Genomic DNA, 57,671 nt, shown 5'->3' with positions numbered 1-57,671 from the left:
TCTCTTTTTTGTAAAACTCCATAAAAGGCATCACTTAACGCTTCTATACATTTAAGAACACATAAAGCCAAAAATATACTTGCTTTTCCTGGATTATAATGATTTATTAACACAAAGCCCAGAGATAATACTGTTCCTATCACACATGTCAAAATTCTCGTATTAATATAGGTAGCTTCTGAAACTTCCTTATTATCATCTGTCACCTGATAGGTTCGACCGCAGAACAGCGCAATTGCATTGACAATACACGCCGATGCATAAGAAAAGCTAAAGATACCTCCATCCTCAATCCCATTAATCCTGGTAACAATAATCATAAATAACAATGAATTAAAAGATAAAAAGGTAGTACCTAGTGTGTTCCATATATAGTTTTTCTTTAAATTATCTTGTTTTTGCATATGACTCTTTTTTCTTTCCAATAATGTCCCCGAAAATTTTTTCTAAATCCGATATACATTTTTCTTTTTCAAAATGCTTCTGATAGTATTTTAATCCATTTTCTCCCCACTGTTTTAGTAAATCAGCATTCTGATAATAGTGCTCTATCAGATGCGCCAACTCTTCTGCATTTCCGGAAATTGTACATTTGCCGCACTCTGCTTCTTCTACTACTTCTTTCACTTCTCCGCTGATTGCGCCAAAAATAGGTTTGCCTGCTAACATATATGACTGAATTTTCGCCGGGAGTGTACTATTCACTACTTCATTATCTACCATTGTTATGATAAATGCATCAGCAAGCGAATAATATTTTGGCATTTCCTCTAATTTATGCATTCCATGAAATGTGATATTCTTCAACCCTTTTTCATTAGCGCTCTTTTCACATGCTTCTCTGCTCAATCCATCGCCAACAATATGAAAATGTATATCTTGTTTTTCTTTCAATAACTCTGCACATTCCACAATCGTCTCACAACTCTGTGCTGGTCCCACATTCCCTGCAAATACAATATCAAACATTTTATTATCAACAAATTTCATATTTTGATACGTATTTTCTGCATAAGATGGATAATAGATTAGACCTTTTTCCTCAGAAGAAATTCTTAGCTCATTTTCAAAATATTTTTGAAAAGATTTTGAACTAATAGTAATTACATCTGCTTGACGATATGTCCAGATGCTGATTTTTGACAATATTTTATAAATTTTACTCTCTTTCGAGATAGGACCGGTTGTAACACTGATCGGCCATTGATCAAGACAATGAATCACTAATGGGATTTTTTTCATTTTCTTTAATACGATTGCCGGCCATGCCATTGTAATTGGAGACGTCTGGTATACATATACAAGATCATACTTTCCTTTTACAAAAAGTGCTTTTAATGACCCAAAAGTAAAAAACCAAGCATAATTTAACGCCATCCGCAGCGTGCTTTTCCCTCTTCCAATTAAAGAACATCGTATTATTTTCACGCCATTAATCGTCTGCTTTCGGTTCCGAAACCACTTATATTCTTTTAAAACTTTTCCTTCCGGATAGTTTGGAAGTCCGGTCAAAACAGTCACTTCATGTCCTCGTTTTACCAATTCAAAACAAAGATCATTGATTCTAAAATTTTCAGGATAAAAATGTTGTCCTGCTACTAATATCTTCACGGTTATACCTCATATTTTAATACTTTTTTTATTCAATATCCCTCGTAAAATTATCCCAGAACGATGAATTTCTCTGCAACTCTTTTTCTTCCATCTCAATTCCCACTTCTTCTGTTCTTGTCGGAATTGATGCAAAAAGATTTGTTCCAAGCGCCAGTCGATCCCCTTCTATCGTTACTCCAAGACTTGCAAGGGTTGTCGGAAACATATCCATTGTTGTAAATTCCCGATTCATTAAATTTACCGGTACTGCGGCAGAATTAATGAATGCATTATACACTCTTCTGGAATAATCTTCCGGAATCATTTTCATGAAATCTGTTTCCAGATTTTTCATTGTCAAGTGATCTCCTGAAATGACAATTGTTGTATTGGCATAGAATGGCTGCTGTTGAATCCAACTTACAAACTCTGCAACCTGTCTGCTGGAACAAGCCATTACATTCTGATATACTGTCGGATAATCGTTTCGGCAAAGTTCGCATGTATACCCATCTTCAAAATGTGTATCTACTGTCAGCATTGTCAAATTAAACGGCTCCGGACTCGCGGATAATTCTGCCAGTTTTTGTTTTGCAATCTCAAATAAACGCTGATCTTCATATCCCCAGAAGACTTTATAGCCCGGCGGAATAAGTCCCTTTGCCGCTGCTTCATTAAAATCCAGCATTTCATAATTTCCATGACTGGAAAAATAATTTCTTCTTCCGCCAAAGGATGCATCTGAACCAATCAACAGCGTCTGACGATACCCCTGCTCTTCCAGAATATCTCCAATACTGCTGACTGCCGGAAGAAAACTTGCCTGCGTGTCCATTGCATTTCCGTCAATCGGAATCGATAACGGAAGTCCTGAGGTCTGTGCAAACATTGCTCCCATCGTCCACGTTGCGCCGGTCGCTGCATATCCTCCTCCAAGTCCCTGCGTATTAGAAAAACTGATATTACTCTGTGCCAAAGCAGTTAACTCCGGGATGCAGTTCTGATCAAACGCTCCTCCAACCTCTTTCGATGCATAAGTTGTCTCCATCGATTCAAGGAAAATATATATGAGATTCCTCTTCTGTTCCGGAAATGTAATCTGTACACTTCTCGGATCTACATAGTTATCCTGTATAAAGGTTGACTGGGTTTTCTGACTTTTTAAATAATCATCCACACTCAGTTCTTCCCAAATATAGTCAACCGAATGCTTTACAAGAAAGACTGCAAATGACATTACTCCGATCCAAACAAGATATTTTGTTACTCTTCTTTTTCGTACGGCAATCCAGACAATCAGAAGTGTCAGTACTGCCACAATTGCTACCGGTACACAAAGATTGACTGCTTCCCAAACCATATCTTCATTTGTTCCTTCTAACGGCACCTTTAGATGAAACACAATTTCATCCATTGTCAGAAGTCCCCATGTATCAATTACCCATTGTGCCAGATAATAAGAAACTACGCCCAAAAACAGCCCAATCAACATAATCAGCGTAAAAAACGGTCCAAAAATTCTTCTGATCGCTTTCCATATTCTCTCTAACATCGTATTTATCCTTATTCTACAGCATTTCCGGATAAATACCGGATGCGATTAACTCTTTAATCGAATTCACTACCGCTTCTTTATCTTCTTTATATGTCACGCCAAACCATTTATCATGTGACTTTAATACTTTTACGCTGATTTTTTCTTCCTGAAGTAAGTCACCGATAATTGTCGGGAGTAAATATTCGCTCTTCAGTTGGTCAGAAGGCGTCTCCTCAAGAAATGCTCTAAATCCATTTTCGAGAACCTCAAAGAAGTCCGGATACAATCCCCACATATTCATAGATACAGAGGAATTTACATCAATCTTTCGCTGTATTCCGTTCTCCCCGATTACCATCGCTCCCTCTGGCGTTTTGATAATATTATGTGTTTCTACTATATTAGAAAGCATGTCATCCTGTCCAACCTGACACACGCCTCTTGTCACTCCACCGTTTTCACTCAGAGTATTTTTTAAAACAAAGCCAACCATAGATGCTGACAATTTTCCTTCTTCGCAGTTTTTCTTGCCTGTCAGATATTGAAACGCTTCCTGATATGCTTCTTTTCCATAATAATCATCGGCATTAATCACAAGAAACGGGGTGTCTACCACATCTTTACAGCAAAGGATTGCCTGTCCGGTTCCCCACGGTTTTGTTCTTCCGGCAAATTTTTCCTGATATTTCTCCGGAATGTCCATCAGTTCCTGAAATGCATATGCAACTTTTACCCGTTTTTCAATGCGATTTCCTATAATTTCTCTAAAATCTTTCTCCAGATCTTTCCGGATCACAAAAACAACTTTATCAAATCCTGCTTCCATTGCATCATAAATAGAGTAATCCATAATGATTTCTCCATTTGGTCCTACCGGCTCTAACTGTTTGATTCCGCCGCCAAATCTGCTTCCGATTCCAGCTGCCATAATTACCAGTGTCGCTTTGTTCATCTGATTTCTCCTTTTAAAATTGTATTTCTATTGATTTCTTTTGCTCTCAATCGGCTATCGCTTTCGCCAATTAGCCTCATATTACTATAACACCAAATAGTGTTTTTTTCAATGATAACATCTAAAGCCAACAAACCGAAATAAGCACCAGAATAGATCCGCAATCAAATAAGGAGATGCTTTTCGCATCTCCTCATATAATTCTCATTGATTTTTATTAGTTTTTATCATCTCGGTAAGTACTATTCACCCAAGCCATTTTTTACAGCCAGCACCATTGCATCCAACGCTTCTGCTTCATCCGGACCGCTGCACATGATTTCGATCTCATCTCCTGCCTTTACACAGGAACCAAGCACACTTAAAACACTTTTTGCATTGGCAGTGGTATTTCTAACACGGTATGTGATCGAACTTTGAAATCTTACCGCAGTATTACAAAATATTCCTGCCGGCCGCAAATGAAGACCTGTTGGATTTTTAATTACTACTTTTTGGCTTACCATGCTGCTTCTCCTCTCCCTATTCTGCCTTCTTTTGTTCTTCTTCCTGCTTCTGCATTTTCAATGTCACATATGCATCTTCAGCCATGAAAACTCCTGTCGGCAAATTCACTGTCACAGGAACTGTATAACTTTTTTCCTCGGTACAATCTTTCAGATCAATGGAAACTCTCTTCTCCACCTGTTCCAGTGTCAGCGCCTCTAACGCCGCATCATCCCCGGTAAAGTGAAGCATAATTTCCTGTATATTTCCAAAGTCAATTTTATATCCTGCTTTTACGTTGTTTTTTGTAATACTGTTGATCGGTACTTCAAAAGTCTTCACACCTGCTTTTTCTACACGAATTGTCACTACAACATTTTTTTCGTTTTCATTGGCAAGTCGGATATTTTCCGGAAGCGCGCTGGAAATATCAATGGTTTCTTCTGTCTTTTCACTAATATTATCTGCTAACAGCATATCAGAAGAAATCGTAATTTCGCTAATATCTGCAATATCTTCTTCCAGTCCTGCAATACTGATCCGCTGCGGTTCACAAGTAACATCCCCTATCTTATATCCGATTTCAGGACTGATTCCTGTAACGTCTGCTTTCACTTCTACATCTTTGTTGATAACAGTTCTACTTTTACACGAACTTTCTTATCTCCGCCGATATTTGTCTCAAGTGATGTCTGATCAATTACATTGCCTCCTCCATCATAGAGCACAAGCTCTGCTTCCAATGTGCTGTCTGATGAAATACCATTAATATCAACTCTTGCTACAACTTTTTCGATTCTTCCAATCAACGATTTCGGTCCGCTGATCTGAACAGTCTCCGGTTGTGCCACAAGATTTCCCAGCACATATCCATCCTGCAGTGTTCCGATTGTTTCTACATTGATTGGGAATTTGGTAGATTTGCTGCTCTCAATCTTAATTTCCACATTGTTTGGCAGTGCAGTCGCTGACCGGTATTCGCCTTCAAATCCTCCAATCGCCACCTCAATCGGCACGAAAGAGGACAGTTGGATATCTTTAATATCTGCTGTAGCCCGGATCGCCTCCGGGGTAATTTTCTCTAAAATACTTCTCTTAGCTGTTACCGTAACCGTCGCTGTATTTCCATTGACAATCCGATAAGTATTTCCTTTATTCAGAATCAACTCGTCGTGCAGCATCGTTACAACCACATTGGAATAAGTACGTCGTTCTACCGGATCTATCTCATTCACAACAATTAGCCACAAAAGAAATGCAAAAGCGAGGGCAGCCAGTTTCAATGCCAGATTATTTGTCAGCCTTTTTTTCATCTTTCCGCCTTCCTTTCCACAACGCAAATCCCTTCTTGTCTGTCGTTTTATTCTGAAGTGCGATCAACCGCTCTGTCAAATACTCTTTTGATACATTTCTATCAAGCTTTCCGCCCATTGCTATCGAAACGAAGCCGGTTTCTTCAGAGACTGCAATGATCATTGCATCACTGACTTCACTCATTCCAACTGCTGCGCGATGCCGTGTTCCAAGATCTTTGCTTAACCGAAGATTATCTGTCAGCGGCAAGTAACAAGTCGCCGATACTACTCGATCTCCCCGGATAATTACTGCTCCGTCATGAAGCGGTGTATTGTGTTCAAAAATATTTATCAAAAGCTGACTGGATACAACACCGTCGATCATAATTCCGGTATGTTCATATTCTGAAAGTTTAATTTCCTGTTCGACAACAATCAGCGCTCCTGTCTTTACCCGTCCCATAGCAAATGCTGCCGTCACAAGTGCATTAATTGTCTGATCACTGAAACGTTCATTCTCTTTTGTCTGATTAAACGGTACAACCGAGGAAATAAACTTCTTTTCTCCCAGCTTTTCCAATGCACGCCTCAATTCCGGCTGCAGTACTACAATAATCGCCGTTGCCATAATAGCGATGGATTTTTCTGCCAGCCATAAAATTGTATGAAGATTAAGGAGATACGCAATTAGTATAAATAACCCAAGCGCCATAAGTCCTTTCAAAAGCATCCATGTCTTTGTGCTTTTAATCCATACCATAATCTCATAAACGATTACCGCAATAATAATAATCTCAAGAATATCTGTAATTCTAATATTCGGAAATGAAATTCCGTTGGCCAGCCATTGCTGCATTGTTGTCACCTCCCCTATTATTTTATTTTGATTTGTTTTATTTTGTTTCTTTTAATGATTCATTTACAATATTTTGAATATCTAATTCTTCCTGAAGGCTCTTGGCAAGAAGCATTTCTTCTGCCTGACTTACTGTCAGAGTTTCCTGAGAAACTTCTTTCTTCTCAGTCCCGCCTTTCTTTTGAGATGCTGCCGCAGTTCCCTCCGGTTTCTTTCCTGAAGATTCTTTTCTCCGAACCCGGGATGTCTTTACCGCATCTTTGCCCTCTGCTTCTCCCAAAGATGCCGTTTCCTGTCGCTCATTAATTGTCTTTACCGTTTTCTCCGGTGGTGCAATCTGAATCTTTGGAACTGCCTTCACATAATAATAGAATTCATCATCTTCAAACTGAAGACGTTCTGTTCTCGTATAATCAACCGCAAATACAAAAAATTCTATCAGAAACCCAATCGCTCCCGCCACAAGGCAGCCAACAATCAGTTCTACATAGGACGTGTTGATATTTAAAATGATTTCGCCCCCGACAATCACGATCATATTAACAACAATTCCGGAAACAATTGCTATTTCCCATGCATGATCTACCGCCAGTCTTCTGATTCCGTACACAGCAAGCAGACAGATTCCAAATGCTGCGATCATAATCCACATTTCTTTATTTGAGAATGCTTTCTGCAGAAATACTGTTATCTGCTGCATCATTCCGCCTTCCAGACCTTTCAGAACCGTAGCTGATTCATTGACATAAGTAACCATGTAATATGTGATCACACCAAGCGCGATTGGAAGAACCGCTGTCGGTGTACCGATCAATCCCCATACAATCGGAATCACGTATGGGATTTTAAATGCAAATGCAATCGGAACAAGCAAAATAATCACGCCTGTCTTTGGTGCAAATCGAAAGTAAAAGATAAACATAAGAACAAATATTGCCAAAGCTGTAGCTGCAATCCCAAGTGAAAGTGAAAACAGATGGGCAATCGTTAAACCGGCTGCTGCAAGCACGGTAAATACCGTTGGCAAAAATGCGCATACAACCGCCAGTACCACCATAACAACCGGCTGTGCAAGCGGCTTCATATACCCAAGCTTCGTACTGACAAACCAAAATGTCAGAAACGCAAGTGCAAATTGAATGGCCTTATCAATGTAAAAGGAATATTTCGCGTACAGACGCTGAAGCTTCTCTTTCCAAACTAATAAATTACTCATCTACCTTTTCTCCTTTTTATACATCTTATTCAAAAGATTCAAATCCCGATTATAGCGCTTTACCCGCTCTCTCGCCTGGTCATGGCGCTTCTTATAGAGCTGACTGCTGATAATTCCATAGCAAACGATAAGAAGCAGATATCCTATAATGATACCGCCTGCTATCACAATCATTCCCTGCAGACTCAAATGTTCCATAATTTTCTCTGCAAACACTACTCCTAACAGAGCAAGCAGAATCATATAACCGATCGTTACCCAAATGAATGTCCAGATCACATTCCATCCTGCATAATCTTTTCTAAAATAGGCACTGATTTTGAAATCTTCCTGACCTTGTTTCTGCTCATAAGCGGCCATCCGCGTCATTAGCTTTACTCGTTCTTCATTCAGCATAGTTTCACCTCAATGTTCGTTCTTTCCTCATTGTAGTATATCATATAGTTAGAAACCTTGTCCAATACTTATAGTTAAAAAATATACTCTTTCTACGCCTTTTTTGTGCATTTTTCCGGAAATCGTGTCGATTGTCGCACCAGTTGTATAAATATCATCCAGAAGCAATACTCTTTTATATTTTTTGATCTGCTCATCAATCACAAATGCCCTCCGAAGATTTTCTGTACGCTCTGCCGGATCAAGCTCTTTTGACGGTTTCGTATCTTCCACTCGAATGACGACATTCTCATCCAGCGGAATTTGTGAGATACGCGACAGTTGTTTTGCGATCACTGCTGCTTGATTGTATCCCCGCTTTCGATATCTTTTCCGGTGAACCGGGACCGGTATGATTACGTCCGGTTTCCATCTTTGCATCTCCTCTGCATACCTTTCCCATAGACTTTTTGCAAAATACGAGCCATAGTATCTCTGGTTTTTATATTTAAAGCGATAAAGTGCATCGCTGACCGGAGGTTTATGTACCCAGAGACTCCGTCCTTCCTCAAAACTCTTTTTGCGCTTTTTACAGTCAAAACAGTATTCCTGCTGTTCGTCCGGTATCGGTTTTCCACATTTACAACAACGTGGCTCCTGAACCCACTCCAGCTTTTCACTGCAGCGATCGCAAAGCTCATTTGGTTCTGTCTCATCACAAAACGGGCAACGATGGGGATACAACAATTCTGCTAAATGGTATTGTAATTTCACTTATACTTCTAAGACGCCGTTCATTTCCTGAATACAGCGATCAAGAGACGTATATCTCTGCTGCTCGCTTGTATTCTGAATCATGTTCTGAAGTGCCTCTTCACTTCCCACAAGTGTGACGCACTTTCTTGCGCGGGTAACTGCCGTGTACAGCAGATTTCGATGATATAGCTGGCGCGGCCCCGGTAAAAGAGGAATCACAACCGCCGGATATTCGCTTCCCTGCGCTTTATGTATCGTAATTGCATAAGCCAGTTCCAGTTCTTCCAGATTTTTAAAAGAATACTCTACCTTCCGCTTTTCATCATATTCTACCGTGAGTGTCTCTGTATAATGATTAATTGCAGTAATCACTCCCATATCTCCGTTAAACACACCCATTCCTTTATCGATGACAAGACCAAACTTTGTTGCCACTTCCCACTCTAACTGGTAATTGTTCTTAATCTGCATGACTTTATCACCAACACGAAACAATTTATCCCCAAATTCTTTTTCTTCCTTCGATTTATCCGGCGGATTCAAATACTGCTGTAAGATTTTATTCAGCCGCTCAACTCCGAGAAGTCCTTTCTTCATCGGTGTCATAACCTGAATATCATACGGATCTGCCTGGACATATTTCGGAAGTTTTTTCTGGATCAATGCGATCGTTACCGCGATAATCGTATTCGCATCTTGCCTTCTCAGGAAAAAGAAATCTCTGCTCTTATTATCCAGTGTCAATGGAATTCCAAAATTGATTTTATGAGCATTCATAACAATATCACTCTCACTGGCCTGTCGAAAGATTTTTTTTAATTCCACAACAGGAAATTGTTCTGAATGGATCAAATCTTTCAGCACACTTCCCGGACCTACAGACGGAAGCTGATTCCTGTCTCCCACCAAAATCAGTCTTGTTCCTACAACAATTGCTTTTAGCAGCGCATGCATGAGCGGCAGATCTACCATAGACATTTCATCAATGATAATCACATCTGCCTCCAGCGGATTTTCTTCATTTCTGGAAAATCCACTATGTCCTCCATCTTCTTCCGGATTCCCGCTGATTTCCAACAATCTGTGAATCGTCTGCGCCTCGTAACCTGTTGTTTCTGTCATCCGTTTTGCTGCTCTCCCGGTTGGTGCGGCCAGTGAAATCTCCAGACCTTCGCTGTCAAAATAGCGTATCATCGCATTAATCGTTGTCGTCTTTCCCGTACCCGGTCCTCCTGTCAGAATAAAAACACCGTGTTTTACAGCTTCTATCACTGCCTCCCGCTGAGTTTCTTCCAATTTTAGATCGGCATTTTCTTCTACCTTGCGAAGACGATTTTCGATAACAAGATCCATAATATCCGCATTCACATTCAAGTCATGCAGCATTTTTGCTGTATTCAGCTCCATATAATAATAATTAGCTCCATACACCCGAACTTCTTCGATCGGATTTCCGTAAGAATCTTCTCCATTTTGTACACGCTTCAAAACAATCTTTCGTTCCATAGAAAGATCCATCAAGTATTTCTCAATATCCTGAATTCCAACTTCTAACAAATCGCTGGCTCTTCTAAGAAGCACTTCTTCCGGCAAATATACATGCCCTTCCGAAACACTCTGCAAAAGTGTATAAAAAATTCCGCTGCGAATACGGTAATCTGAATCCGTGTGAATCCCAATTCTCGACGCAATCTCATCTGCTGTGCGAAAACCGACTCCCTGGATGTCATCTGCCAGACGATATGGATTTTCCTCCAGAACCCTATATACATTGAGTCCATACTGCTGATAAATCTTCGCTGCCAGCGCAGTGGAAATGCCATATTTCTGTAAGTAGATCATTGCTTTTCGCATATCTTTTTTACTCTCTACCTGCTCTGCAATTTCTCTCGCCTTTCGCTCACTGATTCCTTTCACTTCTGCTAACCGTTCCGGTTCCTCTTCGATAATGCGAAATGTATCTTCTTTAAACTTCCGCACAATTCTGGACGCTAATGCTGCTCCCAGTCCTTTAATCGCCCCTGAACCAAGATATCGCTCAATCGAAAGCAGATCCTCTGGTTCCTTTATCTTATGGGACAGTACTTTCAGCTGTGTTCCATACACTGCATGCGTTGTATATTCACCAGATACATCCAGCATTTCTCCTTCATTTATATAAGGAAATGTTCCGACACAGGTAAGCTCCCCGTCATCGCTTACAAGCTGAAATACGGTATATCCATTATCTTCATTCCGAAACACAATATGCTCTACATAACCACTTAGATTTTCCATGTTCCATATCCTTTCGTACAGCATAAAAGAGGGTATCCACCCTCTTTCACTTAAATGCCTTTTCGTCCTCCCATGAATTCCACAAACTGACCTGTTCCAACTGCAACCGCCTGCATTGGTTCTTCTGCAGTCATTGTATGGATTCCTGTCTTTTCTTCAATCAGTCCTTCTAGCCCGCGAAGCATCGCTCCGCCCCCGGTCAGCACAATTCCCCGATCAAGAATATCTGCCGACAATTCCGGCGGTGTTTGTTCCAGCACTCCGGTTACTGCCTCCACAATCTGAAGCGCGGCTTCACGAAGCGCTTCTTCTGTCTCGGAAGCAGTAACTTCTACCGTCTTCGGAAGCCCCGTGATCAGATTTCTTCCGCGGACTTCCATCACACTTTCTTCCGCAAATGGACAGACTGTACCAATCTTAATCTTCATTTCCTCTGCTGTTCGTTCACCGATCAGTAAATTATGCTGTTTCTTCATATAGCGTACGATGGCATCATCAAAATCATCTCCTGCAATCTTGAGCGAACGATTCACAACAGTTCCTCCGAGCGAAATGACGGCAATATCCGATGTTCCACCCCCAACATCTACAATCATATTACCGCAAGGTTTCGAAATATCAATTCCGGCGCCAATAGCGGCTGCCACCGGCTCCTCGATCAAATAGACTTCTCTCGCTCCTGCTGCATAGGTTGCCTCCTCTACAGCTTTCTTCTCCACTTCTGTTACTCCACTTGGTACACATACACTGATGCGGGGTTTCTTCAACGTTCGTTTGCCAAGCGACTTCTGCACAAAGTACTTAATCATCTTCTCTGTTACTGTATAATCTGAGATCACTCCCTTACGGAGCGGTCTTACCGCAATAATATTACCCGGTGTTCGTCCAAGCATCATCCGCGCTTCCTCACCAATGGCCTTGATCTCATTTGTATCTCTGTCAAATGCAACTACTGAAGGTTCCTTCAGCACTACACCTTTTCCTCTCACGTATACAAGAATACTCGCAGTCCCCAAATCGATTCCGATATCTACTGACATATCATTTCCCCTTTCGCAAATATCTTTCTTCCCGCGAATTCCAAGTAATTACGCATATTTCATTATAATCGACTTTGTTATAAATGCAAAGTCTTTTTCCTGCATTTGCCGGTATTTATGATTTTTTTAGAATTGCTTTGATATATCTTCCCGTATGTGACGCCGGATTTTCTGCCACTTCCTCCGGTGTTCCCTTTGCAATCACAGTGCCGCCTTTATCTCCGCCTTCCGGCCCCATATCAATGATATAATCTGCTGTCTTAATTACATCCAGATTATGTTCAATTACAATTACCGTATTGCCGTCTCCCGACAGTCTTCGAAGAATTTCTGTCAGCTTGTGTACATCTGCAAAATGTAATCCTGTCGTAGGTTCATCTAAAATATAAACGGTCTTTCCGGTACTGCGCCGGCTAAGCTCTGTTGCAAGCTTAATTCGTTGTGCTTCTCCTCCGGATAATGTGGTAGATGGCTGTCCAAGACGTATATAACCAAGTCCCACGTCATACAGTGTCTCGATCTTTCTTCGAATACTAGGCACAGGTTCAAAGAATGTCATAGCTTCCTCTACTGTCATATCCAGTACATCATAAATGCTTTTTCCTTTATACTTTACTTCCAGCGTCTCACGATTATAGCGTTTTCCACCACATACTTCACATGGTACATAAACATCCGGAAGGAAATGCATCTCAATTTTAAGAATTCCGTCACCACTGCATGCCTCGCAGCGGCCGCCTTTCACATTGAAACTAAATCTTCCTTTTTTATAACCTCTTGCCTTCGCATCCGGTGTCGCTGCAAATAAATCCCGGATCAGATCAAACACCCCTGTATACGTTGCCGGATTTGATCTCGGTGTACGACCGATCGGAGACTGATCAATCGCAATCACCTTATCTACCTGATCCAGTCCCTTCATATCTTTATGTTTTCCCGGAATCGTTCTCGCATGATTCAATTCTCTCGCAAGACGTTTATACAGAATTTCATTTACAAGTGAACTCTTTCCGGAACCGGAAACTCCAGTCACACAAGTCATTACCCCAAGCGGAAAGTCCACACTGATTCCTTTCAGGTTGTTTTCTGCTGCGCCTGTTACTTTCAAAAATCCAGTCGGTGCTTTGCGTTCTGCCGGAACCGGAATCTTAATTCTTCCGCTAAGATATGCTCCTGTAATTGAGTCTGAATTCGCCATCACTTCTTCTGCTGTTCCGGCAGCAACTACCTTTCCACCATGCTCACCTGCTCCCGGTCCGATATCCACAAGATAATCCGCCTCCCGCATCGTATCTTCATCATGTTCTACTACAATAAGAGTATTGCCAAGATCCCGTAAATGTTTCAATGTCTTTAATAATTTATCATTATCTCTCTGATGAAGCCCAATACTTGGCTCATCAAGAATGTATGCAACTCCTACAAGCCCCGATCCAATCTGTGTTGCCAACCGGATTCTCTGTGCTTCGCCTCCTGAGAGACTCCCCGTTGCCCTCGTTAGCGTAAGATAGTCTAGCCCCACATCCATTAAGAAACTAATTCTTGCCTTGATTTCTTTTAAAATTTGTCCTCCGATCAGTTTCTGTGTTTCAGTTAATTCCAGTGTTTCCAGAAATTCCTGTAATTTTTCAATCGAAAGTGATGTTACCTCATAAATATTTTTCCCGCCAACGGTAACAGCCAGTGCCGCCGGCTTCAATCTCTGTCCTTTGCAGGCATGACACGGAGTGATCCGCATGAATGTCTCATATTCTGCTTTCATTGTTTCGGAACCTGTTTCCCGATAACGGCGTTCTACATTTTTGATTAGGCCCTCAAACGCCACATCATAAACACCTTCTCCCCGCTGACCACGATAATAGACTTTGACTTCTTTTCCATTCGTTCCATAAATTAACACATCTTGAACTTCCTTCGGATACTGTTCAAACGGCGTTCCAAGATCAAATTCATATTCTTTTGCCAATGCATCCAAAATTGCCCTTGTAAAGCTTCCTTTATCCGCACAGGACTGCCAGCCCATTACCTGAATCGCTCCATCCAGAATAGACAAGGACTTATCCGGAATCATCAGATCTATGTCAAATTCCATCTTATATCCGAGTCCGAAACATTCCGGACAAGCGCCAAATGGATTATTGAAAGAAAAACTGCGTGGTTCAATCTCATCTACACTGATTCCACAGTCCGGGCATGAAAAACTTTGGCTGAAATTCATTTTTTCTCCATCCAGAACATCAATGACCAACAGTCCCTCTGCCAGTTCCAGTGCATTTTCCACAGAATCCGTCAGACGTTTTTCAATCCCTTCTTTTATGACAAGTCGATCTACTACAATTTCAATATTATGTTTAATATTCTTATCCAGACTGATCTCTTCTGACAGCTCATACAGATTCCCATCAACCATTACTCGGACATATCCGCTCTTTTTCGCCCGCTCAAACAGTTTCGCATGGGTTCCCTTTCTGCCGCGTACAACGGGTGCAAGCACCTGTATCTTCGTCCGTTCCGGAAGTTCCATGATCTGATCTACCATTTGATCTACCGTCTGTTTTTTAATCTCTTTTCCGCATTTTGGACAGTGAGGAATTCCAATGCGTGCATATAATAGTCGAAAATAATCATAAATCTCTGTGACAGTTCCCACTGTTGAACGAGGATTTCTGTTTGTTGATTTCTGGTCGATCGAAATCGCCGGCGACAATCCCTCAATGCTTTCCACATCCGGTTTCTCCATCTGTCCGAGAAACTGCCGCGCATAGGAAGACAGTGACTCCATATATCTTCGCTGTCCTTCTGCATAAATGGTGTCAAATGCCAACGAAGATTTTCCTGAACCTGATAGACCAGTCAATACCACAAGTTCATTTCTCGGAATGTCCAGATCAATATTTTTCAAATTATGTTCATTAGCACCTCTGATCTTAATATACTGTCTATTCTCTTTCGGCATATTTCTTATCCTTTCAACATCTGTTTTAACTCAATTAATTTATCTCTCAATTCAGCCGCCGCCTCAAAATTCAATTCAGCTGCCGCCTTCTTCATCTGCTTTTCAAGATCCTTAATCAGCTTCTCCAGCTCTTTCTCACTCATAGATTCCGGATCTTTTTCCATTTTCAGTTCTTCTGCTGCAACCTTCTTGGAAATGCTAATCAGATCACGCACAGATTTCTTAATCGTCTGTGGGGTAATTCCATGTTCTTCATTATACGCAATCTGAATTGCTCTTCTTCTCTCCGTCTCACTGATTGCCTTCTTCATCGAATCTGTCATATGATCTGCGTACATCACAACATGACCTTCCGCATTTCTCGCCGCACGGCCAATCGTCTGTACAAGTGAAGTTTCTGAACGCAGGAAGCCCTCTTTATCTGCATCCAGAATTGCAACAAGCGTAATTTCCGGAATGTCAAGACCTTCTCTCAAAAGATTAATTCCCACAAGCACGTCAAACACATCAAGACGCATATCTCTAATAATCTCACTTCGTTCCAACGTGTCAATATCGGAATGCAGATAGCGAACGCGGATTCCAAGTTCTCTCATATAATCTGTCAAATCTTCCGCCATTCGTTTCGTTAATGTCGTAATCAATACTTTATTCTTCTTAGCAATCTCCTGATTCACTTCACCGATCAAATCATCAATCTGTCCTTCCACCGGACGCACGTCAACCTTTGGATCCAGAAGTCCTGTTGGCCGGATTACCTGCTCTGCCCGCAGAAGTTCATGTTCTTCCTCATATTGTCCCGGTGTTGCTGATACAAATAAAATCTGATCAATCTTTTCCTCAAACTCCTCAAAATTCAAAGGACGGTTATCCTTTGCAGACGGAAGTCGGAAACCATAATCTACAAGCGTTGTCTTTCGCGACTGATCACCGTGGTACATACCTCCAATCTGAGGAATCGTTTTATGAGATTCGTCAATGATCATAAGAAAATCATCCGGAAAATAATCAATCAGCGTGTGTGGCGGCTGCCCCGGTGCAAGCCCGGTCAAATGTCTGGAATAGTTCTCAATTCCGGAACAAAATCCTGTTTCACGCATCATTTCAATATCGAAATTCGTTCTCTCAGAAATTCTTTGTGCCTCCAGAAGCTTATCCTCTCCCTTGAAATAGCGAATCCGCTCCTCCAGTTCTTCTTCAATTTCACTGATCGCACGATTCATACTTTCTTGAGACACAACATAATGAGATGCCGGAAAAATTGCCACATGATTCAGTGATGCTTTGATTTCTCCTGTCAGCACATCCACTTCTGTAATTCGATCCACTTCATCCCCGAAAAACTCAATTCGATACGCAACTCCCTCCGTCACTGCCGGAATGACTTCCAACACATCTCCATGAACCCGAAACGTTCCGCGCTTAAAATCAATGTCATTTCGGTCGTATTGAATCTCGATCAACTTCTTCACAACTTCATCCCGATCTTTGATCATGCCCGGTCGGAGAGAAATTACCATCTCCTGATAATCAATTGGAGAACCAAGTCCGTAAATGCATGAGACACTGGCCACAATAATTACATCCCGCCGCTCTGAAAGCGCTGCTGTTGCGGAATGCCGCAGTTTATCAATCTCATCATTAATGGAAGAATCCTTCGCAATATAAGTATCCGAAGATGGGACATAAGCCTCCGGTTGGTAGTAGTCATAGTAGGACACAAAGTATTCGACTGCATTATTCGGGAAGAATTCTTTGAATTCCCCATATAACTGGGCAGCTAACGTTTTGTTGTGTGCGATGATCAATGTTGGTTTATTCAATTGTTGAATGACATTCGCCATTGTAAATGTCTTGCCAGATCCTGTAACCCCTAGTAACGTCTGGCATTGGTTGCCTTCTTGAAAGCCCTGAACCAGCTGCTCGATGGCTTGCGGCTGGTCTCCGGTCGGGGCATATTCTGATATTAATTCAAAATGATCCATGAAATTCTCCTATACAATTTAAATTAGGGAAATACTATTTCCCCAATTTAACTTTATATTTTGATAACAACTTTATATATTATCTTTATTCTTTTTCTATTATAGCAAACTATAAAATAAAAGTATAGAACAAAATCGAATGTTTGTTCTTTTTTGTCTATTGTAATGCTTGCTCAAATAATTTTTCAATGCTATCCATTACCATTTCCCAACTGATATCTTCCGCATAGCTGAATTTCTTTTGATAACTTTTCCATAGTCCCTGCATAACTTCACTATCTGCTATTTCTTTTAAAATCCTATTTCCCTCGGTTATCAATTGTATAGAATTACGTTTTTTACTTGTTGCTAAAAATGCCGCCTTAAATTGCTCCATGTTCATCGCATGGGTATATTCATTCTGTAAAATATGCAGATCATAGTAATCCCTCAATCTTGTATTCGCTACACCTCTTGCTATTACTGTTTCCATTTTCTCTGCAAGCACAGTTTCCAAATTATAGGCTAAAATAGATATTGTACGTTCTTCAAACATCAACCTAAAATTATACAATACTTCTCTCGGTGTGATAATATCTCCGGTAGAAATATCTACTTTTAATGGTGTCCGCATTGTTTCTAATGTAGCCTCCAAATTTGCTCGTACTCCACTATATTCCGCCTCATCCATAATTTCACCAACACTTTTTATAGAAAATGTCATACCGTCATCAATAGGAATTGCAATAATTTCTTCTATCATTTCCTTTGCATTTTCTACGGATAACGGCATATTTTTTATGGTTGTGTCAATATCCATTGTAGAACGAGTATCCAATCCTACCATAGCAGATACTAACATTCCGCCTTTCAATATAAAATTGTTTCTATATTTTGAAAGAGAAATACGTTCTAAGAAACGCTCCATCACATAATTACGCATAATAATCTGTGCCTGTAAGCTATCTCCCTCTGTTAGATTTCTTACTAACGCTTTCAACTGCCTTGAAGTTTTAATCATTATAACAACACCTCTAAATATGGTCTTAAAATTTTTTCTACACGAAACTCTTTTGCATATCGCATAAGTTGTGGCAGATTTTTTTCTTTACTTCGCAGATATTCCCTTATTGCTGTCTGTAAATCCTGAATCTCTACATTACTGCGGCTTCGTAATAAATCACACACGGTACGTTCCGCATTGTATGCTTTCACGAGATTCCCCTCTGGTGATTCTAAACTTACTACCCCTAGCTCTAAAAGTTCTTTTTTTACACGATATACTTTTATCTTCTGCTCTTTCATACTTTTTGCATGATATCCTGCTTTTACAGTAACCGTAAATTGTAACGGTTCTCTCTCTGCCATTCCTAACAAATAAAGCGAAGTTTCATGCGAAAAAATAATCTGTGGATATCTCGATTGTAATAAATAAAAAGGATCTTCCCATGCATCCGGCGACAAGTAAATTCCTTTTGCCACACGTTCTAATTCCATTTTCTTTGCATATTCCATAAAATAAGTCTTTGAAATTCCTGCTTCAATCACATCAGTAGTTTTAAGAACTCCGTTCTTTTCACATAACATATTGTCTAACTTTTCTTTTTTATTCATTTTCATCACCTTACTTTTACACATTTATTATAATTTATTATTGTGTAAAAGTAAACTTTTTTTATTTATTAGAAGTAAACTGTCCTATTCCGATAACTTTCTCAGTTTAGTTGCCTGTGCATAGCTCGGCGTACAATCTTCCGATTTTATCGTTTCGTATAAATCTGACTGCTCCTCTTCTGACAGATACGATAACTCCAACAACTCCGGGATAAGATTTGTTAAACGAATAAAACGACGTATTGTCTCTCTGCTCTCTCCAACTTACCGCCCTAATTCTTCATTTATTCGTAACCCAAACTTATTTGACGCCACTGGTGTCAGATTCTTTTGTTTCGGTCTACTTGCTTGTTTATCCATGGCATAATCCCACTCCAAGATTTACCCTTGTCGTTGTTTTCCCTGTGCCTCCTTTCTGATTCGCAATCGCAATCACTTTACATCTTGACATAATGACTTCCTCCTTTCTTCTCAAATTTAATAGCCACTCCTTTGTTGGGAATGGCTATGTACGAAAATTTAGGTATAAAAATACCCAGTTGATTCTTGTAAAACCAACTGGTATGTACATTTTATTACAATTTGTTCATGTCAACTTCTAAACCTATACTTTTCATCTCTCTAGCAAGTTCTGTTTTCTATGCTCCGGCATCGTCCATAGCTATATATACCACTTCCGAAAATACCACAGCATATTGTACATCAAAATTTGCTTCTAAACCAAACTTTTCTATAAAACGTGCTACTTCAATTTTTGCCACCTTCAATGGATGGTCACTTAGCACCCTTTCATTTACAATATTTATTTCCGCCATCCATTGATCGTATTGGGGTCATGATACATATGAAAAAGGAAATCCACCATGAGCTGGATGATATTCCTCTGTTTTTATCTTTTCCCACTGCGCAATAAACTCTTTAATTTTTAATAATTGAGAATTTTCGTTTCCTATAATTTCGTTTTGATTTATTAGCAAAATCATTTTTAATTTTTCTGAAATGGCTTTTAATTCTGGTCTATAATCAAATTCTTAACCTAGCACCGTTGCTTTTCTTTGGTATATAATCTCTGCTGCGGTATGCTTATGTGCGGCCCAGTGCATTTTATTTTGAACCTGTTTAAAAAATATAATTGAACTTTCTGCTTTCGGATCATAATCGATACTTGTTGCATATATCTCCAACACTTTTCTCCAGAAAACTTTTTCTGAAGAACGAATATCCCGAATGCGAGATAACAATTCATCAAAATAATTTCCACCGCCAAGGTTTTTCAATCGCTCATCATCTAATGCAAATCCCTTTTTCATATATTCTTTTAAAATTCCTGTTGTCCAAATACGAAATTGAGTTCCGCGATGAGACTTTACTCTATATCCAACCAAAATTATTACATCCAAATTATAATAATCAACTTGATAAACTTTATCATCAGAAGCAGTATAGGCAAATTTTGCCCAAACTGATTCTTTCACCAGCTCACCTTCTTTGAATATGTTTCTTACATGTTTACCAATGACACTTTTATCTCTTTGGAAAAGTTCCGCCATTTGATCAATAGATAACCATACCGTATCATTTTCAAAGGTTGTTTCAATTTTAGTCAATCCATCTTCCGTTGTATACATAATAATATTAGAATCCGGCATTGTTATCCTCCCTTTTTCAAAACAAATTAGGGAATTCTCATTTCCCAATTTATTTTCCACATTTTTGAAAATAGCCTGAGTCTAGTTGCCAGTTGGGGCATATTCTGATACTAATTCAAAGACAGCTTCGATGTCCTTATTACACCAACCAAATCCCCTTAATCCCTTCTAATTTCTGGAACATTTTTCTGCATCCATTGCCAGCACAAACATTAATGCCTCTAATGCATTTTCAGAATCTCTTACGTCAATGACGTAGGTATCTGTCATGCGCAGCAATTCTTTGCTGATACTTGCGATCTGATAACCACTTTGATCAAGAATATTATATTCCCATTCCATAATTGTTCCATCAATATGCCATCCGTTGTAATCGATATTATAGCGTGGTGTCAAAAGTGAAAATTCTTTGCTTAAACAGCCGATATAACTGCCCTCTTTATAAATCTCAAACTTAGGAAGAAATGTAAGAACTTTTTCAACAACCGTTCCTACTTCATTTCCATGAACATCATAAATAATAAGTTTGTGTCCCCAGGATAACTGACCTTTTACTACATAAACAGTATTACCGGACTCATCATAAATATCATAGCTGTCAAACCACGAAAACAATCTTTGTTTGAATAACAGTTTCATAACTTCACCACTTTCTTTCCCTATCGAATCTTCCTTCGGTTATTTTCGAAGTATTTTATCCATTGTCTTCCCTTTAGCAAGTTCATCCACCAGCTTATCCAAATACCGAATCTCCTGCATCAAGGTATCCTGAATCTCCTCAACTTTTACGCCGCAGATGGAACCTTTAATCAATTTTCTGCTTGGATTCATCATGGGAGCATTTTCAAAAAAAGAACGGTAGGTAATGTCGCTTGTAAGCAATGTATCCAACTGTTCACATGAATAGCCGGTAAGCCACTGCGTTATCATATCTACCTCTTCTTTTTTACGCCCTTTTCTTTCAGCCTTAGCAATCAGCAAGGGATATACCTTAGAAAATTTCATATGAAATACTTTTTCATTTTCCATATTCCTGTCCTCACAAATATCAATTTTTTAAATTGTTATTCATTATCTGGTGTGCACGTATGTGTCCATGCAGTTGAATAGGTACATTTTGCCACCCTTCTTCTCTTCCGCTATTATATCAGAATCTAAAATAAAAGTACATAGCAAACTCGAATGTTTGTTCTGTGCCTTTGTTACAATTTTCTTATACTCTCTTCCTTCATTTTCTTTACTTAATTAATACCTAAAACCGCATTTGACTTCTTTCTTTTTCTCTTCTATAATGTATTTACTACATTTGTAAGATTTGGAGGGTTTCTATGAAAAACATACCACAAATTTCCGAGGCAGAGTTTGAAGTTATGAAAATCATCTGGAAATATGCACCGATCAATACAAACGAAGTTACGGAAAAATTAACTCACACAACTGACTGGAGTCCCAAGACCATTCAAACAATGCTGAAACGTCTTGTAGCCAAAAATGCTCTCACTTATTCAAAAGAAAGCCGGGTATTTGTTTACACACCTTTGATTAGCGAAGCAGAATATCTCCGCCAGAAACGCACTTCCTTTTTGGACCGATATTTTCACGGAAATATGACGTCTATGCTGTCTTCCTATTTAGAAGAGGAAACACTCTCCCAAAAAGAACTGGAGGAGCTTCGCAAACTTCTTTCTGACAAAGATCATTAGCAGGAGGGGATAATTTTGAATGATTCTTTTTGGTACTTTTTAGACCGTTTTGGCACACATTTTTTTCTCTGCAATCTTTTCATAGGACTTTTTGTCGGTCTTCTGGCTGGCTTTAAACGCTTGTTCCAAACGTATTTATCGTCTGGCGCCCGGTATCGTCTATGGTTCTTTTTCCTTGCACTGCTGCCGCTTCCTTTTCTGCCCCGGGAGTTGTTTGCTCTTTTGAAGAAGATTCCTTACGGCTCTTTTTCTCAGGCAGCACAGACTGGGCTTGCTTTTCGTGAAACGTCACAGAATTCCGGAACATTCGTTTCTGCATTCAATGAATTAAATGATTTCGCAGTATCTGTCAGAAGCTCTGTTCCTTCTCTGCTTCCGATTCTTTTTTCAATCCTCTGGGGAATCGGTGTGCTTGTAATGCTTCTAATTACAGTCCGCTCCGTTCTGCATTTACGCGCATTGAAACACTCTGCATTACCGATAGCAGATCCGGAATTAGTACATTTATACCTTCGCTGCTGTCAGGAAATACATTTTACGAAAAAAGTACCTCTGTATCGAACAGATTCGCTTACTTCTCCTGCCGCAGCAGGTGTCTGGAATCCTTGCATCTATCTTCCGGATACCGTGATTGCTGACTCTGCGATTGAAGAACTGCGTTTCATACTATTGCATGAATTGCAGCATATCAAACAGAAGGATGGAATTATCATTTGTCTGACCTCTTTGGCGAGTATCTTTTACTGGTGCAATCCGGCAGTTCATTATGCTCTGAGAGAGATTCGTTTCTGCCGGGAACTTGCCTGTGATACAGCTGTCCTTCACTGCCTTAAGTCATCGGAATACCGGACATATGGAATCACGCTGCTGAATTTTGCAGAGAAATCTTCTCTGCGGCATACCGCTATGACTGCCGGAATCTACAGTGGAAAACACCAAATGAAACAGCGAATTTTAAATATTGCTGCTTTTCACCGTCAGACAAAATGTCAAAAATTTCAGTCCCTTCTTTGCTGTCTGACTGCCGCCTTTCTTTTCTTTGGTTTTCTTCCTGTATTTGCCTTTGCCGGCATGGAACAGGACACTTACAAACTTCCTGAAGAAATACAGAATATTTCCTTTTTGAATCTTTCAGATATATTCGATGACTATGACGGCAGCTTTGTCCTGTATGATACAAAAGATGATTCCTGGAAGATTTACCAACCGCAGTTGGCCAAAACACGCGTTGCGCCAAATTCTACTTACAAAATCTACGATGCTCTCCTCGGACTGGAAACGGGCATAATTACCTCTGAAAATTCTCTCCGCTCCTGGGATAAAACACCTTGTCCGTTCCCGGAATGGGAAACAGATCAGACACTCGCAACAGCTATGAAAAATTCTGTGAACTGGTATTTCCACTCCCTGGATTCTCAGATTGGTCGTGAACGCATCCAGTCCTTTCTTCAAAAAATCCATTATGGAAATCAGAAAATGAGTTCTGATCTCTCCCTCTATTGGACAGATGCTTCTTTGAAAATCTCACCGATCGAGCAAGTTTTGCTGCTAAAGTCTTTCCATAATAATGATTTCTCTTTTGCTCCTAAGCACATTGCTGCTGTACAGGATGCGATTCGCATTTCTTCCTCTCCTGACGCTGTGCTATACGGCAAAACAGGAACAGGGCGCATTGACGGGCAGGATGTAAACGGGTGGTTTATCGGATATGTGGAAATGCCGGACCGCACTTGTTATTTTGCTACAAATATCCAGGGAAATTCCAACACCACCGGTCAAAAAGCTTCTGAAATTACTGCCTCACTTCTTTCAAAATTTCACATTTACCCACAAGACGGACAGCAATAACCATGCTGTCCGCCCTGTACTTTTCATCTTTACTCAAAACGATTTCTTATAAATCTCTTTCCACTGCTCCTCTGTCAGCCGCGGCTGATACCAGACTGCTCCATCTTTCTCAATCTCAAGCACACGGTTTGATACATATTGAAATTCTCCATCTGTTCCAATTTTCATGATGAATTCACTTCTGCATGCCTGATCCGTTTTTCCCCTGATCCAGACCGCTTCTACTGTTAATTTATATGTTCCATTCCCCATTTCTTCACAGGCAGTTACCTCCGGATAAGGACCATAAGGCATCTGGCAGTCATATAATCCTCTCGGCCGGTAATGATAACATTCCGTCAAAGAATCATACTGTGTCTGTTGTTGAATCTGTTCCGGTTCTAATGAAAAATATTGCCTTAACACTTCTTCAAATTCTTTTTTCGGAACCATATATTCGGCGCCTTCTTCCGGCACATAGGGGAGATGTTCTCCCCTGATATGCGAATAGCATGTTTCATAAAGATCATAAAAATCTACTTGGGAATAATCTTGCGCATCCCAATCTGTAATCAGCAAATTATTCCTCTCATACCCAATTGGCATAACATATTTCTCATTCCATGCACGAAGTTCCTCATCTAAAGGACGAATCCGAAATGCAGTCTGTCCAGGCGCTCCATCATATCCGGAAGGATGATATTCTTCAATAAAAAGATATCCCTTCTCTGTGTAATCCCAGTATGACACAACAAATTCATGGAGCTCACTGACAACCGGTTCTCCTTCTTTCCAGGAAATTCCACACACTGCTGCATTCATTTTCTCTCCGTCTGTCCGAAGTTCATATCGAACAATCCTTCCCTGTTCCATAACAAGAAATAAAACGATCTCTGCTTCCTTTCCTTCCTCCGCCCTCTGACAATATGCTTCTGCCTGCTCAAAATTCACCATATTGATCCGTTGATTCTGATCTACTGCCGCATATCCTTTTTCACCAAGATAGTCCACGATTTTTTTCTGAAACATGATACTGTCCAATTTATCATCCTGTTCTGCGCTTTCATAAATTTCGCGATATCCTTCTGCCAGAAGCTTCAGATTTTTTTCCAATGTCTCGTCTTTTCTTTTTTCTTCTTTCTGTGCTGTGCTGCATCCAAAAAAACAAATACTGCACCCCAAAACGAATACCAGCACAGCCGCCTTAACCCCTAATGCAGTTCTCTTTTTTTTCATTTCATTTTCTCCCTGCCTTCTTATATATGTTTCTTAAATATTACAACTGTAATATTTAGTTGTCAAGAAGTTTTCTCTGACGGAAACATTTTACATTTTCTCTGACAGCAGAAATTTATTTCAAATTGAAAAACCAGACAGAAGTCTCTGTCTTCTGTCTGGCAAACTTATCTTTACAGATCATAATAACGTGCAAATTCAGCCGGATGCGGGATTCTGCTGATTTCATTTGCATCTGCCCGGATCGTTTTGATCCAGTTCTGAATCAGTTCTTCCGGAAATACGCCGCCTGCAGTCAAGTAGTCGTGATCTGCTTCCAGCGCATCTAAAGCTTCCTCAAGGGTTGCCGGCAAATGGCCGAGCGCCGCTCTTTCTTCTTCTGAAAGATCAAAGAGATTAAAATCAAACGGCCCCCAATTATGATCTGCCGGATCGATTTTATTTTTCACACCGTCTAATCCTGCCATAAGAATTGCTGCATACGCATAATAAGGATTGCAGGTCGCATCTGGATTTCTTAATTCAAACCGCTTCTTATCCGGAGATTTTACATATGCCGGAATTCTCACAACAGCGCTTCTGTTGGCCATGGCATATCCTATCGTAACCGGCGCTTCAAATCCCGGAATCAGTCGTTTGTAAGAGTTCGTTGTCGGATTTGTAATCGCACAAAGACTTCGCACATGAGTCAGCAGACCTCCAATAAAATACATCGCCGTTTCACTGAGCTGTCCATAGCGATCCGGATCATAAAAACCGGTTTTCCGTCTTTCTTCAGCAGCATATGCACATGCATTCCATTTCCTGCTTCCCCGTAAACAGGTTTTGGAAGAAAGGTAGCTGTCATGCCATTTACGGCTGCCGTATTACGGATCACATATTTTGCGGCCATCGTTGCGTCTGCTAGACTTGTCATTTCTCCCAGTTCCGTCTCAATTTCCAACTGGCCGGAGCCTCCCACTTCGTGATGATGATATTTTACACGGACACCCCATTTTTCCATTTCCATACACATCTCATTCCGAAGATCGAACGTAACATCGGATGGCTGATCTGCATGATATCCTCCATGTGGCGGTGTATGAAATCCATTATTTTCTTCTGCCGGCATATTTGCGGTCCACACAGACTCCTTATCATAAATCCGAAGCGCAATTTCATTTGGCTTTTCGCTGACGCTTACTCCGTCAAATACATGAAATTCATATTCCGGCCCAATAATCATCTCATCTGCAATTTCGGTTTCTTTCATATATTCTACAGCTCTTTTTGCCACATTTCTCGGATACTGGGCAAAAGGCCTGTTCATCGGCTGATCGATTACCTTTACATCTCCAATCATAGTCAGTGTCGGAACTTTTACAAAAGGATCTACGACCGCCGTAGAAATATCCGGAATAAATACCATATCGCTGTTCTCTACCATAGCATATCCGTAATTTGAACCGTCAAATCCGATTCCGTGCTCCAGAATTTCTTCCTGGAAACGCTCTGCCGGAATTGACAGATGTTTCCAGCGTCCCCGAGATCAATCATCTTAAAATCTACAAAACGAATCCCTTTTTCCTGTATAAAATCCTGTACCTGCTGAATATTCTGAAACATACTTAATACCTCCTGATCTTTTCGCTTTTTCAGCCCCCGCTCTCTTCCCAATCCTTAAGCTTCCACTGGAATAAATGAAAATGAAGTCACATCAAATAATCCCATATCTGTCAGTTTCAGTTCCGGAATGACTGCCAGCGACATGAAACAAAGTGTCATTACCGGCTCTACATCACCGCAGATTCCAAGTTCTGAATAAGCTTTCTCATGGATTGCTGTCAATTTCTCATCTACCCATTCACCGCTTTGGTCGCTCATCAACCCTGCAATCGGCAGCGGCATCCGTTCAATCACTTCTCCTTCTTTTACAAGGACAATCCCACCTTCCTGACGCACCAGTTCTTCTACGGCAAAAGTCATCTCTTCATCACTGACTCCTACAACGATAATATTGTGAGAATCGTGTGCAATAGACAATGCCACAGCTCCTTCTTTGATTCCATAACCTTTCAGAAAACCGCATGCCACATTTCCTGTTCCCTGATGTCGCTCAACAACTGCCACTTTCACAATATCTTTCTCTGCTTCCCGCACAAATTCTCCCTTTTCATCCAGTTTAATCTGCGCTGTCTCTTTCTTTGTCACAACACCGCCCGGAAGAATTTCTATCACATGGACAAAATCAGATTTCAGATGCATTTTCAGCTTCTCTTTTGAAAAATCCTTTACAACTACGCTGCCTTTCACGGAAGAAATCTCATGCGGACAGATCTTCGGAAGATATGTTCCTTCTTCTGCCACAGCCCTTCCTTCAATCCAAACGCGATTCACATGAAAATCTTTCAGATCATCAAACAGTACAATGTCCGCGCGGTATCCCGGCGCTAACGCTCCTCTGTCCTTCAGTCCAAAACACTCTGCCGCATTTAATGTCGCCATACGGACTGCTGTCATAGCATCTAATCCTTCTTCAATACAGATTCTCAAATGATTATCCAAATGTCCCTCATGCAGAATCGTCTTTGGCTGACGGTCATCAGAACAAAGCAGGCATCTTCTGCTGTTTTGTTCCGTCACTCCCGCCAAAAGCGTTCGCAGATTATGACAGGCAGAACCTTGCCGCATCAGAATATACATTCCATTCTCTAACCGCGCTTTCATCTCTTCTACAGTAGAACATTCATGATCAGCCAGAATTCCTGCAGCAGCATATGCATTTAACTCTTTTCCTGCAATCCCAGGTCCATGTCCATCAATGAATTTCCCTGCGTTCTTTGCTGCCATTAACTTATCAAGCACGCCGTCCTCTGCCTGTATCACACCCGGAAAATTCATAAATTCCCCAAGTCCGAGGATTTCTTCTATCTGAAGCGGCTCTTCCATCTCCGGTGCATTAATCACAGCTCCTGCATGCTCAAATGGTGTTGCAGGCACACAGGAAGGAAGCACATATTTGATATCAAGCGCTGTTCCTTTTGCTGCCTCCAGCATATACTCCAATCCCCGCAGCCCGCATACATTTACAATTTCATGTGGATCTGCAATAATCGTTGTAGCGCCATGCGGCACAAGCAGCCTTCCGATTTCCTCTGGACTTACATACGAAGATTCGATGTGAATATGACTGTCAATCAATCCCGGAGCGGCATACCTTCCTTTGGCATCCACAGTTTCTTTCCCCTCATATGTTCCGATTCCTGCGATCATTCCGTCACTCACTGCAATATCTCCCGAAGTAATCTCTCCGGAAAAAACATTCATTACCTTACAGTTCTTGATCACAAGATCGGCCGGTATACGCCCCGCCGCCACATCGATCAGCTTCTTCAGTGTCTCTTTTTTCATCCTGCTCATCATCCTCCTGTCCCGCCCGTTTTGTTTCGGACATCTCTGCTTTAAGCATAGCTGAAATGACAGGAAAAAGCAATCAAAAAAGCGCTGTCCGAAAAAGCTATAAAAAGCTTCTTCAGACAGCGTCTTCTTTTATAATTTTAAGTTTCTTCTTTATTTATACTGATGATTATAAATGAATAGAAGTGTCAGGAGCCCTGTCAGTCCCACCAACTCCATTGCAAGGCCTGTGAAGCTGATATTTCTCTGACCGATAATAATAAGTGCAAGGCAAACAATAAATACAATCACCATGATAATTTTTCTTACTGGACGATCCATTACTATTTCCCTCCTAACCTTTCAATCCGCCAAGTGTCATACCTTCTGTCAGCTGTTTCTGCACTAAAATATAAAGAATCAGCGTTGGAAGCATAACTGTTACAAGACCGGCGTACATAATACCATAGTTTGTTGCTGCTTTTTCTACTGCCATCAGGTTTTTCAATCCCATTGCCAGTGTATCATTTCCGTCCATTAATGTATATGCAATAATATACTCATTCCAGAAGGACAGGAAGTTAAACAAAATAACTGTAATGATACTTGGTTTTGCCATCGGGATCATAATCTTTGTCATCGTTTTAAAATGACCGCATCCATCAATGTAAGCTGCTTCTTCAAATCCCTTTGGAAGTGTTTTAAAATATCCGCTCAGAAGATATACTGTAAACGGAAGCGCACTGGAAGCATATACGACTGCCAGAATAAATCTGTTATTCAGGAAAAATTCCACACCAAGCGCTCTGTTTGCAGAACTTAACATCAGGAAGATCGGAATAACAATATAACTGATATTAACGAAAAGTCCTGCCATAAATAACGCATTTAAGAATTTTCTGCTCTTGAATTCAAACCGTGACAACACATACGATGCCGGAAGTGCCAGAGCCAGAAGGATGATCAGCGCCATTGCTGTTACAAGTACAGAGTTCATGAAGAATTCTCCCATTCTTCCATCGATGAACGCTGTCACAAAGTTCTGATAGCGGAATGTCTTCGGCAATGCCCACGGACTGATATCTCCGCCGAGGAACTCTGAGTTCATTTTTAAACTTGCCATGAAAACCCATGCAACCGGTACAATAATTGAAATCGCAAGTATCAGAAGAGCTGCATAGATAATGATCTGAGATATAATTTGACCTGGTTTTTTATTCTTTTTCTCCATTTCCGCTCTCCTTTCCTAGAATTCATATACTTCCCGGTCTGTGATCTTGTTCACAATTCCTGCAAGGATAAATGAGAACAAGAATACAACAACACCGATAGCCATACCATAACCGTAAGCACCGTTACCGTAAGCCTGTTTATACATATAGTTTAATGCAACTTCTGTCTTTCCGTTCGGTCCTCCGTTGGACATAATCTGAACAAAGAGGAAACTCAGGTTAATCGTACTGATAATGTAGAATGTCAGTGTTGTACGGATATTGCTCCAGATTAACGGGAATGTGATCTGGAAGAACATCTGAATTTCTGTAGCCCCATCAAGAGATGCTGCTTCGTAATAATCCGGCGGGATTGCTGCCATACTTGCCATATACATTACCATATAGTAACCGATAGCCTGCCATACCAACGCAAAAATAACAGAATAAATAACGATATTCGGTTCCGCCATCCACTGTCTCGCCAATCCATCCAAATGGATCGCTCTCAGGAATGTGTTCAACAGACCTGTACTCGGATTGTAGATCGCACCGAAAATACCTGCAATAACTACGATTGATAAAATATTCGGGATATAGAAAATAATACGGAAAAAGTTCTTTCCCTTAAATGTTCCTCTGCTTAACAGTGCTGCAAATAATACCGCCAGCACAATCGTGCACAGCATTACGATAACAATAATCAGAATCGTATTCTGCATTGCCTGAAGAAAATTCTTATCCTGCATTAAATTCTTAAAGTTCTCCAGACCGATAAATGTCTGTTTATTCGTAATTCCTCCCATACGGTAAAATGACATCCGAAATACATTCAGTGTCGGAATTACAAGAAAGAGAACAATCAGAACAACTGCCGGTGCCAGACATGCAAATACAAATCTTTTTTCTGAACGTTTTCTGTTCATAATTTCATCCTTTCCTTCTTTCCTCATAAAAAACGGTGAGCCCGCTTGCCCACCGTTTCAACAAACTATCGCTTACCCGGGTTCTTAATTATAAGTTCTCGGCTAATCTTGCCCATGCGTCTACTAACTGTTTCTGGTACTCTTCTACTGTCATAGCGCCTGTATTTAAGTCATCGATCGCACCATAAACTGTAGCCTTCATGTCAAATCCGTCGATTGCTGTCTCAAGTGTTGCCCAGTTTCCAGAAACAACTTCGTATCCTTCAGAAGATGCAAGTGTATATGTATCTTTGATCGGTCCTTCCGGTAACTGATCAGATGCACCTACTACCGGTGGAACGATCGGAGCCGGAGATTTTTCTCCTGTCTCTTTATTCTCTGTCTCATTTGCAAGCATCAGATCAACAACTGTATCAGAATACATAAATTTGATGAAGTCTTTTGCTACATCCAGGTTCTCAGCGTCAGCCGGTACCCACATCTGCTCTGTGAATGTATAAACATAGCGATCCTGATCTGCTGAGAATTTAGGCGGTGCCATCATTCCCCACTCAAAATCTTCCTTCGGAGTAGAGTTTACCATCTCACCGATTACCCAGTTACCATTTGGCATGAATAATGCTTTTCCGTCGATTACATTCTGCTGATTGATCTTGAATCCGTCTTTTGACTGAGCATTTGCTACTGTATCAGCCTGTGTATACTCTGGGGATACAAGTTTTGCAATTGTGTCGATGATCATCTTTCCTTCTTTGGATGTCCATGTATCTTTGTCATAATTAAGAGCTTTGTTCATGAATTCCGGTCCGCCTGCCTGTGCAAACATCTGGAACATCGGACAGTCAAAGTATCCTGCAATCGGATATGTAAATAGAGCTGCTCCGTTTGCCTTTGCCTGCTCATTCAGTGCAAAGAAATCATCCCAAGTCTCCGGAAGATCATATTTCTTAGTTTCACCTTCGAATAAAGTTTTGTTATACCAGAATCCTGTTGGTGTGTAAACGATTGGTGCAAGATATACTTTACCATCGCCATATGGCTGTGCTGCTGCATTCTCTGTGATTCCGCTTACTAATTTGGATTTCAGCTCATCGTCAAATACATCTGAAATATCAGCGATTGCTTTTTCTTTCAGCATATTTTCTGTAAAACCGCTTGCCTGTCCAAGATTGTAGTAAACAACATCCGGAATATCACCATTCTGGAAATCTTTCTGTAAATCTTTATCAAGTTCAGAAGATGTATGTAATTCTACATCTACATCCGGATTTTCTTTTTCGAATGCTTCAGCAATCTTCTCCCAGATTTCTGTTCCGTTACCGCCTGCAAAAGCTTCGAACTTTAAGACTGTTTTTCCGTCTTCTGTCTTGCCTTCTGCTTTCTTGTCACTTCCGGAATCTTTGCTGCCGCATCCTGTCATCATGGAAGCGATCATCGCGCCGGCAAGTAAAACAGCTGTTACTTTTTTCATTTTCATAACTAATTCCTCCTTTTAGTCATTTCGTTCATTTTCTGTAATTTACTCTACACTATTCCCGTCAATTTTTCTATAGCAATATTGTTGTTATTGTTATATATATTGCTTTTAAGTAGTTTTTTTATAAAGTTTTAAAAAATCGAACTTGCTTTTTTATTGTCTCTGTGTCTATTATTAAAAAAACAATGGTATCATCCAAAACAGATTTATCATTTGAAAGGAGTTTGAAATGAATCAGCCTAATATCTTACTTTTAATGTGCGATCAGTTCCGGGGCGACTGCCTTTCTTTTGCCGGTCACCCGGATGTAAAAACACCATATTTAGATACGCTCGCCGCCGAAGGCGCTTTCTTTGGACATGCCTACTCTTCCTGTCCAAGCTGTATTCCTGCAAGAGCGGCTCTCTTTACCGGGAAAAGTCAGGAAAATCACGGCCGGGTTGGTTATGAAGATGGAATTGAATGGAATTATGACCATATGCTGGCGCAGGAATTGAGTGACGGCGGATACCAGACAGGATGCATCGGCAAAATGCATGTTCACCCAGTCCGTAAGCACTGCGGTTTCCAGAGCCTCAGACTTCACGACGGTTATCTCGGTCACTACCGCAGCGCCTCAATCCCTCATTGCCAGCATCAGACAGTTACTGATGATTACCTCTATGATCTCAAAAAAGTCATGGGACCGCAGGCAGATGTCACCGCTTCCGGACCGGAATGTAATTCATGGGTTACTCATCCGTGGATCTATGACGAACACCTGCACCCAACCAACTGGGTTACAGAGGAAAGCATCCGTTTCCTCGAAACGAGAGATCGGACACGTCCCTTCTTTCTGATGAGTTCCTACGTTCGCCCGCATCAGCCATTCGATGCTCCCGCCTCTTATTTTGATCTGTACAAAGATAAGCAATTGCGTGAGCCTGCCATCGGTGACTGGGAAGACAGCTCCAATACCGAGCGCTTTGGCTTTATAAAGGATTCTATTTACGGATGCCGGGACGCCGCTTTGCGTCACAATGCTCTGGCAGGTTATTATGCATGTATTACTCATGTGGATCATCAGATTGGACGATTGTTAACGGCGCTAATGGAGAGCGGAGAATATGAAAATACCGTGATCATTTTCCTTTCTGATCACGGTGAACTTCTTTTTGATCATCATTTGTATCGGAAAGTTTTTCCGTATGAAGGAAGCACTCATATTCCTCTTCTCATACGCACCGGAAAAAATGTCTGTCCAACTGCGCCGATTCGAAGTAATACCCTTGCGGAGTTAAGAGACATCCTTCCAACGATCCTTGATTTTGCCCATCTTCCGATTCCGGAAGGGGTAGACGGGTTCTCTCTTGTTCCTGAGATTACCGGCACCGGTCATAATAACCGTCCATATCTGCACGGAGAACACAGTTTCCATTCCTGCCTCTCCAATCAGTTCATTGTAACGGAAACAGATAAATATATCTGGTACAGTGAGACCGGAAAGGAAGAGTATTTCCACCTTGCTCTGGACCCGCGTGAACAACATAATGCTATTAACGATCCACAATATCAGGAACGGATCGACTGGCTTCGGAATGCATTGATCCGGGAACTGGACGGTCGGGAAGAAGGCTACAGTGACGGAGCTTCTCTCCGCCGCGGATACAAACCTGTCACAACGCTCTCCCACATTTTCTAGTATCAAGTCTTTTTCGAAACAGATATTTCTTTCTCCTCCCTCTTACCGGAGAGATTGGGCAATACGATACAGCATTGGTGCGGCTTCTTTCAGAAATTCCTGGTGGCCGCACCTTTTTTCTTGCAGATAGCATGTATTCTGCCGTTTACATCCACCGCGGCAGAGATTCCAGAAACTACATGTCTCGCAAATCTTTGGAACAACTTTTTCTTCCTGCAGAAATGTCTTCATTACCTCGCTTGTCAAAATCTCTTCCACCGTTTTTTCCCGCAGATTTCCACAACAATACTCGTCTAACACATAGAAATCACATGGATACACATTCCCGTCTGATTCTACAACAAGCTGTGCTGTACAAAATCCAAGCATCCCACACTGCTGCGGCGGACGGTCTGCAAACATCAGAAGAAGATTATCGAACAGTCCGATACTCATATAATCCCCCTGCATATAATCCGCAAGCCATATCCTGAACAAGCGCTTAAAAAACTTTTCATATCCATCTGCATCCAGTTCCCACTGTGTCTTACGATCCAGCTCTCCCAGACATGGAATACACTGCACATGGGAAATTCCCTGGCTTTTCATAAACTTATAATAAGCTTCCGGATGTGAAGCCAGCTGAGCCGTAATCACTGATAAAATATTATACTCTGCTCCTGCTCGCTTTAAATATCCGATCCCTTCCATAATCTTTCCGAACATTCCCTTACCTTTTTTGTCTATCCGGAACTTATTTGTATTTGACTCATATCCGTCCAGTGACACCCCTACAAGTACATGCTTCCTTGCAAAAAACTCTGCCCATGCCTCATCAATCAGTGTTCCGTTTGTCTGGATCGCATAAGCAAAGGTTCTGCCTCCTTTTTTCTTTTCTGCATAAGCTGTCAGCTTCTCATAAAATTCAAGACCGGCAAGCATTGGCTCTCCTCCCTGAAATGCCAGTGTAATATGCGCCGTATCACTTGTTTCTTGTATCGCCCGGTCGATCAGAAGCTCCATCAGGGCTTCGTCCATCATTTCACCGCACACGTTTTCTCTCCGGCTGCTCACATCTTCATAAAAACAATATGGACAATGGAGGTTACAGCGTGCAGATGCCGGCTTGATCAAAAATGACAGATATTCTAACTTCATCTTCCGTTTCTCCTACATTTTGTTTGAATTCTTCTTTCGTAACGATTATACTATTTGTATAAGATATTGTAAACTAAAGGAGGGCTCTCTATGAGTAACCGACGCTATCAGTTAGACGAAATCGAACTTCAAAAAATGAACATCCGCCTGCTGTACATTACCCAAGCCCGCTACGGCGCCGATTGGCATAGTGTTCCACACTCCCATCATTTTACAGAATTATTTTATGTAACAAAAGGCCGCGGCAAGTTTCTTGTCAACAACACCAAATTTGATGTACAGGAACACGATATGATCATTGTGAACCCTAATGTCTCCCACACAGAACTTGGAATTCCGGATGTTCCTCTTGAATATATTGCACTCGGGATCAACGGACTGCAGTTTACAAGCCATGACGATAACATTCCATACGATTACAGCCTTCACCATTTTGAGGAATACAACGAAGAAATATCATTTTATCTGAAGACATTACTTGCAGAAGTCCAGCGGAAAGAAGAAAGTTTTAACCTGATCTGTCAGAATCTGCTGGAAATTTTGATCCTGAATCTTGTCCGCCATACAAAAAAGAAGATTTCCATTGCCTCCGTTAAGAAGATTACAAAGGAATGTCGTTTCGTGGAACAATATCTGGACGAACATTTTAAAGAAGATATTACCCTTGAGACGTTAAGTAATCTGACTTACTTAAATAAATATTATTTAGTACATGCATTCAAGAGTTATAAAGGCATCTCACCTATTAACTACCTGATTGAAAAACGGATTACCGAAGCAAAAAATCTGCTGGAGACAACGAATTATCCCATCGCTAAGATTGCTACTATGATCGGCTTTTCTTCTCAGTCTTATTTTTCACAAGTATTTAAAAAAGAGACGTCCATGACACCGAATGAATATCGGAAGTGTTCTGACTTGAGCATGGAGAAGAAAGCAATCCTCTCATAGCCGCAGAACATTCTGCCAGACAGATATCCACAATACAAAAACAGGAGCCTTAACTGCCCACTCCGTTTGGAGAAGCCGTTATGTGCTCCTGTTTATTTATCTCCTCATAGATAAAACAGATTTCCTTTTAAATCTCGTACCAGATAATTTCATTTGCATCCAGATCCAGATCAAAACTTGTTCCATCACCTTTGTATACCGTTGTGCTCTGCGGTTCATATGTGTTGTTGACAACACAGTATTTTCCATTTTTTACATAGGCATGGACTTCTACATTGAAATTCGTGCTGAACCATTTGTGCAGATTTTCTTCATCGTGAGAAGACCAGATAATAGAACGGTATAACAGACGGCTGTTCTCGAAGCTGTATGGAAGTCCGCTGATATAAACGCAGCGTCCATCTCCAAATTCATTGACTGCCATCTGAACTTCTTTATCAATCTGACGCAGAATTGTTGTTCCGTCTAAGGCAAAAATATTCTTCTGTCCTTCACCAAAGTCGATATCCTTTGTACAGTCTTCTTTGATAAAGTGATCATGCTCTTCCCAGTTATACTTATCTGTGTTCAAGTTAAATCCGTTTTCTTTCTCTACTCCCAATGCATTTGCAAGCTGGAAGTAACGTCCTTCCCACTGATAAGCTGTCGGTTCTCCGACTCCAATGAAGCCGCCGCCATTGTAGATAAAGCTCTTCACTGCTGTGACAACGGTCTCGTCAATCCAGTTTGCTCCGCCGCTGTGAGCTGTGTAAGCGCCGCCTACATTGATGATAACATCAATATCATCTAAGATAGCCGGATTTTCTTTAATATCATCAAAGCTGATAAATCTTACATCAAATGGTGCACCGGATAATGCCTCAATGATTCCTGCATAAGAGTAGTTCTGTTTCTGATATAAAGCGTGATGAACCATATGATTTCCCCATGCTCTCATCTTCCCCCAGCTGTTAAGAACTGCAACTGTCTTAACACAGTACGGAGTTGTTCCTTTAATATTTTCATACAATGTACGGAACTCATCACATACACTTTCCACATAATCAATAAATTCCGGGAATTCCAGTGCAAGCTTCAGATAACCGCCGTATCCGATACGGTCGATCGGTTTTCTTAAAATAGCACGTCTTGCCGTTACCCAGTTTACCTTTGCCTCTTTTACCGGATCTCCGCCTTCGTGGAATGTATCCGGGAAGAAATACGGAAGGAAACGGCCTTCTGTATATTTCACATTTGGAATATCACTGATGAGCCGAAGTGTTGAACCATTTCCCACACTTCCTACTACTGCATCCAGGCCAATGGATTTGAATTCTTCCATAAATGGCTCTGTTCCAATCCAGTGATCTCCCAGGAACATCATTGCTTCTTTGCCAAGTTCATGTGTCAGATCAACCATTTCTTTTGCAAGTTTCGCAACTTCACGGCGCTGGAATGCCTGGAAATCACGGAATTCCTTAGATGGAATTCGATACTGGTTATTCATATATCCCTGATCAATAATGAATTCCGGACGGAACTTATATCCCACTTCTTTTTCAAACTGCTCCAAAATATATGGACTTACAGAAGCAGAATATCCATACCAATCCACATATTTCTCCCTCGCAAGTTCATCAAAAATCAATGTGAACTGATGGAAAAATGTTGTATAACGGATCACATCGATATGCGGATTGTCTTCAATATATTTGCGCAGACGCTTCATTGTGAATTCTCTTGTCTTCGGCTGGCGCACATCAAATGTAATCTGTTTTTCAACACCCTGCCAGTCATTGACAACTGCATTATACATATGTACCGGATCCCACATAATATAAGCAAGGAAGCTTACTGTATAATCATGGAACTTTTTCGCTCCGTGAATGGTTACATCTCCGGTTTCATCACTATAATCCCACTCTGATACCGGAACTACCTCGCCTGTTGTACGGTCGATGACTTCCCACCATCTCTGAATGTCATCATTGGAATTCACTTTCAGCATATCCGGATATAAATGATCCATCAAATGAATAGATAATTCTGTATCAACTGCTGTATGGAAAGATGTCATGATGTACATCTGCTGAATTTCATCCGGATTTGCCTTCGCCCACGCATTGTCCTTACGAGTTGTGTAATATGTTGAATATACTTTTGCATCCACATCCCGAAGCTCCGCCGGATAGTCTGTACCATCACAGTCACGGATTGCGTCTGCTCCCCAGCGTTTCACTAATTCTAATGTCTCTGGCACTACATCTACATCGGTCGGAATCGTTACTCTTCCTGTCAATTTCTCTTTGCTCATGATCCATCTCCTCTTCTTGCTTTCAAATCGTCTTTCAATTAATTTTAGTATACCTTTTTCCATTTATTGAATCTATAGAAATATTGTCGATAATTTTATATATATTGCTCCTTATCGATCTACTAAAAAAGAGCGCTGCCCTTCTGATTTTTTTAGAAGAGCAGGCTCTGTCCTACATAAAGTTTCTATGCTATTTTTTTCTTGACTTTTCTTCGGCAAGCAGTGACGCACCAAGCGCTCCGGCAAACCGCCCGAATTCATTTCTCTTTACCTTACGTCCGATCTTTCCGGAAAGCACTTCAGTAAAATACTCACTGTCACTTAATCCCCCTGTCAAAATGACTTCCTCCGGAAGATTCTTTCTCTGACAGAGCTGCGCTACTTTTGAAGCAACAGAATCTACAACACCAGCTGCAATATCTTCTCGTTTCTTTCCTTCTCCAATATAGTTAATGACTTCTGATTCTGCAAAAACTGTACAGAGCGAACTAATCGGAATCACTTCTCCTTTTGCTGCCAGAGCAAACAGATCCTGAAGTGTTACACCAAGACGGTTCGCCATGATTTCCAGAAATTTTCCGGTTCCTGCGGAACATTTATCATTCATTAGGAAATCTGACACCATTCCATTCTCCAGAAGAATCACTTTCGTATCCTGACCTCCAACATCAACAACAGCACAGTCCGTACTTCCGAGTTCCCGTCCGCCTCTTGCATGACAGGTAATCTCTGTGATTACATAATCCGCAAAATCTACTGCCACACGTCCATAACCGGTGGCAACAACTTTTGTATCATCTGCAAGCACATCTACTCCGGCTTCCTGAAGTCTGTCTTGAATAACCAGTGTCGTTTCCTTACTGCTCCATCCTGTCGGCATCACAAAATGCAGTTCTTTTCCGCCTGTTCTGACAACAACTTTTGACGCAGTTGAACCAATATCAATTCCTACATAATTCATTCCAAATAACCTCTCTGTCTTACAGCATCTCAATAAATGCTGCAATTCTTGTATTTAACTGTCCGATATCTGCCTGTGAATAATCAGTCTCTACTCCGATATATGGGATCCCTTTCTTCTCATTCACAAATCTGCGGATACCGTAAGCTTCCACATTATATGTATGACATGCCTGAAGCACCATTTCGACAACACCATCTACCTGATATTCATCAATCAATCTGCCAAGCAGTTCCAGACGGTTTGGATTCGGTGTCATAACAGAACATCCGATATCCAGATACCGGCGAGCCAGTGCATCGTAAACATCCGGATTCTCTTCATCTACCAGCTTATCAATAGATTTTGCTCCGCCGCAGTTCTCATATGTTACAACAATTCCTCCGTTATCTTCAATTGCTCTGATAACCTTCTCTGTTGCTCCTCCGATCGGACATCCTGTCACAAGAATACGCGGTTTCTTCTCTTCCATCTTTCCTTCTGCATATTCTCTCTCAATCTTCTCGACAAGTGCATCTACTTCTGCCGGAATCTTTGAACGGTCAAACTTGAATCCGCTTCCGTACAGTACTTTAAAGAGATCCTGACCTTTGATCGGAGCCGGATCATGCTTCATCACTTCATATAATTTTCTGAGAGAACGTCTTCCACGGTTGTTCATCTTAATCGCTTCGCGAATCTGGTCTTCTGTAATCGTTGTCTCAAATTTCTTTTCAAGATATTCTTTGAATTTGATCATTTCCTTCTTCCAGAGTACAAGTGCATCTTCACTCTGAGAATTTGGAAGCTCCATAAGATACACATCTTTGAACTCCGACATATATTCATACATTTTCTTCTTACCGTCACATGTTGTCTCGCCTACTACAACATCTGAAAAGTAGAAAAATGGACATTTATCTGTAGCTGCAAAACCATAACTGGATTTGATCAATGGACAAAGATTCTTTGGAAGTACCTTCTCCGCTTCAGAAATCGTCTCATCAGATGTGGAGCAAAGGCCTACTGTAGCTGCTCCCATCGCCAGCGCAATCTCCTGTGGAAAATATGTACAATATGCACCGACTACCGGCACGCCTTTGTCCTTCAGTTGTTTCATTGCTAAAAATGAATTCTTTCTCTGTTCTGCAAATTCCTCAAAAATTTCCGGAAGCTCTTTAATAATTTCCATGTTTGTCTCTATTCCTTTCCTGTCATTTGTATTCTCATTCACATCATGCTATTTTCATTGTAGCATTTACAACTTTCTGTGACTAATTCAAAAAACTAATATATCATTCAGACTTATAGAAAGTATCTATTCTTTATTTAGGAAAGGAAAAACCATGCCCCTGCGTTAAAGAGATATCCCACAAGAATAATCCCTCCCGTAACGATACCCGTAAAAACCAGGAGCAGTTTACGCTTCACTGCCTTGCTGAGCATTACAAGAGACGGAAGGGATAATGTCGTGACTGCCATCATGAAAGCCAGTATTGTTCCCAGACCTGCACCCTTCATCAAAAGACTTTCTGCAACCGGAATTGTTCCGAAAATATCTGCGTACATAGGAATTCCTACAAGAACTGCAAGCGGCACTGAATAAACATGTTTGCCTCCGAGAATTTGTTCTATCCAGGTTTCCGGAATGAGATTATGGATCATTGCGCCGATTGCTACTCCGGCAAAAATGTACGGAGCTACTTTTCGTATCGTTGACTTTACCTGCTCTTTCGCATATTCCAGCCGGTCTTTGACTGTCAGTTCCGGAAGTTCTGCATCCATGCTCGCCGCCTGTCGGATATAGTCTTCTACTTCCTGCTCTAAATGCAGCTTTTCAATCAGGCTTCCTCCAATAATCGCCACAATCAGACCAACAATCACATAGGCGAGTGCGATCTTTCCGCCAAAAATACTCATCAGAAGTGCAAGAGAACCAAGATCCACCATTGGAGAGGAAATGAGAAAAGAAAAAGTCACTCCGAGGGGCAGTCCTGCGCTTGTAAATCCCATAAAGATCGGAATCGAAGAGCAAGAACAAAATGGCGTTACGGTTCCGAGCAAAGCACCGATCACATTCCCTTTGAGTCCCTGAAATCTTCCAAGCAGCTTCTTACTGCGCTCCGGCGGAAAATAACTTTGAATATAGGAAATTCCAAAAATCAGTACTGACAGCAAAATAAATATTTTAATCAGATCATAGAAAAAGAAATTCAACATTCCTCCCATGATCGATTGTGCCGAAATTCCTGCCAGCTCCAGCAGATTTTGGATCAGTTCTTTGAGCCAATGCATTCCAAGTATCTGATTCTGAAAAAATAATCCAATCTCCCTCATATCAATTCCTCTTTTCCCACGCTATGCTTCGTTTGCACATTTTTTCAATTTTTCAACAAGCTTTGCTGTAGAAAGCACTTGACCTTTGACAATCACTTTTCCATCTACCATCAGAGATGGGGCCGCCATTACTCCAAGCCTTACAATCTCCAGCAGGTCTTCCACCTTCTCTACCGTAACAGATACCTTCAGTTCTTTTGCTGCCTCCAGTGTATTTGCATAGAGCGTATCACACTCTTTGCATCCTGCACCAATTACTTTAATTTCCATCTGTCTTCCTCCTGTTATCTAATTGCGAAGCTGCATCGGAACACCGACCGTCTGCTCCCATGCATGAAATAATTCCTTTATTAAAGTTGGACCAATTTTAGAAATAAACACAAGCTGTGAAGTTTCCTTCTCTTCACATGGTTTATAATCAATAAGTTTTCCTACCACATCAATCTGATTCCATCCTTCGTTGCTTAATCGGAAAAATCCTTTTACCCTGTGTACATCATTTTGAATCATTTCCAGAAACGCTTCCAGCTTCTCCCGATCAACTTCTCCTTCAAAATTCATAAACAATGTTTTTGGCTTTGTCTCGATAGAGTTTGTCGTTTCTTCCTCTTCTGCCCAATCGAACTGCATCAGATCTTCCTGTAAAAACTCTGCATAAAGATCATTTATCGAACTGATACCAATACGGCATACCGGATTGATCTCCCGAATTTTCTGTTTGAGTCTTAGAAGCACATCCATATCGACCAAATCCACTTTCGTAATGACAACTGCATGGGCATGCTTAATCTGACGGTAAACACCTTCTTCTTTCTCAATCTGTTCTTCAAAATTCACCGCATCTGCCAGACAGATTGTTCCGCTGTAATCATACTGTTTTTCACAAATCTGTGCTGCTGCTCTTAAAATCTCTTTCACATTGGAGGGATCACCGAATCCTGAACTTTCTACAAACAGATAGTCAAAGTCATAAGCTGACATTTCTGCAAGTGCCTGTACAAAGGACAACTTCAGACAGGAGCAGAAAATAGATCCCCGGTTAATTTCAACCATTTTAATATCATCGTCTCTTAAAATTTCTCCGTCAATACCCAGTTTCCCAAGCTCATTCTGAATGATTCCGATCTTCTTTCCTTCCAGTGTCCGCAATACGTTCTGAAGCAGCGTTGTCTTACCGGAACCAAGAAATCCGGTCAAAATATATAACTTTGTTCTCATCTCTTCCATCGTTTCTTTCTCCTCTCCTTCTGTTGTCCTTCCCTCTTTTTTTATGCCTGGACAGCCATAAATCTGAACTTCCTCCGGGAATTCTCTCTTCTGAAAGATTTCTCGGAGCATCTGCTGCAATTCATCACTGACCTCCTGATCAATAGAATAATGCATCCACTTTCCTTCTTTACGGCCTTTGACTAAGCCACTGTCACACAAAATCTTCATGTGATGAGACAGCGTAGGCTGACTGACATCTACAATTTCATTCAGCTTGCAGGCACATTTTTCTCCGCCCCTAAGATAATCCAGCAGCTTTAACCGATTCTCATCGCTCAGGCTTTAAAAACCTTTGCTTCTTTGACAAAATTTTCTTTCATTGCCTCTATCCACCCGCTTTTATATATTGATATTTATCTATCTGTTAGTAGATTAGCATATATAGAGATATATGTCAATATATAAATCTTTTAGCAATCATCCTTTTACGCAAAAAGCTTACAGCAATGATTTTCATTTCACTGCTGTAAGCTTTTTCATTTATTTTCTCTGTTATAGTTTTCTCCTGTTATTCCCGCAGGCTCAAGATTCCTTCTGCAAGAATTTTCACATCATCAATAATATAGTCAAAAGCTCCTGCCTTTACCATATTAATCACAATCATGCCAATCGGAACTGCCAGAAGAAGTCCGACTACGCTTCCGACTTTATATCCAATATAGAGTAATACTAACGTCACAATCGGATTCAAGCCCATACTGTCTCCTACAAGCTTTGGCTGAATTACCTGGCGGACAACCTGTGTCACAATATATAAAATCAACAGTCCTGCTGCCATTTTATAACCGCCAACCATAAACTTATAAATAATCCACGGAATCAAAATCGTACCTGTACCAAAAAATGGCAGCATATCGACAAGCGCAATAAGAATCGCCAAAAGGATTGTATAATTCACTCCCATAATCGTCAGTCCAAAAAATACAATCACTCCGACAACTGCCATAATTTTCAGCTGTGCCCGGAAATATCCTCCAATGGCATATCTGAAATTGTGACTTACCATCGCCATCCTCTTACGAATAGACTCCGGCGATACATGGATCAACCATTGAAGTACTTCTTCTCTGTCTACAATAAAGAAATACGCTGACATAATTGTTACGATTACCGTAACAAGCATGGACGGAATCCGCTTAGCAAGATTTCCGGCTGCTTCTACGGTCGGCTCGCTGATAGCGCTGATTAGCGTTCCCATATAGCTGTCAAGATTCTCCACCATATTTTGCCAGCCATTCTGGATTCCTTCCGGCAGACGTTCATAAAGCCCTGCCAGGTCATTTCCAATCTGCCGCAGTCCCATTTCCAGATCCTGATACATGGCCGGTACATCCTGGGCAAAACGCCCCACCTCCACAACAAGTTTCGAAATCCCCCAGTACAGTAAAAGTACAATGGCTGCCAACACTCCTACAACAATCAGAGCTGAACCGAATTTCTTTTTCATTTTTAACCTTGTTTCCAACCAGCATACCGGCCGGTATGCCAAAAGTGCGATCAGCCAGCCAATCACAAACGGAAGAAAAAAGCTCAAAAGCTTCACTCCCGCCACAATTACAATGCTGGTTGCGATCAGACTGGCGGCAAGACTTACCGCCACTTTCCAGTATGGACGTTTGTTTTCCACGTTACTCCACCTCTGCTTTGTTTAAAAACTCCCTCTCAATCAATTCCCACACTTCGTCTCTTCCCTGTTTTGTCTCAGAAGAAAATGGAATGACTTTTGTTCCCGGAACAAGATGCAGACCTTCTTTTAGAATCTTTACATTCTTTGCAATCTGGCTCCGCTTGATTTTATCAAGCTTTGTAGCAATAATAATCGGATGATATCCCTGACTCACAATCCACTCATACATCATTGCATCATTTGCCGACGGCGCATGACGGATATCCACAAGCAGGAATACTGCTTTTAACTGCTGGGATTTGTTTAAATAGCGTTCGATCAGTTTTCCCCATTGAATCTTTTCCTGTTCAGATACCTTTGCATATCCATAACCTGGAAGGTCTACAAGATACATTTCTTCATTGATATTATAGAAATTAATCGTCTGTGTCTTTCCCGGTGTGGCAGATACTCTCGCCAAAGACTTTCTGTTTAAAAGGGCGTTAATCAAAGAGGATTTCCCTACATTTGATTTTCCTGCAAATGCAACTTCAATCTTATCATTCTGAGGAAGTGTACTCGTAATTCCGCACACCGTCTCAAGATTTACACTTTTTATAACCATATTTGCTCCTATTGTACAAGTGCCTTTTCCAGCACTTCCTTCATCTGAGAGACAGGAATAATTTCCAATCCCTTTGTTATTTCCTGTGACAATTCTTCAACATCCGGCTGATTTTCCTTCGGTACAAACACCGTCTTCATTCCAGCCTGTTTTGCCGCCAAAAGCTTCTCCTTCAATCCACCGATCGGAAGGACGCGCCCTCTCAGCGTAATCTCTCCTGTCATTGCCAGATCTGCTCTGATTTTCCGCTCAGTTACCGCTGAAAAAATCGCTGTCGCCATAGTGATTCCGGCAGACGGTCCATCTTTCGGCACTGCACCTTCCGGAATATGAATATGAATATCATGCTTTTCAAAAAAGTCCTCTGAGATTCCCTGGCTCTCGCTGATCGAACGGATATAGCTGATTCCGGTTCTGGCAGACTCTTTCATCACATCTCCAAGCTGCCCTGTCAGTTGGATTTCTCCCTTTCCCGGCATTACATTTACTTCAATCTGAAGCGTATCTCCGCCAACGCTTGTCCATGCAAGCCCGCGCACAATACCAATCTCATCCGTATCGTTTTTCATTTGCGTATGATATTTTTCTTTGCCAAGATAATGTGTCAGATTCTGTTCTGTTACGCGAACGGTCTTCTTATTCTGTTCCATAATTTCTCGCGCTGTTTTCCTTGCAATCGTCCCGATCAGCCGCTCCAATTGACGCACTCCTGCTTCTTTTGTATAACTTTCGGCAATTTTCCAAAGCGCATTTTTGCTAATTCTCAACTGCTCCGGCAAAAGACCGTTTTTCTCAATCTGCTTTGGCACAAGATGCTCTGTGGCAATATGCATTTTTTCATTTTCTGTATAGCTGCTGATTTCAATTACTTCCATACGGTCAAGCAGCGGTCTTGGAATCGTCTGCAGCGTATTTGCCGTCGTAATAAATAATACTTCTGACAAATCTACCGGAACCTCCAGATAATGATCCCGAAACTTCACATTCTGCTCTCCATCAAGAACTTCCAACAGTGCAGAAAATGTGTCGCCCTTATAGTCTGTGCTGACTTTATCGATTTCATCCAATAACATGACCGGATTTTTTACTCCGGCACTTCTAAGACCATTGGCAATTCTTCCCGGCATTGCTCCCACATAAGTTTTTCTGTGTCCGCGAATTTCCGCCTCATCTCTGACGCCGCCAAGTGAAATACGCACATACGGCTTCTTTAATGCTCTTGCAAGTGATCTGGCGATAGATGTCTTTCCGGTTCCCGGCGGGCCCACAAGGCAAAGGATCGGACTGTCTCCCTTTTTCGTCAAGGCACGAACTGCAAGAAAATCCAGAATTCTATCTTTCACTTCTTCCAATCCGTAGTGGTCTTCTTCCAGAACCTGTTTTGCAAACTTAAGATCCGTGCTGTCTTTGGCTGCCCGATTCCACGGCATCTCAAGCATCGTTTCAATATATGTTCGGATGACACCGTTCTCCGCGGTACTCCCGATTGTATTTTTAAACCGTTTAATTTCCTTTTTCAGCTTCTCTTTGACTTCCTCCGGAGCTTCCAGCCGCTCAGTTGCTTCCTCGAATTCTTCCGCATCTGACAGTGCTGCCTCATCGCCCAGTTCCTCCCGGATCAACTTTAACTGTTCCCGAAGAATATATTCTTTTTGATGCTGGTCAATCCGCTCCTTTACTTTGTATTGGATCTCTTCTTTAATATCCATAATCTGCGTCTCTGTGGCAAGCTTCAGCGACAGCATCTCATAGCGCTTCATCAAATCGTCTTCATTCAAAAGCTGCTGAAGTTCTTCATACTGAAGCGGAAGGTTTGCTGAAATCTGCTCGATCAGTTCTTTTAAGTCTTTGATCGCCACAATTCTTGCAGCCAGCTCTTTCGTAATCCGAGGGCTTTTCGCTCCATATTCCATAAACAGATCTTTTAACCCGCGAATCATCCCTTCAATATTTACCGGACTGCCAAGATCCGGAACATAATCTTCCAACGGCGTAATCTCTGCAGTCAGATACGGCTCTGTCTGCTCTAATTTTACAAGCCGTGCCCTCTGTTCTCCGGTTACAAGTACTCTGAGAACATTTTTCGGCATTTTTAATACTTGCTTTACTTTCGCAATAATCCCGACACTGTAAAGCTCTTCCTGATCCGGTGTGTCGGTATCTATTTTTTTCTGTGTCACGAGAAATACCGTCTGGTCATTAAGCATCGCTTCCTGAACTGCCTTTACAGACCGCTCACGGCTGATGTCAAAATGTACCACCATTTCCGGCATCACCGTCATCCCGCGCAGCGCCACCGCCGGCAGGATCTTTTTTTGCTCACTCATCCAAGTATCTCCTCTCTGTTGCTTTTATCGTAATAACAGGCAGGCACTTATTCACACAAGTACCTGCCTGACATGTCATTTATGCGCTTTCGCCTGCTGCTACTGCTGTCGGAGAATATTCCGGTTCTCCTGTTCCTTCTACAGCAGCCTTTGTAATTCGGCAATAACTGATATTTTCATTTGACGGTACTTTATACATGGTATCCATCATCGCCTTCTCCATAATTGCCCGAAGTCCTCTTGCTCCGGTCTTTCTGGAAATTGTGATATCTGCAATCGCTTCCAGCGCTTCCTGTGTAAACTCAAGTTTTACACCATCAAGCTCCATTAGCTTCTGATACTGCTTCACGATAGAATTCTTCGGCTCCTGAAGAATCCGAAGCAGTGCCTCCCGGTCAAGAAGATCCAGTGTCACAACAACCGGAACACGTCCTACGAACTCCGGAATCATTCCGAATTTCACAAGATCCTGCGGCATCACTTCTTTCAAGACTGTGTCCATATCTCTCGACAGTTTCGATCCGACTTCCGCCTGGAATCCAATGGACTTCTTATCTGTTCTCGTCTCAATGATCTTATCAATTCCTTCAAATGCTCCACCACAGATAAACAGAATATTTGTCGTATCAATCTGCATAAGTTCCTGATGCGGATGCTTTCTTCCTCCCTGCGGAGGACTGATGCAACAGTTCCCTCAAGAATCTTTAAAAGCGCCTGCTGCACACCTTCACCGGATACATCTCTTGTAATAGATGGATTTTCGGATTTTCTTGTAATCTTATCAATCTCATCCAGATAAATAATTCCATATTCTGCACGCTGGATATCGCCGTCTGCTGCCTGGATCAGTTTCAGGAGAATGTTCTCCACATCTTCTCCGACATAGCCAGCCTCTGTCAGTGCAGTTGCATCTGCAATTGCAAACGGTACGTTAAGCATTCTTGCCAGCGTCTGTGCCAGCATCGTCTTACCGCATCCTGTCGGTCCAAGCAAAAGGATATTGCTCTTTTGAAGTTCTACACCGAGATCCCGCTCCGCCATAATCCGCTTATAATGATTATACACAGAAACTGCCAGAACCTTCTTTGCCTCATCCTGTCCGATGACATAATCATCAAGAAACGCTTTGATTTCTTCCGGTTTCATCAGATTAATATCATCGAAAATATTATCTTCTTCGTATTCAAATTCTTCTTCAATAATCTCGGAACATATTTCCACACACTCATCACAGATAAATATGTTATTCGGTCCCGCAATTAGTTTTCTGACCTGGGACTGTGGTTTGTTGCAAAAAGAACATCTCACAGTGTCTCCTATTTTCGCTGCCATTTCTTCACCTCAGCCATATTTCTATTGATAGACACAAAGGAGTTGCTCTAAGAGAACAACTCCCAGTGTGTAAGATTAACGACTTGTAACAACTTCGTCAATCAATCCATACTCTTTTGCTTCCTGAGCGCTCATGAAATTATCGCGCTCTGTATCTCTCTGGATTACCTCCAGCGGCTGTCCCGTATTTGCAGCCAGAATTGTGTTTAACTTATGACGGGTTTTAATAATATGCTCTGCAGCGATCTGAATCTCTGTTGCCTGTCCCTGCGCACCGCCGGACGGCTGGTGAATCATAATCTCTGCATTCGGAAGTGCAAGACGCTTTCCTTTTGTACCGCCTGACAACAGGAAAGAGCCCATACTTGCGGCCATTCCCATACACATTGTAGATACATCACATTTGATGTACTGCATTGTATCATAAATTGCCATTCCTGCTGTAACAGATCCTCCCGGACTGTTAATATACATATGAATATCCTTATCCGGATCTTCTGCTTCCAGGAACAGGAGCTGCGCCACAATTACACTCGCCAATCCATCTGTTACTTCCTCTCCAAGAAAAATAATACGCTCTTTTAACAGTCTGGAATAAATATCGTAAGAACGCTCTCCGCGGCTGTTTTGTTCAATGACATAAGGAATTACGCTCATATATCTGCCTCCATCTTTCTATAAACATTTCAAATTTGAAACGGTTCTTACTCTTCTACTGCATTCTCAGCAACGAATGTAACAGCTTCCTGAACAGCCATATCTGCTTCATCTGCTCTTTCTCACGGTCTCCCATGAATCCTAACAGCTTATCTGCTCCATTCCGTAAGCTTTTGCCATCTTCTCAATCTCTTCCATGAACTTCTCTTCGCTCACTTCAATGTTCTCTGCTGCAACGATTGCTTCAAGAACAAGTCTTGTCTGGATTCTCTTAAGAGCCTGTGGGCGCAGTTCTTCTATCATCTGCTCTGCTGTCACACCTGTAAACTGGAAGTACTGATCCATTGTAAGTCCCTGCTGCTGAATTCTCTGTGCAAAATCATTTGCCATCTGATTCGCTTCTGTATCGATCATTGCTTCCGGAATCTCCATCTGCGCATTCTCTACTGCTTTTTCTACTGCCTGGTCTTCTCTTTTTCTCTTGCCGTCAGCAGCTTTCTGCTCTTTGATCTTTGCTTTTGTATCAGCTTTTAATTCCTCTAATGTTGCAAATTCAGAAATCTCTGCTGCAAATTCATCATCTAATTCCGGAACTTCTTTTACGCTGATCTTATGTACTGTACATTTGAATACAGCCGGTTTGCCCTTTAATTCTTCTGCATGGTAATCTTCCGGGAATGTTACATTTACTTCTGTCTCTTTCTCAAGCTCTGCTCCGATCAGCTGTTCTTCGAATCCCGGAATGAAAGCTCCTGATCCGATTGTCAGCGGATAGTTCTCGCCTTTTCCGCCTTCAAATGCAACGCCGTCAACAAATCCTTCAAAATCAAGAACAACATCATCTTTATCCTGAACTGCACGATCTGTTACTTCAACGATTCTTGCATTCTTTTCAGCTTCCTGAGTTAATTTTTCTTCGATTTCTTTTGCTGTTACGCGTGTAGATGTCTTATCTACTTTCAGTCCTTTATATTCTCCAAGTGTTACTTCCGGTTTCACTGCTACTTCTGCTGTGAAGATGAAAGCTTTTCCTTTTTCAATCTGTGTTACTTCGATCTTCGGCTGAGAAACGATCTCGATATCTGCTTCATCATATGCTTTTGCATACTCTCTCTGAATCAGAGCATTTGCTGCATCGTCAAAGAAGATTTCTGCTCCGTACATTTTCTCTACCATTGCGCGAGGAGCTTTTCCTTTACGGAATCCCGGAAGGCTGATGTTTTTCTTCTGTTTGTTATATGCACCCTGAAGTGCTTTCTCAAATTCTTCTGCTGAAACTTCGATTGTAAGTTTTGCCATGTTTTTTTCTAATTTTTCCACCTGTAAACTCATTTTTAGTGTTTCCTCCTTAAAATATATGCTTTCCGGCTGCTGCTCAGCCGTACTTAATGCCAAATATACATACTCGCAATCATTGAATTAGTATATCATAAAGTCTTTCAAAATGCTAGTCTTGAATTTCATCTAAACGCAGTATTTTTACGATTAATTCATCAAGATCTTCATCTGCAATAGCATATTCCTTCTTTTCATTCCTCGCAACCGTTACTTTTAGCGTCTTTTCTTCTCCATAACTGATTTCTTTCCAATAGGTATTCAGAAGTTCATAAGAATGTCTGATAAACTCTGTCTGCATCTGTTCATTGATTTCTTTCTCTGTCCCTTTGTACTCTCCGTTTTTTGCTTTCTGCATGATCTCTTCCGAGTCCTGCTGCACTCCTGCTACAAATTTAGGAAATACGTCCACCGGTTCGTACTCTACAGAAACTTCATATTCATGTTTTCCCGTTTCTTCAACTTCTGTTACCTCATAACGCATTACGAGAAAAATCTGTCTGCATACCTCAATAAAATCATTACGCATCCCTTCACTGACTTGCATTCCGCCGATAATATTGCGATCAACAAATGAAATAATTTCTGTCTCGTATTCCTTCTCAAGATCCGCTTTCGTTTCTTTCTCCGTAAAAGTCAAAGCCTTCGTCACATCCCCCTGAAACATCTGATCCAGCTTCGCTTCTACAAATCCTTTTGCATCAAATGCCTTCCCACAGGCAGTCAGCGCTCCTGCAGTAAAAAACAGCATAAGAATCATTCCGGCAAATTTCTGTAATCTTTTTATTTTCCTCATTTTCCACCTCTGTCTCACCGCATTTTCTATGCTTTTCTGAAAAAGAATCTATCTTGCATTTTACCAAAGCCACTTAGAAAATTCAAGTAAAAGGACATTTGTGCTTCCCGGTTCTTCTCTCCTTTACATTTCCTTTGTCCTGTATTATGATACTCTGGTAGAAAATATCAGACATCAGCTAATTGTCAAAGGAGATTCAGCCAATGGAAATCGAACGCAAATATCTTATCCACACTCTCCCTGAGAATCTGGAAAACTATCCGCACCATATAATCGAACAAGGGTACTTATCCACCGAACCGGTTGTCCGTATCCGCCGCGATAACGATGAATATATCTTAACTTATAAATCAAAAGGGCTTATGGTGCGGGAAGAATATAATCTTCCCCTTACAAAAGACTCCTACATGCATTTGCGTGAGAAAATCGACGGACGTCTCATTATAAAAAAACGTTATCTGATTCCTCTTTCAAATGAATTAACAATCGAACTTGACATATTCGGAGGCGATCTTGCGCCGCTTATGTTGGCAGAAGTGGAATTTCCGGACGAAACTTCCGCTAACAGCTTCACTCCGCCTAAATGGTTTGGAGAAGACGTAACATTTTCCGGCGAATACCATAACAGCCGGCTCAGCCGAATCTAACAAATAAAGCGCCGTAGAATCCATTATTGGATCTGCTACGGCGCTCTTCTACTATTCCTGCAATTGCATTTTCATCAGATCATAACGCTTTTTCGCAAAATCTTTCATTGTCATATGATCTTCCGGTTTAAAATGTGCAGCCTCCATATACGAATCCGCCAATGTTTTTTCAATATCAGAATAAAATCTTACCGTTTCAATTTGTTTATTCATTTCTCTGATCTGGTTCGCATCTTGAGCATTTATATCTTCCAGTTTTTTTTCTAAAGCATTTTCATGCACCGGGAATTGATCCTTTTCCGCCAGAAATCCCGCACCATATACAATGTCATTTTCTTTCATGCCCTGTCCTGTCATAATTTCATCACTCAACAATGTATCCAAAAATGAAAATGCTTCTTCTGGTTGTTCTGTATTTCTATTTACTGCAGCGTACAGCGTTACATTCGCGGTAATTCCACTGTCAATATTTTTTACCGGCCATAATGCATGCGATGTATTTCTCTCCCCCTTTAAAAACGCGACAGTATGATCTAAATATGGTCCAACCAACACTTTATTCCTATATTCCGCACCTTGTTCTTCTAAAAGCTTTAAGCCTTCTTTCTTAAAATTAATCGCTTTTTCAAGTTGTTCTTCCAACAGATTCTCTGACAACAAAAGCTTTTCTTTCTCATAATCAGCAATTTCCCCCACAGCATATCGAAACTGTACCATCATCGTTCCTTGTAAGTCGCATTGCAGCATCTCATTTTCGGTATTCATAAGATCATTCCAGTTATCAGGAAAATCCCGGATCATTTCCTCCATCTCTCCCGGATATGCATAAAGCCCATATTCATAATAAAGTGGTAAAATAACTTGTCCTTCCTCTGTCTGTCCTGCTTTCATAATTGTAGAATTCCAGTTATTCAAATTCATATATTTCGCATCCTGAATATACTCGTCCAATGGCAAAAATGTATCTGTGTACATGATTTTTTCCGGATTAGGAAATAGCACATTCTGTTTCTCAGAAGCCATTGGATTGATACCGGACAAAATAAAGATATCCGGACCTTCACCAGACATAATTTCCGTCCGTAATTCAGAGAGCTTGATTTCATTTTCCGCAGTATTTGGAGGTAAAACAAGAAATTCTATTCTTGTTCCTTTATTTTGTTTTTCCCACAATTTTGCAATCGTGTCTAAATGCATTTTCACACTCTCTTCTGTGCAAACTGTTACTACATTTTCTTCTGTTTCTTTATTACTGCATCCGGTTAACCCACAAAATACGCATACGCTAAATAAAAATACTTTACTTTTTTTCTTCATACATACCGCCTCCTCTCTTCCGATACCATTTTCTTCCTACAAGCAACATAACTCCTGCTACAGCTCCGATACCTATCATTATAATTGATATGATACTATTTTGACTAAACTCCTGTATCACGCTAAGCGCCTCTGTGCTTTGAAGTTGCCTTAATGCCTGAAATACTTCTGTCAGTTCTTTTTGATAATAGCTTAGTTCGAATATATTTTGTCTCGGTAAGAATGCTGAAGGCAGGGCAAGTTTTTCAGTGATCTTCTGAAATATAACAAGTAAAAAAAGAACACTTCCGCCATAAATGCTTATCCTGAATTTGTTATTTTTACAGTTTTTTATACTGCTCCAACTGCCGATCCAGAGGAAAATCATAATGATGCTTATTGCCAAAAGAATTGATATCTGTGGAAAACTTTTTCCTAAACTTCTAATATCTTCTAAATGCCAGATACGCACATTTTCTGAAAGATTTAGTTCATCTTTCAGCTGCTTTTCAATAAAAGGACTTTGTCCTTGATACGAAATCATCATAGCATCTTGATTTTCTGCTAATATAGTGACTTTGTCCCACATATTTTCTTTTTCATTCAAACCATTTTCAGGAATTTCTCTCATTCCTTTTATCAAATAATTTTCTGTCTTTCCTGCAATCTGTGAAATTGCTCTAATACGCGTTCCCTGCATAACCGGTTTCGATGCATAAACGATATATTTTTCAAAGCTTCCCGAAATTATAACTTTACCATCAACTATCTGATAATCTTCCGGCGCAACTTCTTCCAAATATGTTCCTGAATTCCAGCCACTGCCTTTTATTTCTTTGTATAAATGCACTCCTGTCTCATCTGTCTCCAAAGACGAATACGGTAGTTCTAATATTCCATCATTATTACTTTCTGCGACTATAACCTGCGCTGTCATCTGTTCTTCAATCCACAATGATAAAAATGTACAAAGAATTAATCCACAAATTACCGGCAAAAACATATATATAACTTTTCTCATATTACTTCGCCTCCCCCGGTACAATCCCCTCTACCAGTTCCTTATTAAAGCAAGAAAAGAAAAAGAGTGGCGGCAGGAATACAAGAATACACCCTGTGAGCTGCTGTGTAAGCGTTTCTGCCGATGCATATGCAAGTGCAACTGAAAGCGGATATTTCTGAAAGTCTTTTAAATATGCAATCGGCTGCTCCACCATATTCCACGCATCCAGAAACGATAACAGTCCAACACATACAATACTTCCTTTGACGATTGGCGCTGCTACACGAATAATGATCTGAATCAGCGAACATCCATCCAGCTTTGCCGCATCAATCACTTCATTAGATACTGCTTTAAAACTCTGTGTCATAATAAAAGTTCCGAGCGGCACAAAAATCATAGGAAAGATCAGCGCCTTATCTGTTCCAAGAATATCCAACCTGTCAAGAATAATATAGTTTGGAATCAGCGTCACCTGAAGAGGAAGTACCATCAAAATCATCAAAAAGAAAAACATCGCCTGTTTTCCGGCAAATTCATATTTTGCGAAACCAAATCCTGCCAGTACAGATACTGCTACCTGCCCTGCCACAATACAGAAACAAATACCGAGACTTCTCCAAAAACGGATCAAATACTGAGACGTTCCGAGAAACACATCATAATATGACTGAAAAGAGATTCCACTTCCCGGCTGCCAGAAGCTTCTGACAAAAATTAATAAAAACGGCACAATACAAAGCATTACAAGAAGTGAAGCAAACAGCGTATGTAGTATGTGAAGAGATGTTTTTTTCATTTCTATACCTCCCTTCTCCTGATCCAACTATAAAAAATACCGACAACAATTGTTATCACCGCAAACATAAGAACCGATGCAACTGACAATTTGTTGTAATTAAAATTTTCAAAACTGTTATTTATAAAATGCTGCAGCATATAAATGTCTGGATTTGGGTGTTTTCCGCCAATCAGAAAGATTTCCCGAAAACATTTAAAAGCATTGATCATTGAAAACAACAGCGCAAAAAATACAGAATGCCACATCTGAGGTGTTGTAACATAACGAAACTTCTGAAAACTTCCCGCCCCATCTATTTCCGCCGACAAATACTGATTTTCTGAAATCGTGATAAGCCCTGACAGCAACAGGATTATACTGTAACCAATATTTTTCCAGAGATATAAAATAACTGCAACACCAAGCGCCCAAGAAGTCTCCAGCCACTTCTCACGCCCTCCCCCAACCAAAGCCAGAAATCTGTTGACGCTCCATTTTCCGCGAATAGCATCTCTACGAGAAACACTGTTCCGACAATTGGCATAATATACGGAAACATTAAAACTGACTTCAGCACTTTATAACGTCCAACGTATTTCTTCAGCATCAGCGCAATTACATAAGACAGAAGGAGAATCAGCGGAAGTCCAATCATGAGAAACTTCAACGTGTTCCGACATGCCAGCAGAAACATTTCATTTTGCAGCATTTCCCGATAATTTTCCAGTCCGACAAAGGTTGCGCTTCTCCCCGCACTGCTCTTTACCGAATAGCAGAGCATCATGCAAAAAGGGACTGCATAAAACACAAGGCACCCCAGTAGTAACGGTGACACAAGAAGATAACCCTTTACTGCATTATTACGATTGTATTTCATACATATCCCTCCTTAAATTATCCGGCAGCATCTATCAATAGCCTTTTATTTTATACCGGTATCCAATTAGTAAGCCATTCCCCTCGTGTTATAGACCACAAACGTTTTTCTCGAACACCGTTATTCATCCGATAATACCAACGTGTTTCTTCTGTACGCTTATTTTTTACAGATATTTCTTTACGACTATTCCTGTATGAAACGGAACTAGTTAAATTCTCTCTTGCCATAATAACGCATACATTTTCCATAATGCTAATTAAAACTAAAATAAACAGAAATAGTTTTTTATATTTTTTTATCATCACAGACACTTTACTCCTCAGAAATAATTTCCATATCTTTGTATTTATCATCCTTAATGTCTTCTTTTGTTAGTTCTTCATAGAGTTTTCCGTTAATGTCTTCTTTTGTTAGTTCTTCATAGAGTTTTCCGTCTTTAAAAAATAAATACTTATTATCCTTTGTGTATAAATAAAATCATAGAGTTTTCCGTCTTTAAAAAATAAATACTTATTATCCTTTGTGTATAAATAAAATCATATGTCGAAGATTCATAAATCTCATCTTCTTCCGGCAAATAGCGCGGCTGTAAGATTATAAAATACGACGATAGAAACATTAGAAAAATTATTAAATAAAAACTAAAACGCTTACCTCTTTTCCGTTTTACATCCATAAGAATACTTTCAAATCTCTGTTTTGTCAGTTGATATGCAGAAGTATGAATCAACGCGCTAGAAACCAATTCTCCTCTGTGATCATTTGTTTGACGCAAAACTTTTATAATCATATTCAAATATGAAACTTTTTCGTTTTTAGATGCACTTTTAAGCAACATGGTATCACACCGCATTTCTAAAAAATGATCCATTTTTTTCCAAAGCAACAGCATAATCGGATTCCACCAGAATATCATTGTAATCACAAGTATGATCATTTTAATTAATGTATCATGATTACGAATATGTTGAATTTCATGGTTAATTATCAAACGCCACTCTGATTCATCCAGCTCAAGATCTGGCAGATATATATGTGGTTTACATATTCCCCATACTTTTGGAACACTTATTTGTGGTGATATAACTATATCAATTTTGTCGAATTCAGATTCCTCTATAAATGACAATGTCTTTTCAGGTTTGATTTTTTTCAACTTTTTTAAAGTGTAAATGTCCATAACAAATGTCCGACTTACATATAGGAAAAAAAGCAAGCTTCCACTCCCCCAGAGAATCAGAAAAACAGGTTTCATCTCTTCTAAATCCGTATGAAAAAACAGTAGTATTTTTTCAAGCGGATGCAAAATATAATCCAAATCAATTATTTTTGCCCAGTATATATCTAACGGAATCAGAAGTCGTATTATTGATAGAACTATAGAAAACAGAATAAAATGAATACCATACGCCGCAATAAAAGATGTTTTTTTTAGCAAATATCAATACGATTATTAA

At 40.7% G+C, this 57,671-nt stretch carries 50 protein-coding genes and 6 pseudogenes (1 of these 56 running past the window's edge); 5 read left to right on the top strand and 51 right to left on the bottom strand.

All coding sequences use genetic code 11. From position 1 onward, the window contains the following. The 22 genes and pseudogenes from DWX73_RS01425 to DWX73_RS01320 all read right to left on the bottom strand — a co-directional run. On the bottom strand, positions 1 to 404 hold the beginning of the coding sequence (locus tag DWX73_RS01425; RefSeq protein ID WP_118346359.1) for a lipopolysaccharide biosynthesis protein. The gene continues 832 nt to the left of window position 1, outside the view; the window shows 404 of its 1,236 coding nt (coding positions 1-404); the start codon lies at positions 402 to 404; its stop codon lies beyond the left edge, outside the window. Further along, a complete protein-coding gene (locus tag DWX73_RS01420) occupies positions 388 to 1,611 on the bottom strand; it encodes a glycosyltransferase family 4 protein (protein ID WP_118346358.1) in 1,224 nt (407 codons plus the stop codon). The genes DWX73_RS01425 and DWX73_RS01420 overlap by 17 nt, the downstream gene beginning before the upstream one ends. Before the next feature lie 28 nt (positions 1,612 to 1,639). Continuing rightward, positions 1,640 to 3,145 carry an LTA synthase family protein gene (locus DWX73_RS01415; RefSeq protein WP_118346357.1) on the bottom strand — a complete coding sequence of 502 codons (1,506 nt, stop codon included), beginning with the start codon at positions 3,143 to 3,145 and terminating at the stop codon, positions 1,640 to 1,642. 16 nt (positions 3,146 to 3,161) lie between these two features. Next, complete coding sequence (locus tag DWX73_RS01410; protein WP_118346356.1) at positions 3,162 to 4,082, bottom strand: sugar phosphate nucleotidyltransferase; 921 nt, start codon at positions 4,080 to 4,082, stop codon at positions 3,162 to 3,164. Positions 4,083 to 4,324: 242 nt separating this feature from the next. Further along, positions 4,325 to 4,588, bottom strand: a complete 264-nt coding sequence (locus DWX73_RS01405; RefSeq protein WP_118346355.1) for an HPr family phosphocarrier protein — start codon at positions 4,586 to 4,588, stop codon at positions 4,325 to 4,327. 16 nt (positions 4,589 to 4,604) lie between these two features. After that, a complete protein-coding gene (locus DWX73_RS01400; protein WP_118346354.1) occupies positions 4,605 to 5,183 on the bottom strand; it encodes a CdaR family protein in 579 nt (192 codons plus the stop codon). Between the two features lie 2 nt (positions 5,184 to 5,185). After that, entirely contained in the window at positions 5,186 to 5,881 is a 696-nt protein-coding gene (locus tag DWX73_RS01395; protein WP_118346353.1) for a CdaR family protein, read from the bottom strand. Further along, positions 5,859 to 6,719: a diadenylate cyclase CdaA gene (gene cdaA, locus DWX73_RS01390; RefSeq protein WP_118346352.1), complete on the bottom strand. Its 861-nt coding sequence runs from the start codon at positions 6,717 to 6,719 to the stop codon at positions 5,859 to 5,861. The genes DWX73_RS01395 and cdaA overlap by 23 nt, the downstream gene beginning before the upstream one ends. 37 nt (positions 6,720 to 6,756) lie before the next feature. Next, positions 6,757 to 7,935: a hypothetical protein gene (locus DWX73_RS01385; RefSeq protein WP_118346351.1), complete on the bottom strand. Its 1,179-nt coding sequence runs from the start codon at positions 7,933 to 7,935 to the stop codon at positions 6,757 to 6,759. Next, complete coding sequence (locus DWX73_RS01380) at positions 7,936 to 8,331, bottom strand: hypothetical protein (RefSeq protein WP_118346350.1); 396 nt, start codon at positions 8,329 to 8,331, stop codon at positions 7,936 to 7,938. Between the two features lie 48 nt (positions 8,332 to 8,379). Next, positions 8,380 to 9,084 (bottom strand): ComF family protein, encoded by a 705-nt coding sequence (locus tag DWX73_RS01375; RefSeq protein ID WP_118346349.1) that lies wholly within the window; start codon positions 9,082 to 9,084, stop codon positions 8,380 to 8,382. After that, complete coding sequence (gene recD2 / locus DWX73_RS01370) at positions 9,085 to 11,343, bottom strand: SF1B family DNA helicase RecD2 (protein WP_118346348.1); 2,259 nt, start codon at positions 11,341 to 11,343, stop codon at positions 9,085 to 9,087. Between the two features lie 50 nt (positions 11,344 to 11,393). Further along, complete coding sequence (locus DWX73_RS01365) at positions 11,394 to 12,383, bottom strand: rod shape-determining protein (protein WP_118346347.1); 990 nt, start codon at positions 12,381 to 12,383, stop codon at positions 11,394 to 11,396. Between the two features lie 115 nt (positions 12,384 to 12,498). Continuing rightward, positions 12,499 to 15,339 carry an excinuclease ABC subunit UvrA gene (uvrA, locus tag DWX73_RS01360; protein WP_118346346.1) on the bottom strand — a complete coding sequence of 947 codons (2,841 nt, stop codon included), beginning with the start codon at positions 15,337 to 15,339 and terminating at the stop codon, positions 12,499 to 12,501. A 5-nt stretch (positions 15,340 to 15,344) separates the two neighbouring features. Then, complete coding sequence (uvrB, locus tag DWX73_RS01355) at positions 15,345 to 17,324, bottom strand: excinuclease ABC subunit UvrB (protein ID WP_118346345.1); 1,980 nt, start codon at positions 17,322 to 17,324, stop codon at positions 15,345 to 15,347. Between the two features lie 157 nt (positions 17,325 to 17,481). After that, positions 17,482 to 18,324, bottom strand: a complete 843-nt coding sequence (locus DWX73_RS01350) for a nucleotidyl transferase AbiEii/AbiGii toxin family protein (RefSeq protein WP_118346344.1) — start codon at positions 18,322 to 18,324, stop codon at positions 17,482 to 17,484. Next, positions 18,324 to 18,917 (bottom strand): type IV toxin-antitoxin system AbiEi family antitoxin domain-containing protein, encoded by a 594-nt coding sequence (locus tag DWX73_RS01345; RefSeq protein ID WP_118346343.1) that lies wholly within the window; start codon positions 18,915 to 18,917, stop codon positions 18,324 to 18,326. Before DWX73_RS01345 ends, DWX73_RS01350 begins: the two co-directional genes overlap by 1 nt. 364 nt (positions 18,918 to 19,281) lie before the next feature. Beyond that, positions 19,282 to 19,368 (bottom strand): annotated as a pseudogene (locus DWX73_RS01335) (ParA family protein); the annotation flags it as partial. A gap of 187 nt (positions 19,369 to 19,555) precedes the next feature. Then, positions 19,556 to 19,732 (bottom strand): hypothetical protein, encoded by a 177-nt coding sequence (locus DWX73_RS13485; RefSeq protein WP_158556808.1) that lies wholly within the window; start codon positions 19,730 to 19,732, stop codon positions 19,556 to 19,558. Between the two features lie 237 nt (positions 19,733 to 19,969). After that, positions 19,970 to 20,566 (bottom strand): annotated as a pseudogene (rhuM, locus tag DWX73_RS01330) (RhuM family protein); the annotation flags it as partial. Positions 20,567 to 20,734: 168 nt separating this feature from the next. Continuing rightward, positions 20,735 to 21,205 (bottom strand): LURP-one-related/scramblase family protein, encoded by a 471-nt coding sequence (locus tag DWX73_RS01325; protein ID WP_118346341.1) that lies wholly within the window; start codon positions 21,203 to 21,205, stop codon positions 20,735 to 20,737. Positions 21,206 to 21,244: 39 nt separating this feature from the next. Further along, a complete protein-coding gene (locus tag DWX73_RS01320) occupies positions 21,245 to 21,595 on the bottom strand; it encodes a DUF2200 domain-containing protein (RefSeq protein ID WP_118346340.1) in 351 nt (116 codons plus the stop codon). 299 nt (positions 21,596 to 21,894) lie between these two features. Between DWX73_RS01320 and DWX73_RS01315 the strand changes: the two genes are divergently transcribed. After that, complete coding sequence (locus DWX73_RS01315; RefSeq protein ID WP_118346339.1) at positions 21,895 to 22,269, top strand: BlaI/MecI/CopY family transcriptional regulator; 375 nt, start codon at positions 21,895 to 21,897, stop codon at positions 22,267 to 22,269. Between the two features lie 15 nt (positions 22,270 to 22,284). Beyond that, on the top strand, positions 22,285 to 24,117 hold the full coding sequence (locus DWX73_RS01310; RefSeq protein ID WP_158556807.1) for a BlaR1 family beta-lactam sensor/signal transducer: 1,833 nt from the start codon (positions 22,285 to 22,287) through the stop codon (positions 24,115 to 24,117). 33 nt (positions 24,118 to 24,150) lie between these two features. On the opposite strand, the gene DWX73_RS01305 is transcribed toward DWX73_RS01310, so the two are convergent. From DWX73_RS01305 to DWX73_RS01280, 7 genes and pseudogenes are all read right to left on the bottom strand, one after another. After that, the gene (locus DWX73_RS01305) at positions 24,151 to 25,332 is read right to left on the bottom strand and encodes a DUF6070 family protein (RefSeq protein WP_118346337.1); all 1,182 of its coding nucleotides are present in this window, start codon (positions 25,330 to 25,332) and stop codon (positions 24,151 to 24,153) included. Positions 25,333 to 25,505: 173 nt separating this feature from the next. Continuing rightward, positions 25,506 to 26,937: pseudogene (glnA, locus tag DWX73_RS01300) on the bottom strand (type I glutamate--ammonia ligase). 54 nt (positions 26,938 to 26,991) lie between these two features. Further along, complete coding sequence (gene ade, locus DWX73_RS01295) at positions 26,992 to 28,722, bottom strand: adenine deaminase (RefSeq protein WP_118346336.1); 1,731 nt, start codon at positions 28,720 to 28,722, stop codon at positions 26,992 to 26,994. 159 nt (positions 28,723 to 28,881) lie between these two features. Then, positions 28,882 to 29,049 (bottom strand): DUF6903 family protein, encoded by a 168-nt coding sequence (locus DWX73_RS13615; RefSeq protein WP_199413520.1) that lies wholly within the window; start codon positions 29,047 to 29,049, stop codon positions 28,882 to 28,884. 13 nt (positions 29,050 to 29,062) lie between these two features. Beyond that, positions 29,063 to 29,938, bottom strand: a complete 876-nt coding sequence (locus DWX73_RS01290) for a carbohydrate ABC transporter permease (RefSeq protein WP_118346335.1) — start codon at positions 29,936 to 29,938, stop codon at positions 29,063 to 29,065. A 15-nt stretch (positions 29,939 to 29,953) separates the two neighbouring features. Next, on the bottom strand, positions 29,954 to 30,844 hold the full coding sequence (locus DWX73_RS01285) for a carbohydrate ABC transporter permease (RefSeq protein ID WP_118346381.1): 891 nt from the start codon (positions 30,842 to 30,844) through the stop codon (positions 29,954 to 29,956). An 88-nt stretch (positions 30,845 to 30,932) separates the two neighbouring features. Continuing rightward, a complete protein-coding gene (locus tag DWX73_RS01280) occupies positions 30,933 to 32,321 on the bottom strand; it encodes a carbohydrate ABC transporter substrate-binding protein (protein ID WP_118346334.1) in 1,389 nt (462 codons plus the stop codon). Between the two features lie 229 nt (positions 32,322 to 32,550). Between DWX73_RS01280 and DWX73_RS01275 the strand changes: the two genes are divergently transcribed. Next, on the top strand, positions 32,551 to 34,002 hold the full coding sequence (locus DWX73_RS01275; RefSeq protein ID WP_118346333.1) for an arylsulfatase: 1,452 nt from the start codon (positions 32,551 to 32,553) through the stop codon (positions 34,000 to 34,002). Between the two features lie 42 nt (positions 34,003 to 34,044). On the opposite strand, the gene DWX73_RS01270 is transcribed toward DWX73_RS01275, so the two are convergent. Next, on the bottom strand, positions 34,045 to 35,139 hold the full coding sequence (locus DWX73_RS01270; RefSeq protein WP_118346332.1) for a radical SAM/SPASM domain-containing protein: 1,095 nt from the start codon (positions 35,137 to 35,139) through the stop codon (positions 34,045 to 34,047). Positions 35,140 to 35,229: 90 nt separating this feature from the next. Here DWX73_RS01270 and DWX73_RS01265 point away from each other — a divergent pair, with 90 nt between their 5' ends. Then, positions 35,230 to 36,090, top strand: a complete 861-nt coding sequence (locus tag DWX73_RS01265) for a helix-turn-helix transcriptional regulator (RefSeq protein WP_118346331.1) — start codon at positions 35,230 to 35,232, stop codon at positions 36,088 to 36,090. A 127-nt stretch (positions 36,091 to 36,217) separates the two neighbouring features. Here the strand turns inward: DWX73_RS01265 and gnpA are convergent, their stop codons facing one another. The 14 genes and pseudogenes from gnpA to DWX73_RS01200 all read right to left on the bottom strand — a co-directional run bounded on the left by gnpA (position 36,218) and on the right by DWX73_RS01200 (position 51,607). After that, positions 36,218 to 38,383: a 1,3-beta-galactosyl-N-acetylhexosamine phosphorylase gene (gene gnpA, locus DWX73_RS01260; RefSeq protein WP_118346330.1), complete on the bottom strand. Its 2,166-nt coding sequence runs from the start codon at positions 38,381 to 38,383 to the stop codon at positions 36,218 to 36,220. A gap of 190 nt (positions 38,384 to 38,573) precedes the next feature. Further along, the gene (locus DWX73_RS01255; protein WP_118346329.1) at positions 38,574 to 39,344 is read right to left on the bottom strand and encodes an acyl-CoA dehydratase activase; all 771 of its coding nucleotides are present in this window, start codon (positions 39,342 to 39,344) and stop codon (positions 38,574 to 38,576) included. Between the two features lie 19 nt (positions 39,345 to 39,363). Continuing rightward, complete coding sequence (locus tag DWX73_RS01250; RefSeq protein WP_118346328.1) at positions 39,364 to 40,515, bottom strand: double-cubane-cluster-containing anaerobic reductase; 1,152 nt, start codon at positions 40,513 to 40,515, stop codon at positions 39,364 to 39,366. Between the two features lie 137 nt (positions 40,516 to 40,652). Further along, entirely contained in the window at positions 40,653 to 41,660 is a 1,008-nt protein-coding gene (locus tag DWX73_RS01245) for a permease (RefSeq protein ID WP_118346327.1), read from the bottom strand. Between the two features lie 21 nt (positions 41,661 to 41,681). Beyond that, entirely contained in the window at positions 41,682 to 41,930 is a 249-nt protein-coding gene (locus DWX73_RS01240) for a thioredoxin family protein (protein WP_118346326.1), read from the bottom strand. 18 nt (positions 41,931 to 41,948) lie between these two features. After that, a complete protein-coding gene (locus DWX73_RS01235) occupies positions 41,949 to 42,887 on the bottom strand; it encodes a CobW family GTP-binding protein (RefSeq protein ID WP_147611938.1) in 939 nt (312 codons plus the stop codon). 180 nt (positions 42,888 to 43,067) lie between these two features. Next, positions 43,068 to 43,181: pseudogene (locus tag DWX73_RS15710) on the bottom strand (ArsR family transcriptional regulator); the annotation flags it as partial. Positions 43,182 to 43,437: 256 nt separating this feature from the next. Next, positions 43,438 to 44,556: a sporulation integral membrane protein YtvI gene (gene ytvI / locus DWX73_RS01230; protein ID WP_118346324.1), complete on the bottom strand. Its 1,119-nt coding sequence runs from the start codon at positions 44,554 to 44,556 to the stop codon at positions 43,438 to 43,440. A 1-nt stretch (position 44,557) separates the two neighbouring features. Next, a complete protein-coding gene (yihA, locus tag DWX73_RS01225; protein ID WP_118346323.1) occupies positions 44,558 to 45,160 on the bottom strand; it encodes a ribosome biogenesis GTP-binding protein YihA/YsxC in 603 nt (200 codons plus the stop codon). A gap of 8 nt (positions 45,161 to 45,168) precedes the next feature. After that, complete coding sequence (lon, locus tag DWX73_RS01220) at positions 45,169 to 47,487, bottom strand: endopeptidase La (RefSeq protein ID WP_118346322.1); 2,319 nt, start codon at positions 47,485 to 47,487, stop codon at positions 45,169 to 45,171. A gap of 79 nt (positions 47,488 to 47,566) precedes the next feature. Beyond that, a pseudogene (gene clpX / locus DWX73_RS15375) lies at positions 47,567 to 48,819 on the bottom strand (ATP-dependent Clp protease ATP-binding subunit ClpX). Between the two features lie 75 nt (positions 48,820 to 48,894). Further along, positions 48,895 to 49,476 (bottom strand): ATP-dependent Clp endopeptidase proteolytic subunit ClpP, encoded by a 582-nt coding sequence (gene clpP / locus DWX73_RS01210; RefSeq protein ID WP_118346321.1) that lies wholly within the window; start codon positions 49,474 to 49,476, stop codon positions 48,895 to 48,897. A gap of 47 nt (positions 49,477 to 49,523) precedes the next feature. Further along, positions 49,524 to 50,808: pseudogene (tig, locus tag DWX73_RS01205) on the bottom strand (trigger factor). Between the two features lie 115 nt (positions 50,809 to 50,923). Continuing rightward, positions 50,924 to 51,607, bottom strand: a complete 684-nt coding sequence (locus DWX73_RS01200; protein ID WP_118346320.1) for a hypothetical protein — start codon at positions 51,605 to 51,607, stop codon at positions 50,924 to 50,926. Positions 51,608 to 51,810: 203 nt separating this feature from the next. On the opposite strand from DWX73_RS01200, the gene DWX73_RS01195 reads away from it, so the two are divergent. Further along, positions 51,811 to 52,254, top strand: coding sequence for a CYTH domain-containing protein (locus tag DWX73_RS01195; RefSeq protein ID WP_118346319.1), 444 nt, complete (start codon positions 51,811 to 51,813; stop codon positions 52,252 to 52,254). 51 nt (positions 52,255 to 52,305) lie between these two features. Here the strand turns inward: DWX73_RS01195 and DWX73_RS01190 are convergent, their stop codons facing one another. The 7 genes from DWX73_RS01190 to DWX73_RS01165 all read right to left on the bottom strand — a co-directional run bounded on the left by DWX73_RS01190 (position 52,306) and on the right by DWX73_RS01165 (position 57,532). Next, on the bottom strand, positions 52,306 to 53,571 hold the full coding sequence (locus DWX73_RS01190) for an extracellular solute-binding protein (RefSeq protein ID WP_118346318.1): 1,266 nt from the start codon (positions 53,569 to 53,571) through the stop codon (positions 52,306 to 52,308). After that, complete coding sequence (locus DWX73_RS01185) at positions 53,555 to 54,349, bottom strand: hypothetical protein (RefSeq protein ID WP_147334766.1); 795 nt, start codon at positions 54,347 to 54,349, stop codon at positions 53,555 to 53,557. The genes DWX73_RS01190 and DWX73_RS01185 overlap by 17 nt, the downstream gene beginning before the upstream one ends. Before the next feature lie 223 nt (positions 54,350 to 54,572). After that, positions 54,573 to 55,352, bottom strand: coding sequence for a carbohydrate ABC transporter permease (locus DWX73_RS01180; protein WP_118346316.1), 780 nt, complete (start codon positions 55,350 to 55,352; stop codon positions 54,573 to 54,575). 2 nt (positions 55,353 to 55,354) lie between these two features. Then, entirely contained in the window at positions 55,355 to 55,804 is a 450-nt protein-coding gene (locus DWX73_RS15705; RefSeq protein WP_158556806.1) for a carbohydrate ABC transporter permease, read from the bottom strand. Further along, positions 55,708 to 56,211: a carbohydrate ABC transporter permease gene (locus DWX73_RS13475; RefSeq protein ID WP_158556805.1), complete on the bottom strand. Its 504-nt coding sequence runs from the start codon at positions 56,209 to 56,211 to the stop codon at positions 55,708 to 55,710. Before DWX73_RS13475 ends, DWX73_RS15705 begins: the two co-directional genes overlap by 97 nt. A gap of 50 nt (positions 56,212 to 56,261) precedes the next feature. Continuing rightward, positions 56,262 to 56,519, bottom strand: coding sequence for a hypothetical protein (locus tag DWX73_RS01170; RefSeq protein WP_147334765.1), 258 nt, complete (start codon positions 56,517 to 56,519; stop codon positions 56,262 to 56,264). Positions 56,520 to 56,668: 149 nt separating this feature from the next. Continuing rightward, positions 56,669 to 57,532: a M56 family metallopeptidase gene (locus DWX73_RS01165; protein ID WP_158556804.1), complete on the bottom strand. Its 864-nt coding sequence runs from the start codon at positions 57,530 to 57,532 to the stop codon at positions 56,669 to 56,671. Between the last annotated feature and the right edge of the window lie 139 nt (positions 57,533 to 57,671).

It is taken from the genome of Coprococcus sp. AF21-14LB (genome assembly GCF_003458885.1).
Classification (GTDB): Bacteria; Bacillota; Clostridia; order Lachnospirales; family Lachnospiraceae; genus UBA9414.
Note: the sequence above shows the minus strand (reverse complement) of the source record. Positions and strands in the feature narration are given on the sequence as shown.

Bases quoted from the DNA above. Each gene is read 5' to 3' on its own strand.
- DWX73_RS01245 (WP_118346327.1), bottom strand. From the start codon at position 41,660: ATGAGGGAGATTGGATTATTTTTTCAGAATCAGATACTTGGAATGCAT.
- DWX73_RS01195 (WP_118346319.1), top strand. From the start codon at position 51,811: ATGGAAATCGAACGCAAATATCTTATCCACACTCTCCCTGAGAATCTG.
- uvrA (WP_118346346.1), bottom strand. From the start codon at position 15,339: ATGCCGAAAGAGAATAGACAGTATATTAAGATCAGAGGTGCTAATGAA.
- DWX73_RS01385 (WP_118346351.1), bottom strand. From the start codon at position 7,935: ATGAGTAATTTATTAGTTTGGAAAGAGAAGCTTCAGCGTCTGTACGCG.
- DWX73_RS01325 (WP_118346341.1), bottom strand. From the start codon at position 21,205: ATGAAACTGTTATTCAAACAAAGATTGTTTTCGTGGTTTGACAGCTAT.
- DWX73_RS01305 (WP_118346337.1), bottom strand. From the start codon at position 25,332: ATGAAAAAAAAGAGAACTGCATTAGGGGTTAAGGCGGCTGTGCTGGTA.
- cdaA (WP_118346352.1), bottom strand. From the start codon at position 6,719: ATGCAGCAATGGCTGGCCAACGGAATTTCATTTCCGAATATTAGAATT.
- DWX73_RS01255 (WP_118346329.1), bottom strand. From the start codon at position 39,344: ATGAATTATGTAGGAATTGATATTGGTTCAACTGCGTCAAAAGTTGTT.
- DWX73_RS01350 (WP_118346344.1), bottom strand. From the start codon at position 18,324: ATGATTAAAACTTCAAGGCAGTTGAAAGCGTTAGTAAGAAATCTAACA.
- DWX73_RS01410 (WP_118346356.1), bottom strand. From the start codon at position 4,082: ATGAACAAAGCGACACTGGTAATTATGGCAGCTGGAATCGGAAGCAGA.
- DWX73_RS01415 (WP_118346357.1), bottom strand. From the start codon at position 3,145: ATGTTAGAGAGAATATGGAAAGCGATCAGAAGAATTTTTGGACCGTTT.
- DWX73_RS01270 (WP_118346332.1), bottom strand. From the start codon at position 35,139: ATGAAGTTAGAATATCTGTCATTTTTGATCAAGCCGGCATCTGCACGC.
- DWX73_RS13485 (WP_158556808.1), bottom strand. From the start codon at position 19,732: ATGGCGGAAATAAATATTGTAAATGAAAGGGTGCTAAGTGACCATCCA.
- gnpA (WP_118346330.1), bottom strand. From the start codon at position 38,383: ATGAGCAAAGAGAAATTGACAGGAAGAGTAACGATTCCGACCGATGTA.
- DWX73_RS01280 (WP_118346334.1), bottom strand. From the start codon at position 32,321: ATGAAAATGAAAAAAGTAACAGCTGTTTTACTTGCCGGCGCGATGATC.
- uvrB (WP_118346345.1), bottom strand. From the start codon at position 17,324: ATGGATCATTTTGAATTAATATCAGAATATGCCCCGACCGGAGACCAG.
- DWX73_RS01320 (WP_118346340.1), bottom strand. From the start codon at position 21,595: ATGGAAAATGAAAAAGTATTTCATATGAAATTTTCTAAGGTATATCCC.
- DWX73_RS13475 (WP_158556805.1), bottom strand. From the start codon at position 56,211: ATGAAATACAATCGTAATAATGCAGTAAAGGGTTATCTTCTTGTGTCA.
- DWX73_RS01365 (WP_118346347.1), bottom strand. From the start codon at position 12,383: ATGTCAGTAGATATCGGAATCGATTTGGGGACTGCGAGTATTCTTGTA.
- DWX73_RS01380 (WP_118346350.1), bottom strand. From the start codon at position 8,331: ATGCTGAATGAAGAACGAGTAAAGCTAATGACGCGGATGGCCGCTTAT.
- DWX73_RS01405 (WP_118346355.1), bottom strand. From the start codon at position 4,588: ATGGTAAGCCAAAAAGTAGTAATTAAAAATCCAACAGGTCTTCATTTG.
- DWX73_RS01290 (WP_118346335.1), bottom strand. From the start codon at position 29,938: ATGGAGAAAAAGAATAAAAAACCAGGTCAAATTATATCTCAGATCATT.
- recD2 (WP_118346348.1), bottom strand. From the start codon at position 11,343: ATGGAAAATCTAAGTGGTTATGTAGAGCATATTGTGTTTCGGAATGAA.
- DWX73_RS01265 (WP_118346331.1), top strand. From the start codon at position 35,230: ATGAGTAACCGACGCTATCAGTTAGACGAAATCGAACTTCAAAAAATG.
- yihA (WP_118346323.1), bottom strand. From the start codon at position 45,160: ATGGTTATAAAAAGTGTAAATCTTGAGACGGTGTGCGGAATTACGAGT.
- lon (WP_118346322.1), bottom strand. From the start codon at position 47,487: ATGAGTGAGCAAAAAAAGATCCTGCCGGCGGTGGCGCTGCGCGGGATG.
- DWX73_RS01395 (WP_118346353.1), bottom strand. From the start codon at position 5,881: ATGAAAAAAAGGCTGACAAATAATCTGGCATTGAAACTGGCTGCCCTC.
- DWX73_RS01250 (WP_118346328.1), bottom strand. From the start codon at position 40,515: ATGGAAATTATTAAAGAGCTTCCGGAAATTTTTGAGGAATTTGCAGAA.
- DWX73_RS01345 (WP_118346343.1), bottom strand. From the start codon at position 18,917: ATGAATAAAAAAGAAAAGTTAGACAATATGTTATGTGAAAAGAACGGA.
- DWX73_RS01200 (WP_118346320.1), bottom strand. From the start codon at position 51,607: ATGAGGAAAATAAAAAGATTACAGAAATTTGCCGGAATGATTCTTATG.
- ade (WP_118346336.1), bottom strand. From the start codon at position 28,722: ATGAAAAAAGAGACACTGAAGAAGCTGATCGATGTGGCGGCGGGGCGT.
- DWX73_RS01235 (WP_147611938.1), bottom strand. From the start codon at position 42,887: ATGGAAGAGATGAGAACAAAGTTATATATTTTGACCGGATTTCTTGGT.
- DWX73_RS01285 (WP_118346381.1), bottom strand. From the start codon at position 30,844: ATGAACAGAAAACGTTCAGAAAAAAGATTTGTATTTGCATGTCTGGCA.
- clpP (WP_118346321.1), bottom strand. From the start codon at position 49,476: ATGAGCGTAATTCCTTATGTCATTGAACAAAACAGCCGCGGAGAGCGT.
- DWX73_RS01190 (WP_118346318.1), bottom strand. From the start codon at position 53,571: ATGAAGAAAAAAAGTAAAGTATTTTTATTTAGCGTATGCGTATTTTGT.
- DWX73_RS01240 (WP_118346326.1), bottom strand. From the start codon at position 41,930: ATGGAAATTAAAGTAATTGGTGCAGGATGCAAAGAGTGTGATACGCTC.
- DWX73_RS01315 (WP_118346339.1), top strand. From the start codon at position 21,895: ATGAAAAACATACCACAAATTTCCGAGGCAGAGTTTGAAGTTATGAAA.
- DWX73_RS13615 (WP_199413520.1), bottom strand. From the start codon at position 29,049: ATGGATCGTCCAGTAAGAAAAATTATCATGGTGATTGTATTTATTGTT.
- DWX73_RS01180 (WP_118346316.1), bottom strand. From the start codon at position 55,352: ATGAAAAAAACATCTCTTCACATACTACATACGCTGTTTGCTTCACTT.
- DWX73_RS01275 (WP_118346333.1), top strand. From the start codon at position 32,551: ATGAATCAGCCTAATATCTTACTTTTAATGTGCGATCAGTTCCGGGGC.